The 50503-nt window shown below is 64.6% G+C and carries 44 protein-coding genes and 1 riboswitch; of the genes, 25 read left to right on the plus strand and 19 right to left on the minus strand.

Features of this window, described 5'->3' with window-relative positions; all coding sequences use genetic code 11:
- Positions 1-150: 150 nt before the first annotated feature.
- From ABWO90_RS22875 to ABWO90_RS22900, 6 genes are all read left to right on the plus strand, one after another.
- Positions 151-1023, plus strand: a complete 873-nt coding sequence (locus ABWO90_RS22875; RefSeq protein WP_353193526.1) for an alpha/beta hydrolase — start codon at positions 151-153, stop codon at positions 1021-1023.
- A complete protein-coding gene (locus tag ABWO90_RS22880; RefSeq protein WP_353193527.1) occupies positions 1020-1940 on the plus strand; it encodes a branched-chain amino acid ABC transporter permease in 921 nt (306 codons plus the stop codon). Before ABWO90_RS22875 ends, ABWO90_RS22880 begins: the two co-directional genes overlap by 4 nt.
- Before the next feature lie 17 nt (positions 1941-1957).
- Complete coding sequence (locus tag ABWO90_RS22885; RefSeq protein ID WP_353193528.1) at positions 1958-2932, plus strand: branched-chain amino acid ABC transporter permease; 975 nt, start codon at positions 1958-1960, stop codon at positions 2930-2932.
- Positions 2929-3699: an ABC transporter ATP-binding protein gene (locus tag ABWO90_RS22890; protein ID WP_353193529.1), complete on the plus strand. Its 771-nt coding sequence runs from the start codon at positions 2929-2931 to the stop codon at positions 3697-3699. Before ABWO90_RS22885 ends, ABWO90_RS22890 begins: the two co-directional genes overlap by 4 nt.
- Positions 3696-4406 (plus strand): ABC transporter ATP-binding protein, encoded by a 711-nt coding sequence (locus tag ABWO90_RS22895; protein ID WP_353193530.1) that lies wholly within the window; start codon positions 3696-3698, stop codon positions 4404-4406. Before ABWO90_RS22890 ends, ABWO90_RS22895 begins: the two co-directional genes overlap by 4 nt.
- A 208-nt stretch (positions 4407-4614) precedes the next feature.
- Positions 4615-4974 carry a helix-turn-helix domain-containing protein gene (locus ABWO90_RS22900; protein WP_353193531.1) on the plus strand — a complete coding sequence of 120 codons (360 nt, stop codon included), beginning with the start codon at positions 4615-4617 and terminating at the stop codon, positions 4972-4974.
- Between the two features lie 181 nt (positions 4975-5155).
- Here ABWO90_RS22900 and ABWO90_RS22905 read toward each other — a convergent pair whose 3' ends face one another.
- Both ABWO90_RS22905 and ABWO90_RS22910 read right to left on the minus strand, forming a co-directional pair.
- Entirely contained in the window at positions 5156-6112 is a 957-nt protein-coding gene (locus tag ABWO90_RS22905; RefSeq protein WP_353193532.1) for a LysR substrate-binding domain-containing protein, read from the minus strand.
- A gap of 11 nt (positions 6113-6123) precedes the next feature.
- Positions 6124-6768 (minus strand): TetR/AcrR family transcriptional regulator, encoded by a 645-nt coding sequence (locus ABWO90_RS22910; RefSeq protein ID WP_353193533.1) that lies wholly within the window; start codon positions 6766-6768, stop codon positions 6124-6126.
- A 473-nt stretch (positions 6769-7241) separates the two neighbouring features.
- Here ABWO90_RS22910 and ABWO90_RS22915 point away from each other — a divergent pair, with 473 nt between their 5' ends.
- From ABWO90_RS22915 to ABWO90_RS22930, 4 genes are all read left to right on the plus strand, one after another.
- On the plus strand, positions 7242-7619 hold the full coding sequence (locus ABWO90_RS22915) for a hypothetical protein (RefSeq protein ID WP_353193534.1): 378 nt from the start codon (positions 7242-7244) through the stop codon (positions 7617-7619).
- Positions 7620-7663: 44 nt separating this feature from the next.
- The gene (locus tag ABWO90_RS22920) at positions 7664-8110 is read left to right on the plus strand and encodes a hypothetical protein (protein ID WP_353193535.1); all 447 of its coding nucleotides are present in this window, start codon (positions 7664-7666) and stop codon (positions 8108-8110) included.
- A gap of 165 nt (positions 8111-8275) precedes the next feature.
- Positions 8276-8542, plus strand: a complete 267-nt coding sequence (locus ABWO90_RS22925) for a YMGG-like glycine zipper-containing protein (protein WP_353193536.1) — start codon at positions 8276-8278, stop codon at positions 8540-8542.
- A 30-nt stretch (positions 8543-8572) separates the two neighbouring features.
- Positions 8573-9145 carry an EF-hand domain-containing protein gene (locus ABWO90_RS22930; protein WP_353193537.1) on the plus strand — a complete coding sequence of 191 codons (573 nt, stop codon included), beginning with the start codon at positions 8573-8575 and terminating at the stop codon, positions 9143-9145.
- 172 nt (positions 9146-9317) lie between these two features.
- Here the strand turns inward: ABWO90_RS22930 and ABWO90_RS22935 are convergent, their stop codons facing one another.
- The 4 genes from ABWO90_RS22935 to ABWO90_RS22950 all read right to left on the minus strand — a co-directional run bounded on the left by ABWO90_RS22935 (position 9318) and on the right by ABWO90_RS22950 (position 14656).
- Complete coding sequence (locus ABWO90_RS22935; RefSeq protein WP_353193538.1) at positions 9318-10685, minus strand: DUF3100 domain-containing protein; 1368 nt, start codon at positions 10683-10685, stop codon at positions 9318-9320.
- Between the two features lie 384 nt (positions 10686-11069).
- Positions 11070-12584: an aldehyde dehydrogenase family protein gene (locus ABWO90_RS22940; protein WP_353193539.1), complete on the minus strand. Its 1515-nt coding sequence runs from the start codon at positions 12582-12584 to the stop codon at positions 11070-11072.
- Between the two features lie 173 nt (positions 12585-12757).
- Positions 12758-13696 carry an NAD(P)-dependent oxidoreductase gene (locus tag ABWO90_RS22945; RefSeq protein ID WP_353193567.1) on the minus strand — a complete coding sequence of 313 codons (939 nt, stop codon included), beginning with the start codon at positions 13694-13696 and terminating at the stop codon, positions 12758-12760.
- A gap of 54 nt (positions 13697-13750) precedes the next feature.
- The gene (locus ABWO90_RS22950) at positions 13751-14656 is read right to left on the minus strand and encodes a VOC family protein (RefSeq protein WP_353193540.1); all 906 of its coding nucleotides are present in this window, start codon (positions 14654-14656) and stop codon (positions 13751-13753) included.
- A 257-nt stretch (positions 14657-14913) separates the two neighbouring features.
- Between ABWO90_RS22950 and ABWO90_RS22955 the strand changes: the two genes are divergently transcribed.
- Both ABWO90_RS22955 and ABWO90_RS22960 read left to right on the plus strand, forming a co-directional pair.
- Entirely contained in the window at positions 14914-15843 is a 930-nt protein-coding gene (locus ABWO90_RS22955; RefSeq protein WP_353193541.1) for a LysR family transcriptional regulator, read from the plus strand.
- 560 nt (positions 15844-16403) lie between these two features.
- Positions 16404-17468: a porin gene (locus ABWO90_RS22960; protein WP_353193542.1), complete on the plus strand. Its 1065-nt coding sequence runs from the start codon at positions 16404-16406 to the stop codon at positions 17466-17468.
- A 185-nt stretch (positions 17469-17653) separates the two neighbouring features.
- Here the strand turns inward: ABWO90_RS22960 and ABWO90_RS22965 are convergent, their stop codons facing one another.
- From ABWO90_RS22965 to ABWO90_RS22980, 4 genes are all read right to left on the minus strand, one after another.
- Positions 17654-21685 carry an autotransporter family protein gene (locus ABWO90_RS22965; protein WP_353193543.1) on the minus strand — a complete coding sequence of 1344 codons (4032 nt, stop codon included), beginning with the start codon at positions 21683-21685 and terminating at the stop codon, positions 17654-17656.
- 455 nt (positions 21686-22140) lie between these two features.
- On the minus strand, positions 22141-22623 hold the full coding sequence (nrdR, locus tag ABWO90_RS22970) for a transcriptional regulator NrdR (RefSeq protein ID WP_353193544.1): 483 nt from the start codon (positions 22621-22623) through the stop codon (positions 22141-22143).
- Between the two features lie 17 nt (positions 22624-22640).
- Positions 22641-23888, minus strand: coding sequence for a serine hydroxymethyltransferase (glyA, locus tag ABWO90_RS22975; protein ID WP_353193545.1), 1248 nt, complete (start codon positions 23886-23888; stop codon positions 22641-22643).
- A 98-nt stretch (positions 23889-23986) separates the two neighbouring features.
- Positions 23987-24093, minus strand: a riboswitch (ZMP/ZTP riboswitch).
- Positions 24094-24124: 31 nt separating this feature from the next.
- Positions 24125-25135 carry a zinc-dependent alcohol dehydrogenase family protein gene (locus tag ABWO90_RS22980; RefSeq protein WP_353193568.1) on the minus strand — a complete coding sequence of 337 codons (1011 nt, stop codon included), beginning with the start codon at positions 25133-25135 and terminating at the stop codon, positions 24125-24127.
- A gap of 121 nt (positions 25136-25256) precedes the next feature.
- Between ABWO90_RS22980 and ABWO90_RS22985 the strand changes: the two genes are divergently transcribed.
- A complete protein-coding gene (locus tag ABWO90_RS22985; RefSeq protein WP_353193546.1) occupies positions 25257-26189 on the plus strand; it encodes a LysR family transcriptional regulator in 933 nt (310 codons plus the stop codon).
- Between the two features lie 44 nt (positions 26190-26233).
- Here ABWO90_RS22985 and ABWO90_RS22990 read toward each other — a convergent pair whose 3' ends face one another.
- Positions 26234-27382, minus strand: a complete 1149-nt coding sequence (locus tag ABWO90_RS22990; protein WP_353193547.1) for a hypothetical protein — start codon at positions 27380-27382, stop codon at positions 26234-26236.
- Positions 27383-27707: 325 nt separating this feature from the next.
- Between ABWO90_RS22990 and ABWO90_RS22995 the strand changes: the two genes are divergently transcribed.
- Positions 27708-28241, plus strand: coding sequence for a 2-thiouracil desulfurase family protein (locus tag ABWO90_RS22995; RefSeq protein ID WP_353193548.1), 534 nt, complete (start codon positions 27708-27710; stop codon positions 28239-28241).
- A 30-nt stretch (positions 28242-28271) separates the two neighbouring features.
- Here the strand turns inward: ABWO90_RS22995 and ABWO90_RS23000 are convergent, their stop codons facing one another.
- The 5 genes from ABWO90_RS23000 to ABWO90_RS23020 all read right to left on the minus strand — a co-directional run bounded on the left by ABWO90_RS23000 (position 28272) and on the right by ABWO90_RS23020 (position 34609).
- The gene (locus ABWO90_RS23000; protein WP_353193549.1) at positions 28272-28853 is read right to left on the minus strand and encodes a DJ-1/PfpI family protein; all 582 of its coding nucleotides are present in this window, start codon (positions 28851-28853) and stop codon (positions 28272-28274) included.
- A gap of 228 nt (positions 28854-29081) precedes the next feature.
- Positions 29082-30347 carry a benzoyl-CoA 2,3-epoxidase subunit BoxA gene (boxA, locus tag ABWO90_RS23005; protein ID WP_353193550.1) on the minus strand — a complete coding sequence of 422 codons (1266 nt, stop codon included), beginning with the start codon at positions 30345-30347 and terminating at the stop codon, positions 29082-29084.
- A 54-nt stretch (positions 30348-30401) separates the two neighbouring features.
- Positions 30402-31829 (minus strand): benzoyl-CoA 2,3-epoxidase subunit BoxB, encoded by a 1428-nt coding sequence (boxB, locus tag ABWO90_RS23010; protein ID WP_353193551.1) that lies wholly within the window; start codon positions 31827-31829, stop codon positions 30402-30404.
- A gap of 97 nt (positions 31830-31926) precedes the next feature.
- The gene (gene boxC, locus ABWO90_RS23015) at positions 31927-33582 is read right to left on the minus strand and encodes a 2,3-epoxybenzoyl-CoA dihydrolase (protein ID WP_353193552.1); all 1656 of its coding nucleotides are present in this window, start codon (positions 33580-33582) and stop codon (positions 31927-31929) included.
- Between the two features lie 112 nt (positions 33583-33694).
- Complete coding sequence (locus ABWO90_RS23020; RefSeq protein WP_023595044.1) at positions 33695-34609, minus strand: helix-turn-helix transcriptional regulator; 915 nt, start codon at positions 34607-34609, stop codon at positions 33695-33697.
- Positions 34610-34887: 278 nt separating this feature from the next.
- On the opposite strand from ABWO90_RS23020, the gene ABWO90_RS23025 reads away from it, so the two are divergent.
- From ABWO90_RS23025 to ABWO90_RS23040, 4 genes are all read left to right on the plus strand, one after another.
- Complete coding sequence (locus ABWO90_RS23025) at positions 34888-35358, plus strand: DUF4863 family protein (protein ID WP_353193553.1); 471 nt, start codon at positions 34888-34890, stop codon at positions 35356-35358.
- Positions 35359-35430: 72 nt separating this feature from the next.
- On the plus strand, positions 35431-37011 hold the full coding sequence (locus tag ABWO90_RS23030) for a 3,4-dehydroadipyl-CoA semialdehyde dehydrogenase (RefSeq protein WP_353193554.1): 1581 nt from the start codon (positions 35431-35433) through the stop codon (positions 37009-37011).
- A gap of 174 nt (positions 37012-37185) precedes the next feature.
- Positions 37186-38760, plus strand: a complete 1575-nt coding sequence (locus tag ABWO90_RS23035; RefSeq protein WP_353193555.1) for a benzoate-CoA ligase family protein — start codon at positions 37186-37188, stop codon at positions 38758-38760.
- 14 nt (positions 38761-38774) lie between these two features.
- Positions 38775-39596: an alpha/beta fold hydrolase gene (locus ABWO90_RS23040; RefSeq protein WP_353193556.1), complete on the plus strand. Its 822-nt coding sequence runs from the start codon at positions 38775-38777 to the stop codon at positions 39594-39596.
- 100 nt (positions 39597-39696) lie between these two features.
- On the opposite strand, the gene selD is transcribed toward ABWO90_RS23040, so the two are convergent.
- Positions 39697-40776: a selenide, water dikinase SelD gene (gene selD, locus ABWO90_RS23045; RefSeq protein WP_353193557.1), complete on the minus strand. Its 1080-nt coding sequence runs from the start codon at positions 40774-40776 to the stop codon at positions 39697-39699.
- Positions 40777-40877: 101 nt separating this feature from the next.
- Between selD and ABWO90_RS23050 the strand changes: the two genes are divergently transcribed.
- Complete coding sequence (locus ABWO90_RS23050; protein WP_353193558.1) at positions 40878-42023, plus strand: transglutaminase-like domain-containing protein; 1146 nt, start codon at positions 40878-40880, stop codon at positions 42021-42023.
- Between the two features lie 26 nt (positions 42024-42049).
- Positions 42050-42649: a TlpA family protein disulfide reductase gene (locus ABWO90_RS23055; protein ID WP_353193559.1), complete on the plus strand. Its 600-nt coding sequence runs from the start codon at positions 42050-42052 to the stop codon at positions 42647-42649.
- An 11-nt stretch (positions 42650-42660) separates the two neighbouring features.
- Here the strand turns inward: ABWO90_RS23055 and ABWO90_RS23060 are convergent, their stop codons facing one another.
- The gene (locus ABWO90_RS23060) at positions 42661-43584 is read right to left on the minus strand and encodes a LysR family transcriptional regulator (RefSeq protein ID WP_353193560.1); all 924 of its coding nucleotides are present in this window, start codon (positions 43582-43584) and stop codon (positions 42661-42663) included.
- A 169-nt stretch (positions 43585-43753) separates the two neighbouring features.
- On the opposite strand from ABWO90_RS23060, the gene ABWO90_RS23065 reads away from it, so the two are divergent.
- A complete protein-coding gene (locus tag ABWO90_RS23065) occupies positions 43754-44386 on the plus strand; it encodes a chromate transporter (protein WP_353193561.1) in 633 nt (210 codons plus the stop codon).
- Positions 44383-44913 (plus strand): chromate transporter, encoded by a 531-nt coding sequence (locus tag ABWO90_RS23070; protein ID WP_353193562.1) that lies wholly within the window; start codon positions 44383-44385, stop codon positions 44911-44913. The genes ABWO90_RS23065 and ABWO90_RS23070 overlap by 4 nt, the downstream gene beginning before the upstream one ends.
- Positions 44914-44949: 36 nt before the next feature.
- On the opposite strand, the gene ABWO90_RS23075 is transcribed toward ABWO90_RS23070, so the two are convergent.
- Positions 44950-46329, minus strand: a complete 1380-nt coding sequence (locus tag ABWO90_RS23075; RefSeq protein ID WP_353193563.1) for a hypothetical protein — start codon at positions 46327-46329, stop codon at positions 44950-44952.
- 159 nt (positions 46330-46488) lie between these two features.
- On the opposite strand from ABWO90_RS23075, the gene ABWO90_RS23080 reads away from it, so the two are divergent.
- From ABWO90_RS23080 to ABWO90_RS23090, 3 genes are all read left to right on the plus strand, one after another.
- Complete coding sequence (locus ABWO90_RS23080) at positions 46489-47115, plus strand: LysE family translocator (RefSeq protein WP_353193564.1); 627 nt, start codon at positions 46489-46491, stop codon at positions 47113-47115.
- Between the two features lie 68 nt (positions 47116-47183).
- The gene (locus tag ABWO90_RS23085) at positions 47184-47993 is read left to right on the plus strand and encodes a DUF3047 domain-containing protein (protein ID WP_353193565.1); all 810 of its coding nucleotides are present in this window, start codon (positions 47184-47186) and stop codon (positions 47991-47993) included.
- Between the two features lie 257 nt (positions 47994-48250).
- A complete protein-coding gene (locus ABWO90_RS23090; RefSeq protein WP_353193566.1) occupies positions 48251-50035 on the plus strand; it encodes a peptidoglycan D,D-transpeptidase FtsI family protein in 1785 nt (594 codons plus the stop codon).
- Positions 50036-50503: the final 468 nt, after the last annotated feature.

Below are 50503 nucleotides of genomic sequence, written 5' to 3' on the forward strand. Positions count from 1 at the left end.
TTGTTTTTTTTCCTCGGCGGGGCGCGCGGGGGGGTGCGGCCCCGCCGGGCCCTCACCCCGGGGGGCGGTTTTTGTGGGGGGGGGGGGGGGTGGCCCCCCCCCCACCGCCGTTGCACGACCCGAGCAATACCAGAGCACTATCGAGGGTTTATGAAGCGCTACCGCAATTTCGACGATGCCGAGCTGGACGTTCAGTACAACGCTCGCGCCACCACACCCAATATTCTCGACATCCTGAAGCAATACGCCGACGAGAGCGCGCACGCCCGCGCGACCACGCCTTGCGTCCTCGATGTCGCCTACGGGGACCACCCCGACGAAACACTCGACATTTTCCCCGCCGCAACGCCGGGTGCCCCCGTTTTCTTCTTCGTTCATGGCGGCTACTGGCGCGCGCTGAACAAGAGCGATTCGAGCAACATGGCACCCGCGTTCACCCGCGCGGGCGCAACGGTCGTCGCGATCAACTATTCGCTCGCACCGGGAGCCTCGCTCGACACCATCGTCGACCAGACGCGCCGGGCATTGGCGTGGGTGCATCGCCACATCGGCGAGCATCACGGCGACGCGCGCCGCATTCACGTATGCGGCAGCTCGGCCGGCGGACATCTCGTGGGCATGCTGCTCGCACAGGGCTGGCACGACGACTACGGCGTGCCGCACGACGTCATCGCCGGGGCCGCGCCGCTGTCCGGGCTCTTCGATATCACGCCGATTCCGTTCACGCACATCAATGAATGGATGAAGCTCTCGGAAGACGATGCGCGCCGCAACAGCCCGTACTTCCAGTTGCCCACCCACGGCTGCCCGCTGGTCGCGTCCTACGGCGAGACCGAGACGGCGGAGTTCAAGCGCCAGACCGACGACTATCTCGCCGCCTGGCGTGCCAGGGGCTTCGCCGGCGAGTACGTGCCGATGCCGGGGACCAATCACTTCGACATCGTGCTCACGCTCAACGACACCTCGAGCCCGCTCACGCAGGCCATCTTTGCGCAGATGGGCCTGCCCCGGGAGGCGGCATGAGTCTGACGCTCTTCATCATGCAGTGCCTGAACGGGCTGCAACTGGGCATTCTGCTGTTCCTGATGGCCGCCGGTCTCACGCTGGTCTTCGGCATCATGAACTTCGTGAACCTCGCGCACGGCTCGCTCTACATGATGGGCGCGTTCATTGCCGCGACCGTCTACAACCACACGGGCTCGTTCGCGCTCGCGGCAGTGGCCATCGTGCCTGCCATGCTGCTCCTCGGGCTCATCGTCGAGTTCGTCGCGCTCAAGACGCTCTACGACCGCGATCACCTCGATCAGGTCCTCGCCACCTTCGGCCTGATTCTGTTCTTCAATGAACTGGCGCGCATGATCTGGGGCCCGTCGCCCTATTACATGGAAGTGCCGGAGTGGCTGTCGGGCACCGTCAACCTGTTCGGCCTGGATTATCCGGCGTACCGCTTCCTCATCATCGTGGTCGGTCTCGCCGTAGCGCTCGGCTGCTATGTGCTGATTCACCGCACACGCATCGGCATGCTGATCCGCGCAGGCTCCACCCATCGGCAGATGGTCGGCGCGCTGGGCGTGAATATCGTGCTGCTCAATTCGCTGCTGTTCGGCCTGGGAGCGATCCTTGCCGGAATTGCCGGCCTGATGGCCGGTCCCATTCTGTCGGTGCAGCCGGGCATGGGTGAGCCGATTCTGATTTTGACGATGGTCGTGATCGTGATCGGCGGCATCGGCTCGGTGCGCGGTGCGTTTCTCGCCGCGCTGATCGTGGGGGTGGTCGATACGGTCGGGCGCACTGCGCTGCCCACGTTGCTGCGCAGTCTGATGGAACGCAGCACGGCCGACACGGCGGGCCCCGCCCTCGCATCGATGCTGATCTACCTTGTCATGGCGGCCGTGCTCGCCGTGCGTCCGCAAGGTCTCTTCCCGGTCAAACACGGCTGACGATGGAAACGATGGAAATGAAACTCAATCTTCGCACCGCCGTGCCGTTGCTGTTGCTAGCCGTGCTGGCGCTGGTGCCGCTGTATGCCAACTATGCGCAGCAGCCGTTCTTCCTCACGCTGTTCGGACGCATCGTGGTGTTTGCCATCGCGGCCGTCTCGCTCGATCTGATTCTCGGCTACGGCGGCATGGTGAGCTTCGGCCACGCGCTGTATCTCGGGCTCGGCGCCTATGTCGTGGGCATCATGAGCTTTCACGGCGTCGACAACGGCTTCGCGCATCTCGGCGTGACGTTGCTGCTGTGCGCCGTGGTCGGCGCGGTGACCGGCCTGCTCTCGCTGCGCACGACCGGTATCGCGTTCATCATGATCACCCTCGCGTTCGCCCAGATGTTCTACTTCCTCGCCGTGAGCCTGAAGCAGTACGGCGGCGACGACGGCCTGCCTGTGGCGGCGGGCAGCCGCTTCGGCAGCGTCACGCTAGACGATCCGGCCGTGCTGTATTACGTGGCGTTCGCCGTGCTGTGTCTTTGCGTGTGGGCCGGCCGCCGTCTGGTCGATGCCCGCTTCGGCATGGTCATTCGCGGCGCCCGCCAGAACGACCGTCGCATGCGCGCACTCGGCTACCCGACACTGCGCTACAAGCTCGTGGCCTACATTCTCAGCGCCATGACGTGCGGCGTGGCGGGCATGCTTTACGCCAATCTCACGCACTTCGTCTCACCCGCCTACATGGCGTGGACGGCCTCGGGCGAACTGATCGTGATGGTCGTGCTCGGCGGGCTGGGTTCGTTCTTCGGGCCGGTGCTGGGCAGCGCCGCCATGCTGCTGATCGAGGAGTGGCTCAAGGGCATGACCGAGCACTGGATGATCATCTTCGGGCCGCTCATCGTGGTTGCGGTGCTTGTCTCGCGACGTGGCCTGTACGGTTTGCTCGGCGATCTGCAGGTGCGCCTGTCGCGTCGCGCCGGCGCCGTGGAGGGCAAAGCATGAGCCTCCTTCGCGTCGACCAACTGGTCAAGCGGTACGGCGGACTGACCGCCACCGATCACTTCTGCCTCGATGTCGCACCGGGCGAACTGCACGCCATCATCGGCCCGAATGGCGCGGGCAAGAGCACGCTCATCGGCCAGTTGGCCGGTGAACTGCGCTCCGACGAAGGCACGATTCATTTCGACGGACGGGACATTACCGCCATGCCCATCGAGCAGCGTGCCCGCTCGGGACTCGCTCGCTCGTACCAGATCACGTCCGTGTTTCGGGAATTCACTGCGCTGGAGAACGTGCTGGTCGCCGTACAGGCGATGCAGGGGCACAGCTTCGGCTTCTGGCGTCCGGCCATTCGCGAAGCGGCTCTGGTGGAACCGGCCCGCGAGATTCTGGCGCGCACCGGGCTGGCTGCGCGCATGAACGTGCCGGCCAGCGCCCTCGCCCACGGCGAGCATCGTCAGCTCGAACTGGCGATGGCGCTGGCGAGTCGTCCGAAACTGCTGCTGCTCGACGAGCCGATGGCAGGCATGTCCCAGGCCGAATCGGAACAGATGACGCATCTGCTCGCAGAGCTCAAGGGCGATTACGCCATCGTGCTCGTGGAGCACGACATGGATGCCGTGTTCGCCCTCGCCGACCGCATCACCGTGCTTGTCTACGGACGTGCGATCGCCTGCGGCACCGCCGACACCATCCGCAACGATGCGGGTGTGCGCGAAGCCTATCTCGGGGACGAAACCCGCAACGAAATGCTGGGAGCGACGGCATGAGCACCTTGTTGTCATTGTCTGGCGTCGAGTCGTACTACGGCGCGAGCCAGGCGCTGTTCGGCATGCAGCTGGAAATCGAACGCGGCGCCTTCGTGACCCTGCTCGGTCGCAACGGCATGGGCAAGTCGACCACCGTGAAGTCGATGACCGGCCTCATGCGCCCGGCACGGGGTGAGATCGTGTTCGACGGCCAGCCGGTGCACGCCAGTCCGTCGCATCGCATCGCGCGCGCGGGCATGGGCCTCGTGCCTGAGGGGCGTCAGATCTTCCCGACGCTCACGGTACGCGAGAACCTCGTCGCCACGGCAGGTAACCGCCACGGCGCCAGTTCGCCGTGGACGCTGGAGCGCATCTACGCGCTGTTTCCGCGCCTGCGCGAGCGCGAGAAAAACCTCGGCAGCAACCTGTCCGGCGGCGAGCAGCAGATGCTCGCGATTGGGCGCGCGTTGATGACGAATCCGAAATTACTCATTCTCGACGAAGCCACGGAAGGCCTCGCCCCGCTCATTCGCGGTGAAATCTGGCAATGCCTGAAGCAACTCAAAGGCAGCGGGCTGTCGATTCTTTGCATCGACAAAAATCTTGCCCCCATGCTGGAACTCGGCGACCGTCACTACATCGTCGACAAAGGCCGTGTGGCATGGCAGGGAGACTCGCCGAGCCTGCGCCAGGCACTGCCGGAACTGCAGGCCTACCTGGGGGTCTGAGTGCGACGCAGCCGGGCGAAGGCGGCCCGTCTGCGTTCACTGCGCGACACCTGACTTATGCAGCGTGCGTAGTACTCGATAGGTGCCAGACGCGAAAACCGGGAGTGTTTTGTGAAAGCACCCAGCAGGACTCTGTGGTGCAATCGGCTCCGCTTGATTGCCTTTGCAAGCGTTCCGATTTCCAACATTCAGACTCCCGGGCAGGACTATGGCTTACTCAAATACGCCTTCAAATCCCTTCCGCTGGCTGCTCGCGCAGGACACCGGTGCGCCACCACCTGCCGAGCCGGCACACGTCAAGAACGGCCTTCCAGCGGATCTTCCGCTCAACATCAAGGAATTACCACGCACACCGCTTCCCAAACTGGAGGTGTTTCCCGACGAACTCCTGGCGCTGCGCAAGCATCTGGGCATGTCGCGCAATGTCTTCGCCCACTACCTGCGAACGAATCCGCGCACGTTGGAGAACTGGGAACAGGGCCGCGCGCGTCCCAATGCCCAGGCGGCCTGCCTGATTCGACTCGTGCAACAGAACCCCGGGCTGGTCTCTTCGCTTGCCCGTCTCTGATGGGCCTTGAATGTCCGTCGGTGCGTCGTTCGGACATGGGCTCACGGCCGGGCAACGTGCCGGCTCACGATTGACGTCACTTCACACAGGGCGGCGTGCCGATCACCTCGGCACGCCGCCCTGAAGCGTTTACGGTCAATCCACGGATGTTGTGCCGAGGTTACGGCGCGTGCAGGCGAGGCTAGCGCTCGAGACCGCACGCCTCGCGAAGACAGGCGACGAAGCGCTCGCAGGCGGGGCTGGGTTGCTTGTCAGCGCGCAGCGAATAGCCCACGTCGCCGAAACTGCCGGGCATGGTATCCGCCAGCACACGCAGCAACCCCGAACCGACGAACGGCGTGGCCGCAGCGCGCGGCATCAACGCCACACGCGGCGTTTCCAGCATCAGTCCGATGTTGGTGAGCACGGAGAGCGATTCGACGATGTCGTCGGGCAGCGCCAGCCCCGCATCGTGAAAGAGTCGTTCGGCCGCCAGACGCGACGGCGACTCCGGCACCGGCAAAATCCACGCCCCTTCGCGCAACTGCGCCAGTGGCACGCGCTCCGGGGCGTGTGTCCAGTGACGCTTGCCCCCCACCACACAGAGCGATTCGTTGAACAGGATTTCGTGCGTCAATGCGAAGGCGTTCGCCACGGGCAACGCGCGCTCGGGCAGACGCCCCACCACAATGTCGAGATCGCCGCTGGCCAGCGCAGGAAAAAGCTGCGCCGTGGTAGCTTCACGCACGGTGACCCGCACGCCCGGTGTGCGAGCCTTGAGCATGGCGATGGTGCGCGGCAGCAGATCGGCAGACGCAGAGATGAGCGTGCCGACAATGACGTGACCACTCGTGCCCGCGCTGAACGCGTTCACCTCATCCGTCAGATAACGCAACTCCGCCATCAGCGATTTCACGCGATGACCGAGCAACTCGCCGAGTTCCGTCGGCTGCATGCCGCGATTGCTACGCACGAACAGCGGCCCCTCGAAGCAGGCCTCCAGTTCATGCACGATCTTGCTCACGGCGGGTTGCGTGAGCCCGGTTTCGTTGGCGGCGCGCACGAGCGAGCCGGTCTCGAGCACGCGGTCGAAGACCTGAAGCTGGTGGAACTTGAGCTTGCGTCCGAGGTTAAGAGCCGTCCAGGGGAGTGAGCGCATCGACGTCGCGCTCAAGCCGCGGCTGGCGAGCCGCTCGGCGTCACCGTTGTTACGGGTGTGTGCGGCGCAGGATCAACAGGCTCCGACGAGAGAAACGCCGCCACGAACTCCTCGAGCATGGCGATGTCCGGCAGCGAGGCCGGATTGACGTGATGGTTGACCAGGCAGCCGTCGAACGTCAGCACCAGCATGTCGACCAGACGCGCGCGACGCACGCCGTCGTGTGCGAGGCTCGGCGCGCACGCGGCCAGCATGACCGACAAACGCTCTCGAAACCACTGCAACAACGTCGGATCGTACGGATCGCCAGGCCCCACCGTCGCCAGCGCCTGCACCAGGTTGTGCGAAAAGCCGTTGTCGAGTCGAGGCATCTGAACCAGCACGCCGCCCAGCAACATCCGCATACGGGCGTGAGCGCCCTGCGCAGCCATCACCTCGGCTTCGATTGCGCTCACGCGCGCCTTGAACCATTTCTCGTAAACACAGAAGAAGACTTGCAGCTTTGCGGTGAAGTAGCTGTAGATGTTCGCGTGCGAAATACCGGCACGCTTGGCGATCTGCACCATCGTGGTGTCGACATATCCCTTCTCGAGAAACAGGGCATGCGACGCCTCGAGGATGGCCAGACGGATGTCTTCTTTCTTGACTTGTGGCATGTGTGAACCTGCCCGGGCAGACCGGACACCTCAATCGAAAATTCTCAACGACCGCTGAAGCGATTATCGAATGTCAGCGCGCACAGTATGCCAGTGCAAACGCAGATTGCGGCGAAAACTACGCGCAAACACGCCCCCGGACTTTCCCGGTGTTTCAACGCATTCAACGCGGATTGCGATGTCACTCGTCGCGTAACGCGCCGTCTTGCCGCGTGTTGTGCGCATCGTATGTGATGTATCGATGAGGTTGCTTTCCACGCGAGAACCCCGTCGATAGTGGCCGAAGCCAATACTTCAAAATTGAACAATTTCGATGTCATGTATCGCATGACGGCGCGAAAGCGGCATAGCGCAATGACTGTCGCAATGTCTCTCGCGTACGTTGGCGGAGTACGTAATGGATACGCATTGGGGGTGCCAACGATGTGGCCAAGTCTTGCGGCGGCCTCAAAAACGAAACCAGCATACGAGACATGGGTGACGTATGCGACATCGGTGATATGGGCGACGCACGCGATCGCAGAAACGTCGATGGCGCTTCCTACACCACGGCACCTACATCATCGTCCCACGGGCGCCGTCGGCGGATTCCTGCCTTGCTTCGGACTGCATTGCATATCGCGATCCCATCGACATACGGTGTCTTTAAAACCCGCGAAAAACCTGCACACCTCACCTGCCCCAAGCCCGATTACAAAGTATTACAAGATCCGTCGATCCAAACAGCGCAACTTGCGTCCAACCCTTGTCGATCCGCTTCGTTGAACCGCGTCTTCGATCGCCGCACGGCAATCTGCGGCTTCGTGCGCGGTTTCGACGAGAGCACCGATCCGATTTCATCGAATCCATGATGACGACGAGCGGGAATCAACACCGCTCTCGCAAGGAGGTCATGATGCGAACGAACCCTGAGCAGGAGACGCAAACGCCGAACCCGTTGTCACGCGACACCCGTGCCGTGAGGCTTGCCGCCGCCACGGGATTGACGGCGGTGCTGCTGGCGCTGGCCGGTTGTGCGTATGAAGCACCGCCGCAGCCGCGGTTGCCGTATCGCGGCAACGAGCCGACCAACCCGTCGTACCAGGCGCAGCCGAATTGCGGACCGCCGCCGTACGCGCCCGGCTCGGCGTGCAGTCCGTACGCGGCCCCGCCGCCTGCGACGGCTCCGGCGACAGACGCCTACGGACGCCCCTACCCGCCTACCGATGGCTATGGCCGACCGTACCCGTCCGATGCGCAGGGCCGCCCGTACCCGCCGCCTCCGCCGCCACCCGCCTATCAGGAAACCTATCCGGCCAATGGCGCCGGCGCTCCGGAAAACGGCTCGGCGACAGCGCATTGAACGTCATCGGACGCCCCCCGGGAGATCGGCAAACGCGGCAACGCGACGACGATCTCCCCCGGCATCGCCCTCGCGAGCCAGTAGCGAAAGCGATCGCTTTCATTGAACGCAGGCCAGACCTGCGAATACCCGGGGCCTCCCGCCCCTTTGAAGGAGCCTTGCGACATGAAAACCACACAACGATGGACTTCGCACCTCTCACATCTCTCGCGCTCGGTCGGGCCGGTGCTCGTGGGCGCGGCACTCATCGGTGCGCTGGCGGGGTGCGGCGGCATGACGCCTCGCGAGTCGCGTAACACGGCGGTCGGCGCCGGTGTGGGTGCGCTCGGCGGCGCGCTCATCTCGGGCGGCGATCTCGGCACGACAGTGGGTGGCGCCGTCGTCGGTGGCGTGATCGGTAACGTGATCACGGACGACCGCCATCGCCGCTGATATGGCTCACGACATAAGGAGAAGCGCGACATGAACTCCCAAGAAACACTCCGCCAACGTACGCTTCGGACGCTTTCCTCGCGTCGCTTCGCACGAAAGACGCTCGCGGCGGCGACCCTTTGCGCCGGTGCTGCGGTGCTCTCGCTCGTCGCCCTGCCGAGCCATGCGCAATCGGGCGCCCCCATGACGGGCGTGGTACCGGCCACGCCCACGGCACCGCCGCCACCGCCGTCGTCGGGGCCGGACTACGGCGACGCCGCCGACCAGAACGCTGCCCTTGGCCTGTACCTGCAACGCTCGTTCGACGCCATCGATACCAATCACGACGGCAAGATCGACCGCAACGAATGGGCGGCCTACCAGCGCAGTCAACTGGAAGCGCGCCGCGCCACGTTCGAGCGCTACTTCAAGGCCGCCGACAAGGACGGCGACGGTTATCTGAGCCGGGACGAAACGGCAGCTTCCGAACCGTTCCTGTACCAGCATTTCGACGAGATCGACGTCAATCACGACGGCAAGCTCTCTCCGGCGGAGATTCGCGCGTTCTTCCGTCGTTACTACCATCAGCGCGCACAGGCCGACGCGGCGACCACCAAGCCCTGAACGCCGACGTCCGCCAAGGTCTGCACCACGCCCGGAGCCCGTCGGTTCGAGATCGGGTCCGGAAAACAAAAACGCCACGGTATGCCGTGGCGTTTTTGTTGACGTTGACGTATCCACGCCCCCGACAGCGGCGCGGCCTGTCACCGCCGCACCCGTCGGGGAGTCTTGGGAATTACACGTGGAAGAACTCGGCGATGATCGCGGCACCGAGGAACGTACCGGCGTTCGCGAGGAACGACACCACCACGATGCGCCAGCCGAGGCGACGGAAAGCAGGCACGTCCTTGGCAACCGACAGACCGGCGTAGGTCAGCATCGGCGTGACCAGCGCGAGGAAGTTGATCTTGCCCGTGAACTGCTCGACGACCGGTGCGAACGGGAAGGCGGGCGAGGTCAGGAACATCGCGATCAGCGACACCCAGCACACGGCCGGCACCTTGCGGCGCGTCACGAAGTACAGCGCTTCGCCGACGATCACGGCGCCGATGATGATCAGCATGCCCGGCACGCCGTCGAGGAACGGCGTCTTGAAGGCCATGCTGTTACCGATCAGCGCGAGCGCACCCGAGAAGACCCAGGCGAACAGGCGGGCACCGAAGTTCATCTCGACGGTGTGCGCCTTGCTGGCGGCCTTGAGTTCCTTGGCGGCGTCTGCATCGGCCACGGCAGCGGCTTCGGCGTTGGCACGGCCGCGCTTGCTGATGCGGCCCAGCACCGGCTCCATCACGCGGTAGCCCCAGATGGCGAGCGGCAGCGAGATGAACAGCGTGAAGTACGTGCCGATGGTCGTGGTGATCAGGTTCGACGCCGCAGCGAACGTGGCGACTTCCTTGGCGACTTCCGGCGTCTGCTGTGCAGCGATGGCGCCGGCAGCGGCGGCCATCATCGAACCCGAGCCCACACCGGCGCCCATCGCGAGCGAATGCGGGTGGAACAGGTTCAGGCTGGCGACGAAGCCGGCGAACAGCGAGATGAACACGGCACCGAAGATCGTACCCGTCAGGTATTCGGCCAGCACGCCACGGCCTTCCGGCGAATCGAAGCCGTACTTCTCGCCGATGATGGCCAGGCTCGGCTCACGGCCGACCGAGAAGGTCGCACCGATGGCTTCACGCTTGATGCCGAGCATGAGCGCGACCGGCAGGCCCAGAATGATCGTGCCCACGAAGTGACCGAACTCCTGGAACACCAGTGCCCAGCCGGCAGCCACGAGCTTGGGCAGCGAGCCGCCCACGAGCAGGCCCAGCTTGGCCACGAAGAGCAGCAGCGCCGGTTGCAGAATGGCCGCTGCCTTGTGCTGCATCGGCAGGTCGATCTGCGCGAAACGCGGCAGACGCGACTGCGACAGGCCCAGTGCCGCGCCGAGCAGCAACGCCCAGACCATCGGCAACAACACGATCTTGCCGTGACCGGCATTGATGCTGATCGCCCCGATCAGCTCCGCGATCACGAGAATCACGATTGCCCAAACATACAGGCGCACGCCATCGCTGAAGGCGCCCCCTTGCGGCTTTGCCGCGTTTTGTTCCATGACTGCCATCTGGGTCTCCACTGCACTTGCTATTGAACCGGTCCGGTGCCGTCCGGTTGCCCGGAAGATGCGCGAACATTTCGGTGGTTAAGGAAATTCGGCGCACCGCCTGCCCGGTCGCAAGACCCGGCAGACGATTGCCTCACGGCGCCATGATGTACGTCATCACGCTCGCCATGTCGGCACGCCTCGGTGACAGCAACAGCGTCCCGCGCCGAACCACCCGAGGGCGGCATTATACGCGGTCAAAATTGCCGTTCCGGCCCCCAGTCCCGCAGGCTGAAACGGCCGCGTGCCGCGCGAGGTCTCACGACCGGCGCCCGGCACGCCTTTCACACATTTCCAATGCGTTCCCTACCGGGGAACGCACGATGACAGCACGATTCCTGCAGATCAGACGTAACCGAACGGCGTGGCCGGGTTGGCCGCCGTCTCGACCCACACGCTCTTGGTCTGCGTGTACTCGTACAGCGCTTCCACGCCGCTCGAACGACCATAGCCGCTGTGGTTGTAACCGCCGAACGGCGACGCCACGTTGATCGTCTTGTAGCCGTTGATCCAGAACGTGCCGGCATTGACCTGCGACGCCACACGGTGCGCGCGAGCCACGTCCTGCGTCCAGACGGCGCCGGCCAGGCCGAATTCGCTGTCGTTGGCGATCGCCAGCGCCTCTTCTTCCGTGTCGAACGGAATCGCCACCACCACCGGCCCGAAGATCTCGGTACGCGCCACGCCCATCGCATTGTTCACGTCGGCCAGCACGGTCGGACGCACGAAGAAGCCGCCATCGCTGCGCTGTTGCGAGCCCGCCGCCAGACGCGCGCCGCCTTCGACACCGGCGTCGATCATGTTCATCACGTGCTGATATTGCGTGCGGTTGCAGATCGGGCCGACTTCGGTCGCGTCGTCGAGCGGCTCGCCTACGCGAATCTTTTCGGCGCCGCGCGAGAGCATCTCGATCATCTCGTCATACACGCCGCGTTGCACCAGCAGACGCGAGCCCGCCACGCAGCTCTGGCCCGCGCTCGAGAAGATGGCCGCCTGGGCGCCCAGGCAAGCGCGCTTCAGATCGGCGTCGTTGAAGACGATGTTGGCCGACTTGCCGCCCAGTTCCAGCACGCTCGGCAGCAGGCGCTGCGCCGCGGCCGTGGCGATCTTGCTGCCCGTGGCCGGCGAGCCGACGAACACGACCTTCTTGACGACCGGATGCGAGATGGCCGCCTGGCCGGTGGTATGACCGAAACCGGCCAGCACGTTGATGAGACCGCGCGGCACACCGGCCTGCTCGGCCAGGGCGGCGACGACGAGCGAGCTCGCCGGGGTGAGTTCCGACGGCTTGAGCAGCACGCCATTGCCCATGGCAATCGCCGGGGCGAGTTGCCAGCCGCACGTGAACACCGGCGCGTTCCACGGCGTGATCTGCAACACCACGCCCATGGCTTCGCGACGCGTGTAGTTCAGGTGCGTGCTGGGCACCGGGATCACATCGCCAAAGAACTTGTCCGTCCAGCCGGCGTAGTACTCGAACATTTCCGCCACTTTGCCGACTTCACCGCGGCAATCGCGGATCGGCTTGCCCGCGCCAATCGATTCGAGCTGCGCCAGCGCCTCGGCGTTTTCGCGAATCTTCGCGCCGACGGCCTGCATCACGCGACCGCGCGCGGCATGCGTGAGCGCCCACCACGTCTTCTGTGCGGCTTGTGCCGCATCGGCCGCCTGGGCCACGACCGCCGCACCGGCGTCGCGATAGGTCAGCACCGTCTGGCCGGTGGCCGGGTTCACGATGTCGATGTTGGCGTCGCCCGTGCCCTCGACCAGCTCACCGTTAACGTAGGAGCCGATGGTGGTGGCGTTGGGGAAGAACTTCGCGAATGCGCCGAGCAACGCGGCGGCTTGTTGATCTGCCATGAGAAAACTCCGTGCAATACATGCGATGCGCCGCGACCGGCACACCGTTTCGTCAAATTGGACGCAAGAACTACCGACTACCGGGCGTGGCCCTCATACCCTCATACGGCCCCGCCCTTCCCAGCTTGTCCGGACCGCCGCAATCCAGTGCGATCCGGTGCGAACGTGCGCAGTTACGCGCGGTCCGGCTCGATGAACTGCACGATGCGGTTGAAGTCCTCGTCGTCGCCCACCGTCGCAGCGCTGGCGGCCCACAGGCGACCGACTTCCGCCGACAGGGGCCCCGTCGCGAACGTGCCCGTCTGCTCGGCGAGCGCCATCGCCAGACGCACGTCCTTGCGCATGAGCTTCATCGTGAAGCCGGAGTCGAAGGCGTCGTTCAGAATCCAGGTCGGGTAATTGGTCTGCGTGATGCCGCTGCGGCCCGAACCGGCGTTCAGGCCTTCGAGCACCTGTTCCGGTGCCACGCCCGCCGCCTTCGCCAGCCGCATGGCTTCGCCCGCCACGATCAGGTGCGCGGCGCACATCAGATTGTTGATGAGCTTCGTGACATGACCGGCGCCCACGTCGCCGATATGCACGCGCTTGGCGGACATGGCCGCCAGCACCGGTTCGATGCGAGCGACATCCTCGGCCGAACCGCCCAGCACCATCGTCAGGGCACCGTTGAGCGCGCCCTTCGGGCCGCCCGAGACCGGCGCGTCAACCAGCGCGATGCCCTTCTCGCGCAGCGTCACGGCCAGCGCACGGGTGCTCTCCGGATCAGCAGTCGAGGTATCGATGACCACTAGGCCTTCGCGACCGTTTGCGGCAATGCCGTCGGCGCCGTTCACCACCGCCTCGACGACCTGCGAGGTCGGCAGCGACAGCACGAGGGCGTCGGCTTCACGTGCAAGTTCAGCGACCGAAGCACGCAGGCCGATGCCCGCGTCGGCCAGCGCGGCACCCGCCGCGGGCGACGGGTCGAAGCCGAGCACCGTGAAACCGCCGCGCTGCAACGACAGCGCCATGCCGCGTCCCATGTTGCCCAGTCCGACCACTCCGATGATTTTCATGTTGACTCCAGATTGACTGCGATGATGACGTCGTCCCCACGGACGGCGCCGCGTAATATGTCAGCCGTGTACCGGTTTGTCCGGCCCACGTCGGAAATGCGTGAGGAAAGCTCAGTGCGGGTGGTTCACGAACTCCAGCACGACGTTGCCCGCGAACTCGGGCTCCACGACCAGACCATGCTCGTTATAGCCGTAAGGCACGCCGTGATCGCGCCACAACGCCTCGATGCGCGCCAGGTCCGGTGCGAGCAGCGTGATCGCCACCGCGTGCGTGCGCACGCCCTGCGCCATCGGTAATCCCACCGCCGCGTAGCGCGCCTCGGCGCGCTGGGGCGACATGGCGAGCAATTGCCCGCAACCGGTGTCGGCGACCGCACCGCCCTCGTAGATATCGACGTGACGCGCGCCGTAAAAGCGTTGCCAGCGTGTAGCGAGCGCGCGCAGCGACGCCGCATCCGGCGTCACGTAGGTCACGCCCACGATGCCAGTGACGCCGTTCGGATGCCGCTGCCACTCGGGCACCCAGATCAGCTCCGGGCGATGCTGATGACAGATGAAGTTGGAAGCGTCGCCAAGCGAATCGTCGAGGAAAAGGCCGAGCGAGACGACGGCCTCACCGGCCGAGCCGTCCGGCTTGCGCATGGCCCGGCGAAAATCGAGAATGCCCTGCGTGTCGAGTCCGGCCTGCGTGAGACGTGAGTGATCGGCGCGAGCGTCCTTACTGTGCAGCGCAACGAGCGACACGCCCTCTTCGCGGACCAGGAAATTACCGAGATAGCGTCCGAAACAGAAGTCGCCCACCGCGTTCGTGCCGAACTTCGTGGCGTCGTGAACGCCGATCAATTCGATGAAGTTGTCGCCGAACATCATGAGCGACGTGACCGTGCCCCATGGGTGATACGACACCGGCGACGGTGCAAAACCGAGACGCTCGTAGTGCGCCAGCCGCCGCGGATGGTCATGCACGGTGACCAGCGGATGATCGATACCGAATCGCGTGTTGCGCGGAGGAATCATCGGGTGTCTCCGTAATCTCCGGTTCCCCGGCGTCTTTGTCTCGGACCGCTTGCGGGTTCGACGCACGGCTCGTTCCCTCCCGGCATGCCGGGATGCACTGAAAACTGGCGCGGAATCGAGCCGCCGTCACCCGGCCTCGCCTGGGTTCGTTGCCGGGCAATGGGGCCGATCCGCATGCGTTGCAGTGTGGATTGAAAAAAAATGACGCTCAATGACAACGCTTGAAGATTTTTGTTCTAATAATTAGTCTTTAGGCCATGACACCCACTTTCAACGAAAGCCGCCTGTCGTATCTGTTCGAGGCCGTCCAGTGCGGCACCGTGCGCGCCGCCGCCGACAGACTCGACATCGCCCCGTCCGCCGTCAGCCGCCAGATCGCCCTGCTGGAGGCCGAGCTGGCGCTGCCACTCATCGAACGTCACAAGCGCGGCGTGCATCTCACGCAGGCCGGACGCCTGCTCATGGAGTACTACCGCGAGCAGCGCGCTCACCAGGAAGACTTGCTCGCCAAGCTGCAGGAAGTGCGCGGGTTGCGGCGCGGGCACATCCGGCTGGCGGTCGGCGAGGGCTTCGTCAGCGATCTGATGGGGCTGCCCCTGCAGTACTTCTGCAAGCGCTATCCCGATATCACGCTCACGCTCGACCTGGCGGGCACCAACGAAGTCATGCGGCTCGTGGCCGAGGACGATGCCGATATCGGGCTTGTCTACAACCCGCCGGCCGAACCCAAGATCGTCTCGCGGGCGCAATTGCGCCAGCCGATTCACGCCATCGTCGCCCCCGACTCCCCGCTGGTCGCCCAGGCGGCCAAGGCCGGGCAGCTCAAGATGGAGGCGCTCTACGAGGTGCCGCTCGCGCTCATGCACGGGGCCTACGGCACGCGTCAACTGATGGAACTGGCGGAACAGTCCGAAAAACACCGGCTCGTGCCGACCGTCACGACCAATTCGATTTCCGTGCTCAAGCACTTCGTACGTGCGGGACTGGGTGCGACGTTCCTGCCCGCGTTCGCCATCTCCCAGGAGATCGACGCCGGGGTACTTTGTGCGCTGCCGATCGATCACCCGTTGCTCAACCGTGCGGAAGCGCATCTCGTCACGCGCGCCGGACGGCGACTGTCCGGCGCTGCCAACCGGCTGCTCACGCACCTGGCAAGCAAGATGGAGGCCTTCGGCGCACCGGACTGAGGTGCCACCGCCACGCGCCACAACTTTTGAAACGGCCGCATGGAAAGCCCCGTCCGGGGGGGCCGCCGCATCGTCCGGTTTTGGCGTGTTTCGGTTGCTGGCACGCAACAGTTCGGACACTAAGCCTTTCCCTTATGTTGCACGCGGGGGAATTCGGATATAAAGAAGCCATCCGGACGACGGGTGCGCGTTATCTCGCAGTACAAGACATCTGTTACCAGGCGCCCCCTCGTCAGCCGAATCCGGCCGCTCGGTGGCTTGTGCGCGTAACGCCTGTGCGCTACGCAGCCTCCCGCCGCCGCAGGCCCAACGCCAGTGGACTGCCATGAAAACGATCTCTGACGACCAGAGCGTGACGGCATCACTCGCAACCGCCCGCATGCTGCCATGCGGCGCCCGTTGCCCAGGCGTCCCCGCTTGCCGATTTCTCGTCACTCGTAACGATATTTCAGGCTTTTCCGACGACATCCCGCTTCGCCCCGACAAGGGTGGCGCGCGACGACGACGGGCATAACCACGCAAGAAAGGTGCGGGGCAAAACGCAACCTGGGGAGCAGACCATGAAGAAAAAGCTCATTGCAGCCAGCCTGCTTTGCTGTGCGGGCACGCTCGCGCATGCGCAATCGAGTGTGCAACTGTACGGCCGCGTCGACGGCGGCTTTCAGTTCATGAACAACCTGCAGGACGGCAACGGCGGCACCACGTCGCGCTGGAGCGCGCAAGGCGGCGACTACGGCACGAGCCTGTTCGGCCTGCGCGGCTATGAAGATCTCGGGCAAGGATTGCATGCCGTATTCAATCTGGAAGGCGGCTTCCAGTTGATGAACGGCTTCAACAACAACGGCTCCGGCTCGATCTTCGACCGGCGCGCGTTGGTGGGCTTCAATTCCCGCTCCTGGGGCCAGCTCACGCTCGGGCGCAACCTGTTCATCAGCAATGGCGTCTGGGACTTCGACCCGTTCCAGCAGCAGGCCTTCTCGTCGGCGTCGCTCGTGCGCGGACGTAACTGGCCGCAGGCGAGTAACACCGTCAACTATCAGAGTCCCAACTGGTACGGCTTCGACATCGCGGGCCAGTACGCGTTTTCCAACATCGCGGGCCAGTTCAACAACGGCCGGGGCATGGGTGCGCAGTTGACGTACACCCACGATCGGTTCCAGTTGCGCGCGTTGTATGACGAAATTCGCGACGCCAACGGACAGTTCACTGATGTGTTCGCTACGTCGCGTGAGTACTTCGCCGGGGCGAACATCTTCCTGAACCGCTTCACGATCTCGCTGGGCTACACGCACATGGCGGCACCCGACGCGCCCGCTCCCGACTTCGCCACGCGCGCCGATCACTACTGGGCCGGTGTGAAGTGGCAGGCGACCAATGTGTGGGCCGCCAACGCCGCGATCTATCACGTGAACGTGCCGGGCGGGTTCGGAAACGCCACGATGTTCGAACTGGGCACCACCTACAACCTGTCGAAGCGCACATTCCTGTACGGCACCATCGCGTACGTGAAGAACAGCTCCAACCAGAGCTTCTCGGTGGCCGCGATTCCGAGCGATTCGCTCGACAACCCGCCTCCCGGCAAGGGCCAGACCGGTGCGTATATCGGGGTGTCGCACTCGTTCTGAGTTCGCAGCGGAAGACAGACGCACAAAAGCCGCCCGGCGCTTTGCCGGGCGGCTTTTTTATGGTCGCGAGCGCGATGGCCCGGGTCGCGCAATGGAAAACCCGCCGGCCCTTGCAGGCACGGCGGGTTTCATTGAGACTGCGCTCAAGAGGCACGACGTGCCTCTCTTACGCATTCAGGGAGCGCTTAGAAGCGATACATCGCCGAGATGCTGCCACCGACGGCGCGTTCGCCCTTACGCACGCTCAGGTTACCGCCCAGACGCACGTCGAGCGCTTTCTTCACTTCCACGTTCACGCCCAGATCCGCCGTGAAGATGTCCGCGCCCAGCTTCGCACCCTTCACATTGAACGAGCGCGGTGCGCCGTAGATCGTGTTGGTCAGGATGCTCTGCGTGTCGCCGAACTCGTGCTCGTAGGCCAGACGCAGCGACGGTGCCACCTTCGTCCCCCCCACGTTTGCCACCTCACGCCACAGACGCACACCCAGCACGCCACGCGTCGAGGTCTGCGACTGCGCACCGACGTTCAGGCCGTCGTTGCTGCCGCCGTCGCGGTTCGTTTCGTCGAACGCATTCAGACGCGTCGATGCCACACGCACGCCCACCGACGGATCGATGTTCATGCCCGACACCTCGAAGCGCTTGCCCACTTCACCGAACGCGCCGAAGGTCCGGCCGCCGGTACTACCGGACAGACGCGCCGACACATCACCTGCGGCCACCGCGCGATCCGTGCGCACGCTGTGGTTCGTGTACGACGCACCGCCGTTGACGAACCAGCGCGTGTCGTTCAGGTGCGAACCATACAGACCCAAGCTCACGCTGTTGATCTTCGACTCGCCCGACACACCCCTGGCCTTCGAATCCTGGTTGCCCATGCCGACGGATGCCCCGACGATCGTGTTGTCGCCAACGCGCTTGTCGACACCGATCGCACCGTCCAGGCTGCGAACATCGAACGACGGCCCGTTGCCGCGTTGCGCCGTGTTACCGCCCGCAAACGCTGCCCAGCCGGCGACACCGCTGCCGTTGGCATTGGCATTGGCGCCGTTGGTGGTCTTCTCGTCGAACATCGCGCCGCCGGCGATCATGCGGGTCTGCATGCCGCGCTGGAACGCCGTTGCCGAGCCCTGTGCCGCATAGGCATTGTTCACCAACGACTCACCCGAAAGCAGGCCCGCCGAGCGGCGTTGTTCGGCCGAACCGGACGTTTGCTCGAGCATCTCGGCGAGCACGTCGCCGCCCACCTTGCCCGTGGTGATATCGCCGTAGGTCACGCCATCAACCGAGGCCAGCGCCGCGCGCTCGTTGTCGGTGTAGGCACCGTCCTTGGCGAGGAAGCCGACGCGGCTGTCCTTCGTGATGGTCACGTTGCCGTCGTCAGTACCGTCGGCCAGAACGCTACCGAATCTCACGGAATTGAACTTCGCATTGACGTCAGCGCCGTTGCCCTTCGTCACGACCTGGATATTCTGACCAACGACGTCCTTCAGCTTGACCGTGCCATCGCGATTGATCTGAAGATCGGTATCGCTGAAGTCACCGTTCTTCTCAACGTGGATGAGGCCGGTCGACACCTTGCCGTCCGCCTTGGTTGCGGTCGTCTTGATCTTCGCGCCAGTTGCCGACTCGTACGTCTCGACGGACAGCTTGTTCAGGCCGAGGTTGATTTCACCAGCGTTGGTGATCGTCTTAACACCCGAGACGTGCGACGTTGCAACCACCAAAGCCGCCGAACTCGAGATACCGACATCGCCCGAACCGAGGGCGTTCTGGTGCGCTGCGGTCAGCTTGCCGGCGTCGATCTCGATCGACTTGACTGCGCTCTGATCGCCCGACAGCGTCAGGTTGCCGCTGCCGACTTTGGTCAACGACGGATCGACGGTGGTGCGCGGAGCGCGTTGGGCATCAGCCGTGGCTTCATCCTCTGCGGATGCGTTCGGTTCGGAGGCCAGGATCTTGCCGCCGAACGTCTCATCCTGGTTGAGCGAACCGATCGTGAGGGCGTTTTCTCCGACGATGATGTCACCCGCACCGCTCAGCGAGCCAAACTTCACGCCACCATCGGCCGTGATGCCCGACACGTCAAACTTGCCACCATTCTGGACAATCGTCGCGTTATCGGTGGTCGTGTTGCCCCGCATCGTGACGTTGCCGTCGTTCGTGAGGTTAAGACTTGCGAACTTCGAGTCAGCGATGCGCAGATTGCCATTGGCTTTGTTACTAACAATGGCGTTTGTCGCCGCCGACGCCGAGATTTCAGCCTGAGCGTCATTGACCATCCCCAACTCGGTGAACTGTGAGCCGTCAACGGTCAAATTGCCTGACTCGCCGCTGTTCGAGATACTCGCCTTGGCGTTGCGCAGACCCGATACCTCAGCCTTCGCATCGTTAATCAAACCCAACTCATGGATCGTCGAGTTCGAAACGGTCAAATCGCCCTTCTCACCGCTGTTCGCGATGATCACCTTATCGCCGGTCAACCCTGAAATCTCAGCCCTTGCAGCGTTGAAAAGTGCGACTTTGGCAACCTTCGAGTTAGAGATCACCAGTTTGGCTTCAGCGCCAAAGTTCGAGATGGTCACGTCATCACCACTCGACTTCGCAATGGTCGAAGTGCCGCCATCGTTCGTCAGCGTCAGCTTCTGGAGGTTCGTATCCGTAGCGGTCAGCTTGCCTCGGTTGGTGACGTTGGCATTGCCGCCAAGCGACTGTTTTTTCTTCGTCAGCTTGTTGCCGCCGGCGTCCTCTTTCTGCTCGCCCTCGGCATCCAGATCGGGAACGTCCTTGCCTTCAATCGTGACCGTACCCTTCGCTTCGTTCGTGATCTTCGCGTTACCCAGCGATCCGCCCTTGAAGGTCAAGTTGCCGCTGTTGTTGATCGTGGCGTTTTCCGCCGATGCCATATCGAAAGTCGCGCTGGCCGACTTGGATTCGGCAAGTTGGCTGTCCCCATCGAGCGCCTTCGCATCTTTCACGTCTTGTGCGGTGATTTCACCGCGGATCGTGATCGTGCTTCCCCCCGCTTTGGCGTCCTTCGCGAAATTCAGCTCGGCGCCATTGGAGACGTCGATCCTGGCCTTCCCGGCACTGGTGTTCTCGCCAAAATTGATCTTGCCGGCAGGGTCGCTGCCGCTTGCCGCCCCTTTCGCCGTAAGCGAGATTTGCTCGGCGCCGGCATCGATTCCCTTGCCGTCCTTGAGGAAGTTCAGCTCGCCCTTGGCACCCACGTCGATCGAGAGCTTACCGCTGCCTTCGATCCCATTCTTCACGTTCATCACGCCGCCGGTGACGTCCACTGCGTGGTCGGCGCCTTCGAGCGCGCGAAGGGTACCAATATTGCGTGTTTTCGGATTGCCGCCACTTTCCGTCAGGCCATGAATGGCGTCGGATGCGCTTCCCGAGAAGCTGCCGAGTTCGAGCGTGGCGTCAGCATCGATTTTGGTGTGTGCGCTGGCCGTCGTGCTGACCGCATCATCTGTGGCGAACGTCTGGAGGTTCTTGTCGGACCATGCCAGCTTGGTGTTGGCGCCATTCTTTTCGACGCCGCTCGCATTCGCGTCGAGTACGAACGTTTTCGCGAGTGTCTGCACGTCAGCGTCGGCGCTAACCTTGTCCCACGCGTCCTGCTTGTGCTTCAGCAGGTTGAGGTTGTCCAATTTCGTCTTGGCCTTGGCGAGCGCAGTCGTCGCAGTCGTGACGGCTTGCGTCACCGTCGCTTGCGCAACGAGCCCTTCGAGGTCCGTTTTGTCCTGATGGCCGCCGAGTTTGTCAGTGTCGATTTTGCCCAGAGCGGCCTTAAGTTTTTCCAGTGCAGCCAACTGCGCTTGGTGATGCGCAGGCTGACCATTGTCGACCACTTTCGAGAGCTTGGTAATTTCGACTTGAATGTCCTTCGCCACCTGATCGAGTGCGTCAAGCTTCTCTTTCGCCGTACTCTTATTAAACGCTTCGCGAACGCTATCCGAGAAGCCTTTGTATGACTCCTTATGCTTTAGCGTCTCCTTAGCAAGGTTCATTTCGCCCGATGCATTCTTATCGGTTTCGATCTTGCCGTTCAGCTCGTTCAGTCGGGTGTTTTTCGTTGTCTGCCACTCCGGCACGGCCTCTTCTGCTCCGACATAGCTCGGCAAAGCCGCTGCCGCCACTACCGCCGCTGCGGCCATGCAAATCTTCGTCTGACGCAGTGCGTTCGACTTCGGATGATTCTTGTACATTCAATAATCCATGAGTTGATTCGTGAAAAGCGATGATTTTTCCCATCGCACTCCAGACACGGCGCTACGACCTGCGTCAAGGCTCACGGAGTCTAAAAGCCAGACTATTGAAACAACCCAGAAATCATTGTTTTTTAATACTTAACTCAAAGCACCCAATTTTTAAGGATTGTGAATACTCACATCAAAATTACAATTTAAATCCTTATATCCAGACAAATTCCCAATGCCATTTAATTGAAAAATCCCAAAACATAAATTTTGACGTACGCAAACAACGCCTAAACACAAACATTGGGAAATGACCCGCATGCCTTTTCGCGTCGCGCCATTAACTGGCTTCGATGGCCGATAAAAAAACCCGCCGTGCCCTTTCGGGCACGACGGGTTTTTCCGTCCATCGTCGCAGCGGCAGGCTTCACAGCCTCCGGCGAGGTGTCACACGTGCGTCTGCGTTACGCCACCGGCTTGCGTTTCGGCTTGATGTCGGCGCTGTCGATCTCCTCGAGCACGTCGCGGAATTCCGCGATGTCCTCGAAGCTGCGATACACCGACGCAAACCGGATGTAGGCGATCTTGTCCAGACGCTTCAGCTCATGCATCACCAACTCGCCGATACGCTGGCTCACCACTTCGCGCTCCGCTCCGGCCAGCAGCTTGTACTCGATGCGCGCAATCGCGGCATCCATCGCTTCGGCACTGACGGGACGCTTGCGAATCGCCAGTTGCATACTGGCGCGCACCTTCGCGCGGTCGTACTCGGCCCGACTGCCGTCTTTCTTGACGACCGCCGGCATCATGAGCTCGACCCGCTCATACGTGGTGAAACGCTTGTCGCACGACGGGCATCTGCGGCGCCGCCGGATGGCAGCGCCGTCTTCCGCTTCACGCGAGTCGATGACCTGCGTGTCGTCGTGCCGGCAGAACGGGCAGCGCATGCGTGCGACGCCTTCGCTTAGCCGTAGACCGGGAAACGCTTGGTCAACTCGGCCACCTTGGCGCGGACCTGGGCCAGCGTCTCGGTGTTCTCCGGGTTGTCCAGCACGTCGGCGATCAGGTTACCGACCAGCTCCGCTTCAGCTTCCTTGAAGCCGCGCGTGGTCATGGCCGGCGAGCCCAGACGCACGCCGCTCGTCACGAACGGCTTTTCCGGGTCGTTCGGAATCGCGTTCTTGTTGACGGTGATATGCGCTTCACCCAGGGCGGCTTCCGCTGCCTTGCCGGTGATGTTCTTGGCGCGCAGGTCGACCAGCATCACATGCGATTCGGTCTTGCCCGACACGATACGCAGACCGCGCTTGACCAGCGTCTCGGCCAGCACGCGCGCGTTCTTCACGACTTGTTCCTGATATGCCTTGAATTCCGGCGTCGCGGCTTCCTTGAACGCGACGGCCTTACCAGCGATCACGTGCATGAGCGGACCGCCCTGAATGCCCGGGAAGATGGCCGAATTGATCGGCTTCTCGAACTCGGCCTTCATCAGGATCACGCCGCCGCGCGGGCCGCGCAGGCTCTTGTGCGTGGTCGTCGTCACGAAGTCGGCGTGCGGCACCGGGTTCGGGTAGACGCCTGCAGCGATCAGACCGGCGTAGTGCGCCATGTCGACCATGAAGTACGCACCGACGGACTTGGCAATCTTGGCCATGCGCTCGAAGTCGATCTTCAGGGCGAAGGCCGAAGCCCCTGCCACGATCATCTTCGGCTTGTGTTGCTGCGCGAGCTTCTCGGCAGCGTCGTAATCGATGTCTTCGGCTTCATTCAGGCCGTAGCTCACCACGTTGAACCACTTGCCCGACATGTTCACCGGCGAACCGTGCGTGAGGTGACCGCCGTGCGCGAGGCTCATGCCCATGATCGTGTCGCCCGGCTTGAGCATGGCGAAGTACACGCCCTGGTTGGCCTGCGAACCCGAGTTCGGTTGCACGTTCGCGGCTTCGGCGCCGAACAGTGCCTTCACACGGTCGATGGCCAGTTGTTCGACCACGTCCACATACTCGCAGCCACCGTAATAGCGCTTGCCCGGATAACCTTCCGCATACTTGTTGGTCAGTTGCGAGCCCTGCGCTTCCATCACGGCCGGGCTGGTGTAGTTTTCCGAAGCGATCAGCTCGATGTGATCTTCCTGACGCTGGTTTTCTTTCTGAATCGCAGCCCAGACCTCGTGGTCGACGGCGGCAACGGTAGATTTCGATTTGTCGAACATGGCGGTTCCGTTGAATTGAACAGGTTTTCCGGGAGGGGATGGCGCAGCGCATCTTCCTTTGTGCTTCGGAAGACGATAGACAGGGCAGCACCAACCATCACGGCTGCCCAGGCGAACGGCAAATAAGACCCCGGCGCTTCCCGGTGGGTTGATCCACCTCGGGCACACAGGCTGTGTGCCCTAATCGCCAGTCACGCGGGGTTTGTGGCGTCGATAGTTTATGCGAGCTTTCGGCGTTAGGCAACCGGCCCGGAAACCCGCACCACGACCTTGCCGAACGCCCCGCGACGCAGGTGCGCCAGCGCCTGTCCGAGCGCGTCGAAATCGTAGACGGCGTCCACCACCGGCACGATCCCATGCCGGTCGACGGCAGCCACCAGCGCCTCAAGCCCGTCGCGGTGCCCCACGCCGATTCCCTGCACATGGGCGCGCTTGAGCAACATGTCATACACCGGCAACGCCAGCGTATCGCCGCCCAACGTGCCAATGATGGAAACCTTGCCGCCCGCTGCCAGCGCAGCCATGCTCTCGCGCATGTCGCCCCCCGCCAGTTCCAGCACCTGTTCCACGCCCCGGCCCTCGGTCAGCGTTCGGACTTCGTCGGCCCATCCGTCGCGGCGAAGCACACCGTGCGTGACGCCGAGCGCCGCCGCCCGGGCCAGTTTGTCGGGACTGCCGCTCGTGACGATCGCGCTGGCGCCGTGCGCCACGGCCAATTGCGCGCCGAACAACGCCACGCCGCCCGTGCCAATGGCCAGCACGGTCTCGCCCGCCACGAGCTTACGGCCGATGCCGAACAGCGCGAACCAGGCCGTGAGCCCCGCGCAGGTCAGCGTCGAGGCCGCCACATCGTCGAGCGTGGACGGCGCCCGCACCAGCGCCCCTTCGGGGAACACGGCGTATTCGCGCAGCACGCCCTGCAACGTTCCGCCGAAGATCTGCAGCCCCGACGGCGCCTGCTCCCCGCCGACCCAACGATCCCAGAACGTATTGACGACCCGCTCGCCGAGCGCCACGCGCGTCACCCCTGTGCCCAGCCCCACCACCTCGCCGACCATGTCCGAGCCGGGCACGTAAGGGAACGAGAGTGGCAACCCCATGCCGCTGTCGATCATGAGGGCGTCCCGGAAGTTGAGCGACACCGCATTCACCTTGACCAAGACTTCGCCGGGTCCAGGCGTCGGTACGTCCACATTCGTCAGTTCGAGCGCAGCCTCGCCAAGCGTCGTCATCTGCCACTGCTTCATCGTTGTCATTGCCAATCCTTTGTCTGAAAACGGAAATCCCCGGTCCGCCGGGTGGACAGTCCCAGCTTATTGGAGAATACTTCGCAGCAGTGACGGCAATTCATCAACAGATTGGCGAATCATGGGAACCAATGAGACTTACACACCGGACCGGCTGTCCGGCATCTCGGCGTTCGTCGCAGCGGTCGATGCGGGGAGCTTCGCCGGTGCCGCCGAACGGTTGCATCTGACGCGCTCGGCCGTCGCGAAGCGCATCGGCCGACTGGAAACCCGTCTCGGTGTGCGCCTGTTCCATCGCACCACCCGCAGCCAGCATCTGACCGATGAAGGCCAAACGTTCTATCTACGTTGCACGAGGGTGCTCGCCGAGTTGTCCGAAGCGGAAGACGAACTGAGTGCCGGCGCGGTGACCCCGCGCGGCAAGTTGCGCGTGACGATGCCGGTGCAGATCGGCCGACAGTGCATCGCCCCGGTGTTGTTGACGCTCGCGAAAACGCATTCGGAATTGCGGCTTGAGATGGCGTTCAGCGATCGTCGCGTGGACCTCGTCGAAGAAGGTTATGACCTCGCCGTGCGCAGCGGACGACTCGACGACACGCCCGGACTCAAGGCACGGTCACTCGGCGAGCAGACGATGCTGCTGTGCGCGTCCCCCGCCTATCTCACTGCGCATGGCACGCCGCAAACGGCCGCCGATCTCGTCGGGCACGAACGTCTGATGTACGGTCGCGGCAACAACCTCTACCAATGGCCGGCACTCACCGTGACGCCCGAGGCCACGCGCCGCACGCCACGCTTCGTGCTCGACGATCTCGTAGCCCTCGTCGAAGCGGCCGAACAGGGGCTCGGTATCGCATGCATTCCCCAGTGGGTCGCAGCGCAGTCGATGCGCACCGGCAAGCTGGTGCAACTGCTGGCGAACACCTACACGCCCGGCACGCCTCTGCATCTGGTGTGGCCCGACACGCGTCATCCGTCGCCAAAGCTGCGGGCGGCCATCGACGCATTGGTCAGCGCCGCCCCCGCCCTTCTCGGCGTGCCTCGTACGTCCTAGCGCACGCTCGAGGCGTCGGGAAAGGGTGGCAAGGGTAGCGTCGCCTATGCCTGCGTCAGAAAGGGCAATTGCTGCGCGCTGATCGCTGCGGCGCGCGTCGAATGCCATCGCGCCCACATCGCAGCGGCCGACGCCCCGCCCAACAGTTTCACTACGCTGTCGCGCCGGGACAGGAGGCGCTCGATCAGGCCGTCGACATCGGGCGTGTCGACCGGCGTTCCGGTGCACCCCCTCGCGTGCCGAACGAAGTCGCACGCGGCGACGACCCAGGGCTGTACGCCCGGCGCATCGATGCGGCCAAGCCGGTATGCCATCTCCGCGGCCACGGCGCGCACGCCATCGGGCTGCTTGAGGGCGTCGCGAACCGCCTTCTCGCACGCATCCGAGGTCAGGCACGACAGGCGTCGCACGAATGGTGCGTCGTGTTCGCCGCACGGCGACGTCGCGACGGCCTCGAGGATGCTGTCGGGCAACGCTGCGGGGTATTGGCCGACACCTCGCGAGAACAGGCACGCGTCGAAGTTCATCGTCATCACGCGCGGCAGATCCTCGCGGTCGCGCCAGATGCCCACGTTATCGAGACCCGCGTCGCACAGTCCGCGATTGCCGAGCCAGAGCGCCGCAAAGTACTGTCGCTCGAGCTCGCACTGATAGATGTCGGGCAGCAGGGTGCAGATCTTGGCTCGCCTGGCCGCCTGATCCGGGAACGCTTGCGCCAGTGTCGGAACGCGCGCGCCGCTGTCCCGGCCGACGCGCCCCCGTTCATCGGGCGGACGATGCAACGCACTTTCGATCGCCCGGGACGCAGCGACGCCCTCCAGCCACTCGCCGAACGCCTGACAGCCCGGCAGGAAGGCCGTCGCCAGAAAGACGCGCTCGGGGTCGCACGTCGCATCGAACGCCTGCGAACAACCGCGCACCAGTATGGCGGTCGGCGTGGCCAGCCCCAGCGCGCCGAAGAGTCGCGACGCGAGCCAGCTTTGCGTCGCCTGCCAGACGTCCGGGCATGCACGGACGACATATTGCGCAGCCTCCGCCGTAGGTGCCAGCACCACACGCGCCCAACTTTCCGACGACACCGTCGTCCCCACCTCGTGGACTCGTTGCGCCGTAGAAAAATCGTGCGGCCCGATGCCAGGTAACGGCGCGCCGCTGCCGTCGTGTCCGGCGACCGCACCGTAGGCTTCGGACATGCCGCACGCGGGGACCCGGACCGACCGCTCCTCCCACGCAACGCCGCTCGGCACATGTCCCCAACGCGAACAGGCATTCGGATTCATCACGCCCCCCCCTTCGTCATTTGGCGGGGCATTCGGCGCACAAGGCGAGCCCAACACCCCGATCGAGATCGGGCGATCTTGCTGCGGCAGCGAACGGCTGGCTTTCGAAAATGAGGCAACATCGGACAAATCCGCCACGCATCGTCGGCACATGCCGGCGCACGTTGCGCAGACGGGACGCAGTTCGATGGCGTGAGGTCATGTGTGGCCATGAGCCCACGCGTGGTAGGCTCGCCGTATGTCTACGCCCCCCCGCATTCTCGTGAGCAGCTGTCTGCTCGGTCACCCCGTTCGTTATCACGGGCGCGCCGCCCCGTTCGAGGCCGGTGCCGCCATTCTCGAGCGCTGGCGCGCCGCCGGCCTCATCGTGCCGATCTGCCCCGAAGTTGCCGGCGGACTTCCTACGCCGCGTCCGCCCGCGGAAATCGCACGGGCGGCGGGGGGCGACGCCGTCTGGCAACAACTCGCGCGTGTCGTCGACGACACCGGCGCCGACGTCACCGCCGCGTTTCTGGACGGCGCAAGGCAGGCGCTGGCCCTGGCGCAGCGTCACGGCATCCGGATTGCGGTGTTGAAGGAAGACAGCCCGTCATGCGGCAGCGCGTCGATTTACGACGGGACGTTCACGGGCAGGAAGGTTGCGGGAGACGGTGTGGCGGCAGCCTGGCTGCGCCGTCACGGCATTGAAGTGTTCAGCGAGCACACGCTCGCCGACGCCGATGCAAGACTGCGCGCGATCGGGAGCATCGGGAGCATCGAGAGCCCTCGATAGCGCGCAAAAAAAACGAACACCCGCGCGCGACTACAGCTCGATTCGGGTGCCGAGCACGGCCAGGAACTGCGCGATCCAGGCCGGATGCGCGGGCCACGCGGGCGCAGTCACGAGATTGCCATCGGTGTGAGCGTCGTCGATCGCGATCTCCATGTATTTCCCGCCCGCCAGACGCACTTCCGGCGCGCAAGCCGGATACGCCGAACACTCCCGCCCCTCGATCACACCTGCGGCCGCAAGCAACTGTGCGCCGTGACAGATCGCGGCAATCGGCTTGTCGTGCTCGGCGAAGTGCTTCACCGCCGCCAGGACCTCCTCATTCAGACGCAGATACTCCGGTGCGCGCCCGCCCGGAATGACCAATGCGTCGAAGTCCGCCGGCGAGAGCCCGTCGAAGGTGGCGTTGAGCGTGAAGTCGTGACCGCGCTTTTCGCTGTAGGTCTGATCGCCCTCGAAGTCGTGAATGGCCGTGCGCACCTTGTCGCCCGCCTTCTTGCCGGGGCAGACGACTTCCACGCGATGCCCCACGGCCATGAGTGCCTGCACCGGCACCATCAGCTCGTAGTCTTCGACGTAATCGCCTGCCAGTACCAGAATCCGCTTCTTGCCCATGTGACGCTCCATTCAGAGAAATGAGGGAAGGAGAAACCGAGAAACAGCCCCTCCATGTTACTCAATTCCGGTGACGACGCCGGGGCAACCGTCCCCGCACGTTCTTCAACGATCTGAACAAAAAAAACCGCGTGCCGAAGCACGCGGTGTCAAGCCGGCGCAAAACGCCGTCGGTCAAGCGGTTTGTCGGCGGCACCGCCCCCCGGGGCGCCGCGCGAGCCATTGGCTTCAATACGTTTCGAGATGCAGACGGCCTTCCGTCTTCATGCGCTGCCACAGCGCCTGCCAGTCGAGTCCGGCCTCGCCGGCAATGGTTTGCAGCGCCTGCAGCACGCCGTCTTCCATGCCTTTCAGGCCACACACGTAGATGTACGTATGCTCGTGACGCAACAGCGCGGCCACGTCGGCGGCACGCTCACGCATGGCGTCCTGCACGTAGCGCTTGGGCTGGCCCGGCGTGCGTGAGAACGCGAGGTTCGTGTCGATGAAATCCTTCGGCAGGTTCAGCAGCGGGCCGAAGTACGGCAACTCGCCCTGCGTGCGTGCGCCGAAGAACAGCATCAGCTTGCCGGTTGCGCCTTTCAGGCGACGCCGACGGCGATATTCCGTCATGGCCCGCATCGGCGCGGCGCCCGTGCCGGTGCAGATCATCAGCAGATGCGAATCGGCGTGATTCGGCATGAGGAACGTGCTGCCGAACGGGCCCATCACGTTCACCACGTCGCCCTTCTTCAGGTCGCACAGGTAGTTCGAACACACCCCGCCCACGGCCTGCTCGTGATGGTCTTTCGTCACGCGTTTGACCGTCAGCGCCAGGTTGTTGTAGTCGGGACGCTCGCCGTCCCGCGGCGACGCAATCGAATACTGCCGTGCGTGGTGCGCGCGCCCGTCGGCCGTCGTGCCCGGCGGAATAATGCCGATGGACTGGCCTTCGAGCACCGGGAACGGCTGCTTGCCGAAGTCGAGCACGATGTGATGGATGTCGCTCTCGGTACTGGCGTCCGTCAACCGGTAATTGCCGACCACGGTCGCCTGCACCGGCGCCTTGTGGTTGTACAGGTTGACGTAGGGTTTGGCTGCCGACCACGGCGGCACGACCGAGCCGCGCACGAGATCCGAGCCGCCGATGACCGGCTCCGAGGCATCGGACGCGTTACCCGCCCCCGCGCCGCCGCTCGACTCGGCCGCCTCGCCGATCGATCCCTGACCGGCAACCGCGTTGTCCTGCGCGGGGAGTTCGTCCCACGTGAGCTGGTCGTCGACGGAATAGGCCTCGGCCTTGAGCACGTCGCGCCAGTTGTCGATGGCCCCCGTCGGGCACGGCGAAATACACGCCATGCACCCATTGCACGTGTCCGCGCGCACAACGTAGTTGTTCTCGTCGTGCGTGATCGCGTCGATCGGACACGTCTCCTCGCAGGTATTGCAGCGAATGCAGATCTCCGGATCGATCAGATGCTGCTTCAGGACTTCGACCGGAACGGGGCCGTTCATGATGCTGTCTCCTTGTGGGGAATGCGCTTCGGGGGCTGCGTGGCCCCCGCATTTTTAGTTGAAGCGCACGTACTCGAAGTCGATCGGCTGGCGGTTGATGCCCAGCGGGGGCGGCGCAATCCAGTTGGCGAACTTGCCCGGCTCGGTCACGCGACCCATCAGCGATGCCACGTAGGCGCGATCTTCCGACGACGGCAGCCACTCACGCTCGTGCGCGGCCCATTCCGTCTCGCTCACGACGCGGCCGTCCGGCGACACCCGCACACCCGCGAACGTACCGATCTGACGATTGAACGCCTTGTGCGGCACCGTCAGGCGGAAGTCGATGCCGGCCTTCTCCAGCACCTTGTTCCAGCGGTTCACACCGGCCACCGAATCCTTGATGTAGTCATCGCGCAGCACTTCGTTCATCGCGTTGAGCATCGGCACTTCGCGCTCCACGAGCTTGCCGTTGTCCACGTCGAGCAGGCGATACATCTGGCCGTTCAGTTGATGATCGTCGTCGCGCTTGCCTTCTTCGTAACGGCCCTTCAGACCCGAGCTGTAGAAGATCGCGGCGTTCGACGACTGGTCCGCGCCGAACAGATCGATCGTCACGGAGTAGTGGAAGTTGATGTAACGCTGGATCGTCGGCAAGTCGATCACACCGGCGGCGCGCAGCTTCGAGACATCGTCGGTCTTGAGTTCGTTCATCACCTGCGCCGTGCGGGCGATCACGCGCGACACGCCCGACTCGCCCACGAACATGTGGTGCGCCTCTTCGGTCAGCATGAACTTCGTGGTGCGCGCGAGCGGATCGAAGCCCGACTCGGCCAGGGCCGAGAGCTGGAACTTGCCGTCGCGGTCCGTGAAGTACGTGAACATGTAGAACGCGAGCCAGTCCGGCGTCTTTTCATTGAACGCGCCGAGAATACGCGGATTGTCCTCGTCGCCCGAACGGCGGCCGAGCAGCGCTTCGGCTTCTTCACGACCGTCGCGGCCGAAGTAGCGATGCAGCAGGTAGACCATCGCCCACAGATGGCGGCCTTCTTCCACGTTCACCTGGAACAGGTTGCGCAGGTCGTACATCGACGGCGCCGTCAGCCCGAGGTGACGCTGCTGCTCGACCGATGCCGGTTCCGTGTCGCCCTGCGTGACGATGATGCGGCGCAGGTTCGCGCGATGCTCGCCCGGCACGTCCTGCCACGCGGCCTCGCCCTTGTGTTCGCCAAAGTGAATCTTGCGATCCGCTTCGCCCGGCGTGAGGAAAATGCCCCAGCGATAGTCCGGCATCTTCACGTGGTCGAAGTGCGCCCAGCCGCTCGGGTCCACGCTCACGGCCGTACGCAGATAGACGTCAAAGCCATGCGAGCCTTCCGGGCCCATGTCTCCCCACCAGGACAGGAAGTTCGGCTGCCACTGTTCGAGCGCGCGTTGCAACGTGCGGTCGTCCGACAGGTTGACGTTGTTGGGGATCTTCTCGCTGTAGTTGATCGAAGCCATCGTGGGAATCCTCGTGTCTCGTGCGTGTTCTGTGGAAAACGTCTCGTCGGTGCGCCGCTCACCGGTGCGGGTCACCGGCGGCGGCGCATCGCATTCGTCAGACGCGGTTCAGGTCGAACTGCGCCTTGTTGCCCTTGCCGTAGACTTTCAGCGCGCCCTTCTCGCCCACGGCGTTGGGGCGAATGAAGATCCAGTTCTGCCACGCCGACAGACGGCCGAAGATGCGGGTGTTCATCGTCTCCTTACCGTTGAAGCGCAAGTTCGCTTCCATGCCGGTCAGGGCGTCGGGCGACATGGCCGCACGCTCCTCGATGGCGATACGAATTTCGTCCGGCCAGTCGAGATCGTCGACGGCGGCCGTGACCAGCCCCAGACGTTCCGCTTCATCCGGACGCACCTGGCGGCCGATGGTGGCACGCACGGCGTCGAGTTCCTCGGCGTCTTCGTAGAAACGACGTGCCAGACGCGACTGGTCAGTGACCATCGGCAGCAGGCCGAAGTTGACTTCGGTGAGCGTGATCGCCGGTTCGTCTTCCTCGCTGGCCGGCAACGACGCCATGTACGTGCGGTCGGCGGCAAACGCGAACTCGGCGAGGGTGCCGGTAAAGCACGAATCCGGCTCGATCAGCGCGAACAGCGAGCGCGACGACACATCGATACGGGCAAACGTGCGGCGCAGCATGCCGATGGTTTCGCGCACGAACCAGTGGTCCTGATGCGCGAGCAGCGACGCGTCGGCGGCCAGCACATGCTTGGCCTCGCCTTCCGTGCGCAGCAGCCAGGTGCCGATGTCGAGTTCGTTGGTGCGCAGATTGAGGATGGCGTCGTCGAGTTCGCGGGCCATCTTCAGCGGCCACCAGTGGATGCCGGCGGCTTCGATACCGGCGATGTCCGCCGGCGGCGCCGACTTCGGTGCCTTCACGGTCAGGCTTGCCGTGCGGTTGGCGCGATCGATTTCGACTTCGACGAATTCATAGCGGATGGCATCCGGCTCGTCAGTGCGCTCGATGCGCGTGAGCGTCACGCCCTTGCCGCCCGGACGATGGCTGTCCTGCGCCAGTTCCAGCGCGCGGGCCGAAACCGATTGGGCGAACTGGGCGGGCTTGACGACTTCGTCGACCAGGCGCCATTGCTTGGCGCGCTCGCCGCGAATGCCTTCCACGATGGTGCAGAAAATGTCGGCGCGATCGTTGCGCACGTGGCGCTTGTCCGTCAGACGCGTGAGGCCGCCCGTGCCCGGCAGCACGCCGAGCAGCGGCACTTCCGGCAGCGCGACCGACGACGAGCGGTCGTCGACCAGATAGATCTCGTCGCAAGCCAGCGCCAGCTCGTAGCCGCCGCCTGCGCATGCGCCGTTCACGGCGGCGAGGAACTTCAGGCCGGAGTGGCGGCTGGAGTCTTCGAGACCGTTACGCGTTTCGTTGGTGAATTTACAGAAGTTGACCTTCCATGCGTGCGACGACAGGCCGAGCATGAAGATGTTCGCGCCGGAGCAGAACACGCGGTCCTTGGCGCTCGTGACCACCACCGTCTTGACTTCCGGATGCTCGAAGCGGATGCGCTGGACGGCATCGTGCAGTTCGATATCCACACCCAGATCGTACGAGTTGAGCTTGAGCTTGTAGCCCTCGCGAATGCCGCCGTCTTCTGCGATATCGATGGCGAGCGTGGCAACAGCGCCATCAAAACTCAACTTCCAGTGCTTGTACTGCGTGGGGTCCGTACGGTAGTCGACGTGGGGTTTGCCGAACATGATTGCCTCCAACACGAATAATGATCTTGTTGGATTGCAATATAGTGCAGCACAAACCCACCGTCAACCGTTTACCGAAAGAAAAATGAATTATTTTGCAGTCAAGCCACAATCAATCGGACGATAACTGCACTGCCAGGCGGCCGCGCAGTTGCAGATAGGCGTCTGCCAGCGCCCGCCCGCCGGTGTCGAAGCTCATGTCGGCCTTGGCGTAGAAGTCCTGACGCCCTGCCAGAATGCGCTTCAGATCGTCCATCGCCTCCGCGTTGCCCGACATCGGCCGCAGGTCGCCCTGCGCGACCACCCGCTTCATGTGCTCCTCGGGCGAGGCTTGCAGCCAGACCGTGTAGCAATGGGTGAGCAGGAAGTTGAAAGTCGCGGCGTCACTGACGATACCGCCGGGCGACGCGATGACAGCGCGCGGATGCTCGGCCACCACGGCCTCGAGCGCGCGCAGCTCGTAACGGCGATAGGCGCTCGCCCCATACAGCGAGTAGATCTCCGACGGCGGGCAGCCCGCCAGTTGCTCGATCACGCGATTGAGCTCGACGAACGGCACGTGCATGTCGTCGGCCAGCATGCGGCCCAACGTCGACTTGCCCGCGCCACGCAGTCCGATGAGCGCGATGCGGCCGCGCCGATCCGGGTCGCGCTCGCTGCCCGCGAACAACTCGGTGAGCGCCTGACGCGCGCGCGTGAGCGCCTCCCCATCGCGCCCGTGCAGGATTTCGCGAATGAGCAACCACTCGGCAGAGGACGTCGTCTCGTCGCCCACGATCTCCGCCAATGTGCAATTTAGTGCCTGTGCGAGCTGACGCAGGAACAGCACGGAGGCATTTCCCACCCCCGACTCCAGATTGGCCACGTGACGCTCGGATACCCCGGCGTCGAGCGCCAGCGCCTTGCGCGTCAGGCCTCGCCGCGCGCGCAGCGTTCGTACCCGCTCGCCCAGCGCGACCAGAAACGGGTCTTTCTCACCGGCGCCACGCGCCGTCGGCACCCCATCGGCTTGCGCACTCTTATTCATCAGGCAAGATCCTCGAAGCAGATAACATGTAATATATTGCTTGACAGCGAAATTTGCATGCTCTAATTTTCACCATGCGTCGGTAAAAAAGCAAACGCGGGCCAGACATTCTGCGCACCGTCATTGACCGACGTCATATCAACAGACAGTGCGCGGACCGTGATGCGCGCGAACGACAGGGCATTGTCAACGCGATGCCGGCCCGGCTGAATCGATCGACTGGGCCCCTGCTGCCGCCGCGACCGGTATAGCGACTGCGACGTCCCCAGGAGACATGGATGGATGTGCCCCAATTTCAGGCGCTGATCGCCGACCTCACGCGCCAGCTCGACGGCCGCCCCCTCGACGCCCCCCTCGCCGATTGGCTCAACACGCACTATGGTGCTGGTTCCCCGGGTTACGAAACGCTCGCCGACGCCTGCCGCACCGGCGTGGCCGAAGGCTGGCTATGCAATCGCGAAGGCGGTGGCATTCGTTACGGACGCGTCATCAAGGCCACGCCCGACACGCACGACTTTTCCGTCGACGTGGTGGACATGGCCGATCTGGCCGGACCGCACCACACGCATCCCAACGGCGAAATCGATCTCATCATGCCGCTCACGCCGGGTGCGACGTTCGACGGACACCCGGCCGGATGGTGCGTGTACGGCCCCGGCACGGCCCACCGGCCGACCGTCGCCAGCGGACGCGCCCTCGTGCTTTACCTGCTGCCCGGCGGCGCCATCGAATTCACGCGCAGCGCTTGAGCGGGCGGCTTCCGCACGCCGGTTCGCGCGACGCACACACGTCAACTGTCTGACTCTTATCGAGTACTGGTCATGAGTACCCCTGCCTTGCTGGAAAACTACGTCGCCGGCCAATGGGTGGCCGGCAGCGGCGAACGCACCGCCCTGACCGACCCGGTGACGGGCGACACGCTCGCTTTCGTCTCGAGCGCCGGACTTGATCTCGACGCGGCCTTCGCCTTCGCTCGCGACACGGCCGGCCCCGCCTTGCGCGCCCTGTCGTATGGCGAGCGCGCACAACGGCTCTCGCAAATCGTGGCTACGCTGCAAGCACATCGCGACGACTATTACGCGATCGCCACCGCCAATTCGGGCACGGTCGCCACGGACTCGGCCGTCGACATCGATGGCGCCATCTACACCTTGTCGACATATGCCAAGCTCGGTGCATCGCTTGGCGACGCGCACACGCTGCTCGACGGCGCCGCCGTGCCACTCGCCAAAGACGGCTCGTTCGCGGTGCGTCACGTCTTCCGTCCGACGCCGGGCGTGGCACTCTTCATCAACGCCTTCAACTTCCCGGCCTGGGGATTGTGGGAGAAGGCAGCCGGCGCCTTGCTTGCCGGCGTGCCCGTGATCGTCAAACCGGCCACGTCGACCGCCTGGCTCACGCAACGCATGGTGGCCGATGTCGTGGCCGCCGGCATTCTCCCGCCGGGCAGCCTGTCCGTGATTTGCGGTAGCGCAGCCGGGCTGCTCGATCGCATCGGTCCGTTCGATGTCGTGTCGTTTACCGGCTCGGCGGATACCGCCGCCACGCTGCGCGCGCACCCCGCGTTCACGCATCGCTCGGCGCGCATCAACGTCGAGGCCGACAGTCTGAACAGCGCCGTGCTGTTGCCCGATGCCGCGCCCGGCACCGCCGCGTTCGATCAGTTCGTGCGCGAAGTGGCGCGTGAGATGACCGTCAAGTCGGGGCAGAAGTGCACGGCCATCCGGCGCGCGATGGTGCCGGTCGAGTACTTCGATGCGGCCGCTGCCGCGATTGCCGAGCGTCTCGCCCGAACGGTCGTCGGCAATCCGCGCAACGAGACCGTGAAGATGGGCTCGCTCGTGAGCCTTGCGCAAAAGCGCGCCGTGCTCGAAGGCATTGTCCATCTGCAAGCGGAAGCCGAAACGCTTTACGACGGCAATCGCGATGCCGCGTTCGTCGACGCCACGCCGGACAGCGCCTGCGTGGCGCCGGTACTGCTCGGCCTGCGCGACGGCGCAAGCGGGCAGCGCGTGCACGACACGGAGGTCTTCGGCCCCGTGGCGACGCTCGTGGGCTATCGCAATCTCGACGACGCCGTGGCGCTCGCCAAGCGCGGCCAGGGTTCGCTCGTCGTCTCGCTGTACAGCAACGACGCCGTCGCCATGTGCGCCCCTGCCGTGACGCTGGCCGATGCGCACGGTCGCGTGCATGCCGTGGATCCGTCTGTCGCGAAAAGCCAGACGGGCCACGGCAACGTCATGCCGCAGTCGCTGCATGGCGGACCGGGGCGCGCCGGTGGCGGCGAAGAACTGGGCGGCTTGCGTGCGCTGCGCTTTTATCACGTGCGCTCGGCCGTTCAGGGTCCGGCCGCGATGGTCGAGGCACTCGCGCAGGACGCCGTCGAATTTCCCAAGGCCTGACGCACGTCGGGTCACCGAACCGCATTTGCCGTAACCACTCAGCAGCCAGCCGCAAGCCGTCGCAGTCAAGGTGATTCAAACAGGTGCCGTCAGAGCGCCAAAAAAGAGAGCTCACGCCGCGTGAGCGCCGTTCCCATGTGAACGGGTGCCGCGCGGTGATCCACCGGAGGCAACATGGAAGCCGTACTCACCCCACCGCCGGCGAACTTCAACTTCGCCGCGCACCTGGAGACGCTCAACCGCGAGCGCGCCACCAAGACTGCATATCTCGACGACACGCGTGCCCTCACCTATGGCGAGCTGGCCGAACAGAGCCGGCGCTTCGCCACCGGCCTCGCGCGCGCGGGCATGCACCGCGAAGAACGCATACTGCTCGTGATGCTCGACACCGTCGATCTGCCGATCGCATTCCTCGGTGCGCTATACGCGGGTGTCGTGCCCGTCGTCGTCAACACGCTGCTCACCGCAGACGACTATGCGTACATGATTACGCACAGCAAGGCGCAACTGGTGATCACCTCCGGCGCGCTCATGCCGACAGTGCAGGCCGCACTGGACAAGGTCGCCCAATCCGGACCGGTGCCGCCGTGCATCGTCTCGCAGCCGATCGCTGCCGAAGCGGACGCCGGCACGACGTCATACCCGACATTCGACGCCCTCGTCGACGGCCCGCCGAGCGCCGTACCCGCCGACACGGCAGGCGACGACATCGCCTTCTGGCTGTACTCGTCGGGTTCCACGGGCAAGCCGAAGGGCACCGTGCACACGCACGCCAACCTTTACTGGACGGCCGAGACATATGGCCGCAACGTGCTCGGCATTCGCGAAGACGACATCGCGTTTTCCGCCGCCAAGCTCTTTTTCGCCTATGGGCTCGGCAACGGGCTCACGTTCCCGCTGTCGGTCGGTGCCACCGTGGTGCTGATGGCGGAGCGTCCGACGGCCGAGGCCGTCGCATTGCGGCTGCGCCAGCATCGCCCGACGATCTTCTATGGCGTGCCCACGTTGTACGCCAACCTGCTCGCCTCGCCGCACCTGCCCGCCCGTGCCGACGTGGCGCTGCGCCTGTGCACCTCGGCAGGCGAAGCCCTGCCGCGCGAAATCGGCGAGCGTTTCACCGCACACTTCGGCGCCGAGATTCTCGACGGCATCGGCTCGACCGAAATGCTGCACATCTTTTTGTCGAACCGCGCCGGTCAGGTGGCTTATGGCACGACGGGCGAACCGGTGCCGGGCTACGAAGTGGAGTTGCGCGACGAGCACGGCCAGTGCGTGCCCGACGGCGAGATCGGCGATCTCTACATCCGGGGGCCGAGCGCCGCCCTCATGTACTGGTGCAACCGTGAGAAATCGCGCACCACGTTCCTCGGCGACTGGCTCAAGAGCGGCGACAAGTACCAGCGTCTGCCCAGTGGTTATTACGTCTACGCCGGGCGCAGTGACGATATGCTCAAGGTCAGCGGTCAATACGTCTCGCCCATCGAGGTCGAGATGGTGCTGATGCAACACGACGCCGTGCTCGAAGCCGGCGTTGTCGGCCGCGACGACAACGGCCTGACCAAGACGCAGGCATTTGTCGTGCTCAAGCCCGGGATTGCACAAACCGACGCGATGGCCACCGAGTTGAAGGCTTTCGTCAAGGCGCGACTCGCGCCGCACAAATACCCTCGCGAGCTGGTGTTCGTCGACGACCTGCCGAAGACGGCCACCGGCAAGGTGCAGCGCTTCAAGCTGCGCGAGTTGCTTTAGGAGAGATGAGAACGATGTCGGACGTACAGTTCGCGCAGATCGAGACCGCCTCGCACGGTCCGCTCTCGCTGGAATACCGGTGGATTCACCCTGAACGCACGCATGCACCGCTGCTGGTCTTCCTCCATGAAGGACTGGGTTCGGTGGCCATGTGGAAGGACTGGCCGCAACAGTTGTGCGACGCGGGCGGTTATCGAGGCGTCGTGTACTCGCGCAACGGCTACGGCCGTTCCACGCCGAGGCCGCACGACGAGAAATGGCCAGTGGACTTCATGCACCGTCAGGCGCGCGAAGTGTTGCCTGCGTTTCTCGACGCGATCGGCGTCGGCCTCGAACAGGCCGACCGTGTGTGGCTCGTCGGACACAGCGACGGCGGTTCGATCTCACTGCTGTTCTCCGCCGCGTTCCCCGATCGCCTCGCAGGCGCCGTGGTACTCGCCCCCCACCTGTTCGTCGAGGATCTGTCCGTCGAGAGCATTGCGAAGACCAGGACCGTGTACGAGACGACCGACCTTCGCGCGAAGCTCGGCCGCTATCACGACGACGTCGATTCGGCGTTCTGGGGCTGGAACGACATCTGGCTGAATCCGGCGTTTCGCGACTGGAATCTGGTCGGCGCCGTGGCCAGCATCTCGAAGCCGCTGCTCGCGATTCAGGGGGAAGACGACGAGTACGGCACGATGGCGCAGATGGACAGCATTGCCGCGCACGTACCGCACGCCAAGGTCGTGAAGCTGCCCGCCTGCGGCCACTCGCCGCACCGCGACGCGCCGGTGCCGCTGGGCGAGGCCATCGTCGCGTTCATTGGCGCGCACGCCGAGCGTCAGGCGGCTTGATCGACGCGCCACGTCACGTGGCGCAAGTCGACCCGACGGGTAGGCCTCCGATCGCGGAGGACGCCCGTCGGTGTCCCATCCTGCATTCCCCCGGAAAACCTCAGATGACGCGGACGCCCGGCGTGCCCGGACGCATCGCGCCCACAATGCCGGCTTCGGCGAAACCGTCGGCACGGAATACCGCCAGTACGTCATCGACCGCCCCCGGTGCGCAGGACACCAGCAGGCCGCCTGCCGTCTGCGGATCGCACAGCAGGTCGCGGTCGCGCTCCGTCAAACGATCGCCAAGCTCGACCGAGGCGCCGTAAGACGCCCAGTTGCGTCCGGACGCGCCGGTAATGCATCCCTTGTCGGCCAGTTCGCGCACGCCATCGAACAGCGGCACGTCGGACATGCGCAGATAGGCGGCCAGATTGGCGCCGCGGCACATCTCGAGCGTGTGACCGAGCAGCCCGAAGCCGGTGACGTCGGTCAGCGCATGCACGCCGGGCAGCGCGGCCAGCGCCGGACCGACACGGTTCAGACGCGTAGTCGCGTCGATCATGAGGCGATAGCCCGCATCGTCCAGCTGGTTCTTCTTGAGCGCGGCCGACATCACGCCGACGCCGAGCGGCTTGCCGAGCACGAGCACATCGCCCGCCTGCGCGTCGGCGTTGCGCTTGAGACGCTTCGGATGCACCACGCCCAGCGCCGCCAGTCCGTAGATCGGCTCGACCGAGTCGATGCTGTGACCGCCGGCAATCGGAATGCCCGCTTCGGCGCAGATCGATTCGCCACCGCGCAAAATGTCGCGGATCGTCTCGCGCGGGAGCACGTTGATCGGCATGCCGACGATGGCGAGTGCGAAGATCGGCTTGCCGCCCATCGCATAAATATCCGACAACGCGTTGGTCGCGGCGATGCGGCCGAAGTCGAACGGATTGTCGACGATCGGCATGAAAAAGTCGGTCGTCGCGATGATGGCTTGCTCGTCGTTGAGCTGGTAGACGGCCGCGTCGTCGGAGGTTTCCGTGCCGACGAGCAGCGCGGCCGGAGCGGGCAGCGGCGTCTCGTTGCGCGCCAGCAGTTCGGACAGCACGCCCGGCGCGATCTTGCAGCCGCAGCCGCCGCCGTGCGAGAGCGAAGTCAGACGCGGCGCGGCTTGCGCGCCGCCCGCTTGGGATGCATCGATTGCGGTCATGGTCGTTGGTGTTCGTTTGTCGAAACTCGACGTATTATGGAGCAGCTTTGCCTCCATAGCACCCTAACCAACATGCGCCGTGCGCGCTAAGGGGACTCATCATGCAACGCCGCCGCTTCCTGTCTCTGGGCGCCTGTGCCCTGCCCGCCTCGCTTCTGTCGACCTCCCTGCTTCCCGCCTACGCCCATGGCGCACCGCGCAACGTACCGTCGCGCGAAACGGTCGACGGCTGGCGCACCTTCGAACTCACCACGCAAGTCGATCTGCCCGCCGGCAATGCGCCGGCACAGGTCTGGCTGCCGGTGGCGGCGTCGCCCGGCGGCAGCTACCAGCAGGCACTCGGCACGCGTTGGGAGGCGCCTGGCGCGAAGGCGGAACTGCGCACCGTTCGCGGCGCCTCGGGCGTCGGGGTGCCGATGCTCGCCGTCGCGTGGCCTGACGGCACGGCCGCAGCGCGCTCGGTGACGCTGGTCAACACGTTCACCACGCGCGACCGGCAGGTCGATCTGTCGCAACCGCCCTCGCCCCACGCGCCGAAAGAATCGGCTGCCGTGCTGCGCCAGTATCTGCAACCCACCGAGCTACAGCCGACCGATGGCCTCGTGCGCGAGACCGCCGAGAAAATCACGCGCGGCAAACAGGGCGACGTGGAGAAAGCCCGCGCCATTTACGAGTGGATCGTGGACAACTGCCGTCGCGAGGGCTCGGTGCGCGGCTGCGGTACCGGCGACGTGCGCTACATGCTCACCACGGGCGATCTCGCCGGGAAGTGCGCCGACATCAACGCCCTGTTCACGGCGCTCGCGCGCTCGGTCGGCATTCCCGCGCGCGACGCCTATGGCGTGCGCGTCGCAACGTCGCAACATGGCTTCAACAGTCTGGGCAAGGCGGGCGACGTCACCCGTGCGCAGCATTGCCGTGCCGAGTTCTACGCAGCGGGTTACGGCTGGGTGCCGGTCGATCCGGCGGACGTGCGCAAGGTCGTGCTCGAAGAAGTCCCGGGCGGCCTCCCGCTCGACGATCTTCGCGTGCGTGCGGCCCGTGCCATGCTGTTCGGTCAGTGGGAGATGAACTGGGTGGCGTTCAATCATGGCGCCGATGTGCCGCTGCCGGGGGCGTCCAACACGCGCGACGGCACGATCCCGTTCCTCATGTATCCGAATGGCGAAGTGGCAAGCGCCCGGCTCGACAGCCTCGATCCGGACACCTTCCGCTATCGGATGACCGCCCGCGAACTGACCGCCTGATCTCGCCCGCGAAGGAGCGCCTCGCCATGCATCGCCGTCATTTTCTTCATACCCTCGGGGCCCTCGGGACGGCCAGTGCGCTGGCCGGCACCGCCACGCCGGCGTTGGCTGCCGGACCGGCCAGGGGCGCGACCGAAGTCGACGACAGTGCACTCGCCGGCGCCTCCGGCGGCGCACTGTCGGCATGGCGCGGCGCAACACCGGCGTTCACCCTGCCGGCGCTCGACGGCAAGCCGCACGCCTTGTCCGAATGGCGGGGTCGTGTGGTCATCCTCAACTTCTGGGCGACGTGGTGTCCCCCGTGCCGCGAAGAGATTCCGGCGATGGGGGCGGTCGCGCGTCAGTACCGTGAACGCGGCCTGGCGCTCGTGGCGATCAGCTACAAGGAACCGCTCGCCACGGTCAAACCGTTCGTCGACAAACTCCCCATCGACGGCACCGTGCTACTCGACACCGACGGCGCCGTGTACAAGCGCTTCGGCGCGATCGGCCTGCCCGCCACGTACCTCATCGACCGAGCGGGCAACGCTCGTTTCTGGCGCATGGGCGAACTGGAATGGAGCGACGTCGGCTTGCACGGGCACATCGAAGCGCTGCTGACGCAAAAAGGCAACGCGTCGGCCTGACGCCAGCAGCGTTATTCCGGCGCCACCTTCTGCGCCGTGGCGTACACATGATCGAGCAGCCGCGCCGTCGGCCCGGCGAGCACGCCTTCGCGGTACGCGCAGTACAACGGCGCGCGAGGCGACGGGTCGAGCGGCCGGTAGACGATCCCTTCGACCTGCATGCGCATGAGCGACGCGGGCACCACGGACACGCCGAGCCCTGCGGCAACCAGCGAGAGCGTCGTGAGCAGACGCGGCGCTTCCTGCTCGATGTTCGGACTGAAACCCGCGCCGTGACACGCCGCGATGATGGCGTCATACAGTCCCTGCCCCGTACGGCGACGATAGAGAATCAGCTTCTCCGAGGCAATCGCCGTCATCGGCACCGGGGCCTTGCCCGCGCGCCCGGTGAGCGCCAGCGGATGCGCCGACGGCGCCGCCAGCACCATCGACTCCTCCAGCACCGGCACGAAGGCAATCTGCCCGATATCCCCCTGCGGCTGACGAATGAACGCGACGTCCAGTTGTCCGTCGCGCAAGCCGTCGAGCAACTCGCTCGTACTCGCTTCGTCGAGCATCAGCGAGACCGACGGCGCATCGGCGCGAAACGCGCGGATCACTGTCGGCACGAACGGATGCAGGGCCGATGAACTGGTGAAGCCCACCGACAGCCGCCCCTTGATGCCTGCCGCCACGCGACGCACATCGTCCACCGCCTGATCGAGCTTGCGCACGACTTCGTAGGCGTCGCCAAGAAAGGCCTGCCCGGCGTCCGTGAGCGCCATGCCGCGCGGCAGACGCTCGAACAGCGTGACGCCCAGTTGTGTCTCCAGCACCCGGATCTGCTGCGAGAGCGGCGGCTGCCCGATGCCAAGGCGCTCCGCCGCCCGCGTCATGTGCCCCGTTTCGGCCACCGCAATGAAATAGCGGAGCAATCGCACGTCGATGTTTGCCATATTGGTTCGATATGATTCAAGTCACTTCCATATATTGGACAATATAGCGCAATCGGCCTAATCTCAAGGGGTCCCGCGCGGCACCCGTGCATCGTCTCCCTCGATGGCACCTCTGGCCGGGCGGCCTCCGTAGTCAGCTTCTCTGTCAGGTTTTCCGAACGATTTCGCCATGCGTACTCCGGCTCCGTCCACGCCATCCGCCAGCGCCGCACCGGCCGTCCCCACGACGGCCACCGTGAGCGGCGACACCCCACACACCCACGACATCCACGACACCCCCAGCATTCGCGCGCTGTTCCTCGGCTTCCTCGGTCTTGGCATGACGGCCTTCGGTGGCGCGCTGCCACTTGCGCGACGCATGATCGTCGATAAACACCGGTGGCTCACGTCCGCCGAGTTCACCGACCTGCTCGGCCTGTGCCAGTTTCTGCCCGGCGGCAACATCATCAACCTGTCCGTGGCGCTGGGCATGCGCTTTCACGGCTGGCGCGGGGCGCTGGCGTCGATTCTCGGTTTGATCGCCGCACCGTCGGCCGTCGTCATCGGATTGGGCACCATCTACCAGCACTTCCAGAACGATCCGCATGTGAAGCATCTGTTCGCAGGGCTCGCGGCGGCAGCGGCCGGGCTGCTCATCCAGATGGCGTGGAAAGTGTCGTGGCCATTGCGCAAGTCGCTGGTGCTCGCGTGCGTCGCCGCAGCGTGCTTCATCATGATCGCCGTGCTGCGCGTGCCCCTGGTCATCACGATGGCCGTGATGACGCCGCTCTCGATCTATGCCACGTGGCGGGTGTCAAAATGACCGGCACGCTCATCTCGCTCGCGATCATCTTCACGCAGTTGTCGGTGCTGGCGTTCGGCGGCGGCAACACGATCCTGCCGGAGATGGAACGTCAGGTTGTCGATCTGCATCACTGGATGACGTCGGAAGAATTCAGTGCGCTGTTCGCGCTGGGGCAAGCGGCGCCCGGTCCGAATCTCATGATCGTGACGCTCGTCGGCTGGCACGTGGCCGGGTGGCAGGGCATGCTCGTGACGTCACTCGCGAAGTTCGGCCCGTCGTCGCTCATCACCGTGGGCGTGCTGCATTTGTGGGAGCGGTTCAAGGACCGGCCCTGGCGCCGCATCGTGCAGGCCGGTCTTGCGCCGATGACTGCCGGGCTCGTCGCGGCGAGCGCGGCGCTGATCGCCGAGGCCTCCGCCACGTCGTGGCTGCTCGCGGGCATTACCGCGAGTGTGGCGGTACTCGCGATTCGCACCCGCGTCCACCCGCTGTGGTGGCTGGCGGCGGGCAGCGTGGCGGGACTCGTTGGCGGCGCCTATCTTTGACGCATGCGTGGGCACCGCGCCCACGCTCTGACGCGCTCAGGCCCGGCTGACCTCGCAGACGTTTGCATAGTCGACGCGCCAGTGATCGCGGCCCAGCGTGTCGATACCGTCGACGAGATGCCTCCAGTCCTCGGATCCGACGACGAGCGACGCCGGCGTATCCGCCCTGGCCAACGCGGCCAGCCGGTGCGGGCAAGGCTCACGGAGACCCGAGTTGCCTGCCACCAGCATCACACGGGCGATCCATTGCGCCACGTCGACCGGGATCGTGGACGTACCGATGTCGCCGGCAGCCTGAGGCGACTCGTCCGTCCAGCACCAGGTTCGACGCGCACTGACCGACGCGCACGTCGCAATCCCCAGCGCGAACATCACCTGCTCGCACGCCATCCCCGTTTCCGTTGCCGTCCGCAGCGCACTCTCTGCGAAATGTCGCCAGTCGCCTACGCCGCCACAATCCTCGCGCACGCTGTCGGCGATCAGCGAGACCACGCGGGTACGCACTCGCCGGAGCGCATCCGGGCGCGTCAGCAGGCGGCGGGCATCGCGCGTGTCGCGCGACAGGTCGTCCGTGGTCTCGGCCGGATCCAGCAGTTGCACGTCCACAGGATGCACGTTGAACGTCGGCGAACCCGGATCGTCGTTGCGCCAGTCGGGTTCGAGCCGGTCGCGCAGGAGCGCGAAGGCGTCGTCGTAGCGAATCAGTGAGGGCTGCGCGTCGTTGATCTGCAGCGTTCGCAGCGAGGCGGCGGGCAGCTTGAACCCAAGGCCGTGTGCCAGCAACTGGCAAAGCGCGGCGACCCGATCACTTTGGTTGAAGTTGATTTGCGGGGCATCGGCCACATGCAGGACCAGCGCTTCCGAGATGCGCATTTCGGCAAACTTGCGGCGTGCCTGCGGCGAAGCGTGCCGAAGCGCGGATGCGCTCGGACACTTGTCAGCGGCGGCCTGCGTTGCGTCGAACGCCACCATGCACTGGCGCATCGCTGTCACTTCGCCGAGCGTGCGGCGGCACAGGATCGCGTCGGTATGGATCGCCCACTGGCGTTGCGCAGCTTGACCTTGCCCGATGGCGTTCTCCAGAGACCGAAGTTCCGGCCATAGATACCGGCAGGTGGCACCGACCGTCACTGCGCTGAGCGCGCAGGCGAACGTCACGTCAACCGCGCCGGCCAAACCGCTGCCGCCACTCAGCAGCCGATCGCGCGCGCATTGCCAGACATCGCCCAGCGCGTGCGCAAGACCGTTCTCACGCACGCATGCGGCGGCATTGGCGAAGTCGCTGCGAAACCCGTCGCAAATGCAGTTCGCGGCCTCGCTCGCCAAACGCAGCACCGCGTTTGCCGCATTCGCCGGAACAGGCTGCGGGGAGAGGCCGGTCGGCAGGACGGCAACCGCCGTGGACGCAGATAGCATGATGCAATCTCCTTGTTTTCGATGTGGTGAATGAGGCCAGCATCGTCGGCTGCGGCCGCGCGCGCCGCTTCAGGAATCGCCCACGGGCCTTTCGGGCGAACCCACGCAGAATCTGGGATGATGTCGCCATTGCATCGCCGTCGACCCACCGGAGGCTCCATGCCGACCTTTGCCACGCTTGCCACGTTCGTCGTTGTCGTCCTCGGGCTGTTCCTCATTCCCGGCCCGGCCGTCTTGCTGACCATCACGCGCACCGTTCAGGGCGGGCGCCGCGCCGGCGTCATGACCGGCATGGGCATTGCCCTTGGCGATCTCGTCCACACGCTGTGTGCAGCCGTCGGCCTGTCGGCGGTGCTGATGACTTCGGCACTGGCCTTCGATGTCGTGAAATACGTGGGGGCGGCGTACCTGATCTATCTGGGAATCAAGGCACTGCGCGAACGTCCGTCCGATCCGCAACTGCCGTCGGCACCGAAAGTCTCGCCTGGACGCGCGTTCGTGCAGGCGGTGGCGACCGAAGTGCTCAATCCCAAGACCGCCCTCTTCTTCCTGGCCTTCATGCCGCAGTTCGTGCATGCAAGCGAGGGCAACGTCTTCGCGCAGTTCCTCGTGCTCGGGATGGTCTTCGTGGCCATGAGTGCGATGTACACGGCGGCCATTGCCTTGTCCGTGCGTCCGCTCGGCAAGTTCGTGAAGCGTTTCACGTGGCTGCTGCGCTGGCAGGGCAAGATCATCGGCACCATCTTCATCGGCCTCGGCCTGCGCGTGGCCCTGCAGCAACGCTGAAGACGCGCGGCGGTTGCCGCGCCACCTTGAGAACGCCGGGAGCATCGGCAACGTCGGAGTCGCTCACCATGCCCAGCATCGTCTCGTCACTACGTTCATCGGGTTCACCGGATCGGTACGCCGCATCACGACACACGCGCTCGATGGTGCGACGGGCCGTGTTCGCCATCACCGTGGGGCTGATCGCCGGTCCGCACGCCTTCGCGGCCGATCCCGCACCGGCCGCCGTGCCGTTTTCCAAGGCGGCGACTGGCAGCACGTCGCTTGCCGGTTGGCAGAACCTGCCAGTCGTGAGTGGCAAGAAGCTCACGACCTACACTGTCGTGGCCGACGGGCGGGGCAACGTGATCGAGGCCAACTCCGTCGACTCGGCATCGGCGCTCATGGCCAAGGGTGACGGCATCGACCTGAGCGCAACGCCGGTCGTCACGTGGCGCTGGAAAGTCGACAAGGCGATTCCCGGCGCGGACAACCGCGTGGCTGACAAAGAGGATTCCCCGGCGCGGCTCGTATTCTTCTTCGACGGCGACAAATCGTCGTTGCCGTTTGGCGACCGGGCGGCCATGAGTCTGGCCAAGGCGGGGGGCGAAGATCTGCCGTATGCCACGCTCATGTACATCTGGTCGAACGATGCGACAACGGGCGGTGTGATTCAGAATCCGCACACCGACCGGGTGCAGATGCTCGTGGTAGCGGGCGGCGACGCGTCATTGGGCAAATGGCAGACGTTCAGCCGCAACGTCGCGGCCGACTACGAACGCATTTACAAAGAGAAGCCGGGCAAGCTGCTCGGGTACGGCGTTTTCACCGACAGCGACAACACGCATGCGAGCGCACATGCCTGGTATGGCGACGTCAAATTCAGTGCGCCAAAATAGTGCCGAAATAGTGCCAAAGCAGCGCCGTTTTTTCGCCGCTCGGAAGCCCCGAATTGCGGCTCCGGTTTCACCTAACGACACCCATGCCAAAAGGTGACGATACCGCATCGAAAAATACCCTGAAAGCCCCGTCCGACGGGGCTTTTGCGCTATTGCAACAGTCGCTTGCATGCTACGCTATCTCGCCTAGAATTCGAGCCAGAGTCTGTCGACTGGCTTGACGCAGTTCATGCCTTTCACACGCCATCGCGAGCGCCATGCAAAAGAATCGCCAGCCCAAGGACGTTACGTTCGCCGCCAGTCCGGTTTTGCAATCGCGCACCTCGTTGTGGCGCTCCAAACTCGTCGTCATCGCGATTACCCTCGCCTTCATCGGACTCGTCGTTCGCGCGTTCTGGATTGCGGGGCCGGGGAACGGTTTTTACATCGCGCAGGGCGAGAAGCGATACGAGCACACCATCGTCATGCCTGCCGTGCGCGGCAAGATCGAAGATCGCGACGGCCGTGTGCTGGCCACCAGCCTGCCGATGCGCACCGTCTGGGCCGTACCTACCGAAGTGCCCGACGACCTGTCCGACAGCGACATCCAGAAGGCCAGCAAGCTGCTCGACCTCCCGGTCAAGGAACTGCGCGCCAAGCTCATCGGCGAGAAGAAGTTCGTCTACGTGAAGCGTCAGGTCTCGCCGGAGATCGGCAAACAGGTCGAAGCGCTGGGCATTCCGGGCGTGTACGAGAGCAGCGAATACAAGCGCTTCTATCCCGAGGGCGAAGTCGCGGCGCACGTGGTCGGCTTCACCAACGTCGAAGACAAGGGGCAGGAAGGGATGGAGCTCGGTGAAGAGCCGCTGCTCGAGGGCACCGCAGGGGTGCGCCGCGTCATCAAGGATCGCATCGGGCGCACCATCCAGGATCTCGACGACTCCAGTCCGCCGCGCGACGGCAAGGACATTCGTCTGACGCTCGATACCCGGGTGCAATACATTGCCCACGAAGCGTTGAAAAACGCGCTGGAGCGTACCGGCGCGAAGGCGGCGATGGCTGTCGTCATCGACGCCAAGACCGGCCAGGTACTGGCATTGGCGAACCTGCCGACCTACAACCCCAACGACCGTGAGCATCTGACCGGAGAGCAACTGCGTAACCGCGTGTTCACCGACGTCTTCGAACCGGGCTCGATTCTCAAGCCCTTCACGATGGCGCTGGCACTCGACCTGCATCGGCTGAACCCATCCACGCTGATCGACACGGGCCCGGGACGCTATGTCTTCGAGGGTGCGACCATCAGCGACGACAGCGCCAATGGTGTGTTGACGGCGGCCGGCGTCATCCAGAAGTCGAGCAACATCGGCATGACCAAAGTGTCGACGATGTTGCGGGCGGAGGAGATGTGGGACATGTTCACCGAGATCGGTTTGGGCCAACAACCCAAGCTGGGCTTCCCGGGCGCCGTGTCCGGCCGTCTGCGACCGTACAAGTCGTGGCGACGTATCGAGCAGGCGACCATGGCTTACGGTTACGGCATTTCGGCGTCGCTGTTCCAACTGGCGCGCGCGTACACCATCTTCGCGAACGATGGCGTGATGGTGCCCATCTCGATCATCAAACCCGATACGCCGGTGCAGCCCGAGGGTGTGCGCGTCATCGATACGCGCACGGCGGCGGAGATGCGCAAGATGCTGGCGGGCGTGGTGGATACCGGCGGTACCGCAACGACGGCGCAGGTGGCCGGTTACAGCATCGGCGGCAAGACGGGGACGGCCTACAAGGCGGGCGCTCACGGTTACGACCATTCGAAGTACCGTGCGTCGTTCGTCGGGATTGCGCCGTTGTCGGCACCGCGACTGGTAATTGCCGTGTCGGTGGACGAGCCGAAGGCATCGCAGCACTTTGGCGGTCAGGCGGCGGGCCCGGCGTTTGCCGAGATTGCGTCGCAGGCGCTGCCGTTGCTGGGCATTCGTCCGGATCTCCCGGTGCGGCCCGGCGTGATTCTGGCGGCGCCCACATCCGATACGCCGCCGGACGACAAAGGCTCGCACGGTTAAGGGGCTTCCGGGGCGTTACGCGCGCTATCCCGCTTCGTACAACAACGGTGGGGCACACCGGCCAGTGACGGAAGCGCCCTCCCCGGTTCCCACCTCAGCGGTGGATCGGATCGGGGGCCGCCCGCGGCACTCCATTGCTTGTTAAGTCGCACCGCGGGCGGCCCCCGATCCGATTCCCGGCGTTAGCGATGCGATGACACCCATCGAATGCAATGGAACGGACGGCTCGGCCGGCACTCGATCTCCGCAACGTTCCTCCCGTCCTTGCAGTCGTGCTGCCCGGGGCGGTGTCCCAATCGAAGGCGAAGACATCGACGTCACAGGATATATGAGCGGCGCGTGGCGGGGCCCCGTACGGTCGACGGTAAGGTTGAGCGCCCGCAGGGGACCCCCCCACGCCCCCGGGTTGGGGGGTGGGGTGGGCCTTGGTTGTGGTTTGTCGGGCGGGGTGGACGACAACCTAAAAGT

The organism is Pandoraea pnomenusa (genome assembly GCF_040391475.1).
GTDB lineage: Bacteria > Pseudomonadota > Gammaproteobacteria > Burkholderiales > Burkholderiaceae > Pandoraea > Pandoraea pnomenusa_C.

What these genes read in the sequence shown, in the direction of transcription:
- ABWO90_RS22875 (WP_353193526.1), top strand. Translation starts at nt 151, where the DNA reads ATGAAGCGCTACCGCAATTTCGACGATGCCGAGCTGGACGTTCAGTAC.
- ABWO90_RS22880 (WP_353193527.1), top strand. Translation starts at nt 1,020, where the DNA reads ATGAGTCTGACGCTCTTCATCATGCAGTGCCTGAACGGGCTGCAACTG.
- ABWO90_RS22885 (WP_353193528.1), top strand. Translation starts at nt 1,958, where the DNA reads ATGAAACTCAATCTTCGCACCGCCGTGCCGTTGCTGTTGCTAGCCGTG.
- ABWO90_RS22890 (WP_353193529.1), top strand. Translation starts at nt 2,929, where the DNA reads ATGAGCCTCCTTCGCGTCGACCAACTGGTCAAGCGGTACGGCGGACTG.
- ABWO90_RS22895 (WP_353193530.1), top strand. Translation starts at nt 3,696, where the DNA reads ATGAGCACCTTGTTGTCATTGTCTGGCGTCGAGTCGTACTACGGCGCG.
- ABWO90_RS22900 (WP_353193531.1), top strand. Translation starts at nt 4,615, where the DNA reads ATGGCTTACTCAAATACGCCTTCAAATCCCTTCCGCTGGCTGCTCGCG.
- ABWO90_RS22905 (WP_353193532.1), bottom strand. Translation starts at nt 6,112, where the DNA reads ATGCGCTCACTCCCCTGGACGGCTCTTAACCTCGGACGCAAGCTCAAG.
- ABWO90_RS22910 (WP_353193533.1), bottom strand. Translation starts at nt 6,768, where the DNA reads ATGCCACAAGTCAAGAAAGAAGACATCCGTCTGGCCATCCTCGAGGCG.
- ABWO90_RS22915 (WP_353193534.1), top strand. Translation starts at nt 7,242, where the DNA reads ATGGGTGACGTATGCGACATCGGTGATATGGGCGACGCACGCGATCGC.
- ABWO90_RS22920 (WP_353193535.1), top strand. Translation starts at nt 7,664, where the DNA reads ATGCGAACGAACCCTGAGCAGGAGACGCAAACGCCGAACCCGTTGTCA.
- ABWO90_RS22925 (WP_353193536.1), top strand. Translation starts at nt 8,276, where the DNA reads ATGAAAACCACACAACGATGGACTTCGCACCTCTCACATCTCTCGCGC.
- ABWO90_RS22930 (WP_353193537.1), top strand. Translation starts at nt 8,573, where the DNA reads ATGAACTCCCAAGAAACACTCCGCCAACGTACGCTTCGGACGCTTTCC.
- ABWO90_RS22935 (WP_353193538.1), bottom strand. Translation starts at nt 10,685, where the DNA reads ATGGCAGTCATGGAACAAAACGCGGCAAAGCCGCAAGGGGGCGCCTTC.
- ABWO90_RS22940 (WP_353193539.1), bottom strand. Translation starts at nt 12,584, where the DNA reads ATGGCAGATCAACAAGCCGCCGCGTTGCTCGGCGCATTCGCGAAGTTC.
- ABWO90_RS22950 (WP_353193540.1), bottom strand. Translation starts at nt 14,656, where the DNA reads ATGATTCCTCCGCGCAACACGCGATTCGGTATCGATCATCCGCTGGTC.
- ABWO90_RS22955 (WP_353193541.1), top strand. Translation starts at nt 14,914, where the DNA reads ATGACACCCACTTTCAACGAAAGCCGCCTGTCGTATCTGTTCGAGGCC.
- ABWO90_RS22960 (WP_353193542.1), top strand. Translation starts at nt 16,404, where the DNA reads ATGAAGAAAAAGCTCATTGCAGCCAGCCTGCTTTGCTGTGCGGGCACG.
- ABWO90_RS22965 (WP_353193543.1), bottom strand. Translation starts at nt 21,685, where the DNA reads ATGTACAAGAATCATCCGAAGTCGAACGCACTGCGTCAGACGAAGATT.
- nrdR (WP_353193544.1), bottom strand. Translation starts at nt 22,623, where the DNA reads ATGCGCTGCCCGTTCTGCCGGCACGACGACACGCAGGTCATCGACTCG.
- glyA (WP_353193545.1), bottom strand. Translation starts at nt 23,888, where the DNA reads ATGTTCGACAAATCGAAATCTACCGTTGCCGCCGTCGACCACGAGGTC.
- ABWO90_RS22980 (WP_353193568.1), bottom strand. Translation starts at nt 25,135, where the DNA reads ATGAAGCAGTGGCAGATGACGACGCTTGGCGAGGCTGCGCTCGAACTG.
- ABWO90_RS22985 (WP_353193546.1), top strand. Translation starts at nt 25,257, where the DNA reads ATGGGAACCAATGAGACTTACACACCGGACCGGCTGTCCGGCATCTCG.
- ABWO90_RS22990 (WP_353193547.1), bottom strand. Translation starts at nt 27,382, where the DNA reads ATGTCCGAAGCCTACGGTGCGGTCGCCGGACACGACGGCAGCGGCGCG.
- ABWO90_RS22995 (WP_353193548.1), top strand. Translation starts at nt 27,708, where the DNA reads ATGTCTACGCCCCCCCGCATTCTCGTGAGCAGCTGTCTGCTCGGTCAC.
- ABWO90_RS23000 (WP_353193549.1), bottom strand. Translation starts at nt 28,853, where the DNA reads ATGGGCAAGAAGCGGATTCTGGTACTGGCAGGCGATTACGTCGAAGAC.
- boxA (WP_353193550.1), bottom strand. Translation starts at nt 30,347, where the DNA reads ATGAACGGCCCCGTTCCGGTCGAAGTCCTGAAGCAGCATCTGATCGAT.
- boxB (WP_353193551.1), bottom strand. Translation starts at nt 31,829, where the DNA reads ATGGCTTCGATCAACTACAGCGAGAAGATCCCCAACAACGTCAACCTG.
- boxC (WP_353193552.1), bottom strand. Translation starts at nt 33,582, where the DNA reads ATGTTCGGCAAACCCCACGTCGACTACCGTACGGACCCCACGCAGTAC.
- ABWO90_RS23020 (WP_023595044.1), bottom strand. Translation starts at nt 34,609, where the DNA reads ATGAATAAGAGTGCGCAAGCCGATGGGGTGCCGACGGCGCGTGGCGCC.
- ABWO90_RS23025 (WP_353193553.1), top strand. Translation starts at nt 34,888, where the DNA reads ATGGATGTGCCCCAATTTCAGGCGCTGATCGCCGACCTCACGCGCCAG.
- ABWO90_RS23030 (WP_353193554.1), top strand. Translation starts at nt 35,431, where the DNA reads ATGAGTACCCCTGCCTTGCTGGAAAACTACGTCGCCGGCCAATGGGTG.
- ABWO90_RS23035 (WP_353193555.1), top strand. Translation starts at nt 37,186, where the DNA reads ATGGAAGCCGTACTCACCCCACCGCCGGCGAACTTCAACTTCGCCGCG.
- ABWO90_RS23040 (WP_353193556.1), top strand. Translation starts at nt 38,775, where the DNA reads ATGTCGGACGTACAGTTCGCGCAGATCGAGACCGCCTCGCACGGTCCG.
- selD (WP_353193557.1), bottom strand. Translation starts at nt 40,776, where the DNA reads ATGACCGCAATCGATGCATCCCAAGCGGGCGGCGCGCAAGCCGCGCCG.
- ABWO90_RS23050 (WP_353193558.1), top strand. Translation starts at nt 40,878, where the DNA reads ATGCAACGCCGCCGCTTCCTGTCTCTGGGCGCCTGTGCCCTGCCCGCC.
- ABWO90_RS23055 (WP_353193559.1), top strand. Translation starts at nt 42,050, where the DNA reads ATGCATCGCCGTCATTTTCTTCATACCCTCGGGGCCCTCGGGACGGCC.
- ABWO90_RS23060 (WP_353193560.1), bottom strand. Translation starts at nt 43,584, where the DNA reads ATGGCAAACATCGACGTGCGATTGCTCCGCTATTTCATTGCGGTGGCC.
- ABWO90_RS23065 (WP_353193561.1), top strand. Translation starts at nt 43,754, where the DNA reads ATGCGTACTCCGGCTCCGTCCACGCCATCCGCCAGCGCCGCACCGGCC.
- ABWO90_RS23070 (WP_353193562.1), top strand. Translation starts at nt 44,383, where the DNA reads ATGACCGGCACGCTCATCTCGCTCGCGATCATCTTCACGCAGTTGTCG.
- ABWO90_RS23075 (WP_353193563.1), bottom strand. Translation starts at nt 46,329, where the DNA reads ATGCTATCTGCGTCCACGGCGGTTGCCGTCCTGCCGACCGGCCTCTCC.
- ABWO90_RS23080 (WP_353193564.1), top strand. Translation starts at nt 46,489, where the DNA reads ATGCCGACCTTTGCCACGCTTGCCACGTTCGTCGTTGTCGTCCTCGGG.
- ABWO90_RS23085 (WP_353193565.1), top strand. Translation starts at nt 47,184, where the DNA reads ATGCCCAGCATCGTCTCGTCACTACGTTCATCGGGTTCACCGGATCGG.
- ABWO90_RS23090 (WP_353193566.1), top strand. Translation starts at nt 48,251, where the DNA reads ATGCAAAAGAATCGCCAGCCCAAGGACGTTACGTTCGCCGCCAGTCCG.